Source organism: Bradyrhizobium tropiciagri (genome assembly GCF_001189845.1).
Lineage (GTDB): Bacteria > Pseudomonadota > Alphaproteobacteria > Rhizobiales > Xanthobacteraceae > Bradyrhizobium > Bradyrhizobium tropiciagri.
Map to the genome: position 1 here is coordinate 1 of NZ_LFLZ01000008.1, position 56,452 is coordinate 56,452.

A 56,452-nucleotide genomic window follows, 5' to 3' on the forward strand; every position below is an offset into this window, starting at 1 on the left:
GGTGGGCTCTCTCCACGAGTCACTCTGTGGAGAAAGCCCCCACCCGGATTGCATCTTCGATGCAATCCGACCTCCCCCGCAAGCGGGGGAGGTGATCTTCCCAATCTCACAGATCCTGCCGCGTCAGCCGGCCGTGCACCAGGACCGGCCGCGCGGCCGGCTTGTTCGGCACGTCGCCCATCGTCAGCGCCATCACCGAGACCGTGACCACGCGATCGATGATGGCGCGGACGTCGTCGAGGTCGCATTTGCCTTCGGACAGCCGCAGCAGCCGTTCCTTCTCGCGGATGGTGTGGTGCGCCATCGCGAGCGCGAAGTGCAGGCCCCAATACAGCTCGGTGTCGTCGCGGCCCGGCATCGCGCGGCGCATCGCCGCGGCGAATTTGCGCAGATGGTCGACCTCGCGATTCTTGATGCGGCGGATCGGCGGCACGGATTCGATCGAGGCGCGGATCATGAAGCGCGCCGCGGTCGAGCCTTCGCGATCGGGCCCGAGGCAGCCGCGCAAAGTGGGGCCGACGAGGGCGCGCATGATGTCCTCGATCGCGGCGCGGCCGCCGCCGGCTTCCTCCGCGGCCTTCAATTCGTTGAGACGCTCGCGGTTGGTCTGGATGCTGCGCGTGACGAACAGCTCCGCGATCAATTCGTCCTTGGAGCCGAAATGATAGTTCACCGCCGCGAGGTTGACGTTCGCCTCCGCGACGATGTCGCGCAGCGTGACGTCGCCGAAGCCGCGGTCGGCATAGAGCCGCTCGGCGGCGGCGAGAATGGCGGATCGGGTGTGGTCGCTGGCCATGGCTGAGAGCCTTTCCGTTATTCCGCGGTACGCCGGGGAATGACGAAGACGACAGGGAGTTGCATTTCAAACATTTGTATGAAACTATCGTTTGAAGAGCCGGAAATGTCAATCCGCTGATCGCGGGGCGGCGCTCTGGCACACCACCGCCGCCGTTCCGCGAACGCCCTTGCGAGCCGCGGAGGCGGGGTCAACAATGTTGCCCAAAAGGCCAAGGCTCAAAAGCTTAAGGCTCAAAAGCTCAAGGCTCAAACGGCAAGGCCCAAGCCCAAGTCTAGGAAACGAGGAGCGTCCCATGGATTTCACGATGTCGCCCAAGCAGAAGGAGTGGCTGGAGCGCGTTCAGGCTTTCATGAAAACGCATGTCCGCCCGGCGGTGCCGATCTACGAGAAGCAGGACGCCGAAGGTCCGCGCTGGAAGGTGATCCCGATCCTCGAGGACCTGAAGAAGAAGGCGAAGGCCGAAGGCCTCTGGAACATGTTCATGCCGCCGTCCTCGCATGAGGATGACGAGTTCCACGGCGCGGGATTGACCAATCTCGAATACGCGCTGCTGTCGGAAGAGATGGGCCACATCTCCTGGGCCTCGGAAGTGTTCAACTGCTCCGCCCCCGATACCGGCAACATGGAAGTGTTCATCCGCTACGGCACCAAGGAGCAGAAGCGCAAATGGCTGCGCCCGCTGATGGACGGCGAGATCCGTTCCGCCTTCCTGATGACCGAGCCGGCGGTGGCTTCGTCTGACGCCACCAACATCGAGACCCGGATCGAGAAGGACGGCGATCACTACGTCATCAACGGCCGCAAATGGTGGTCGTCCGGTGTCGGCGACCCGCGCTGCAAGGTTGCGATCCTGATGGGCAAGACCGACTTCAGCGCCGCCAAGCATCAGCAGCAGTCGCAGATCCTGGTGCCGCTCGACACCCCCGGCATCAAGGTCGAGAAGATGCTGCCGGTGTTCGGCTTCGACGATGCGCCGCACGGCCACGCCCAGGTGCTGCTCGAGAACGTCCGCGTGCCGAAGGAAAACATCCTGCTCGGCGAGGGCCGCGGCTTCGAGATCGCGCAGGGCCGTCTCGGTCCGGGCCGTATCCATCACTGCATGCGCACCATCGGCCAGGCCGAGGAAGCGCTGGAGAAGATGGTGAAGCGGCTCGCCTCGCGCACCGCGTTCGGCAAGAAGATCATCGAGCACTCGGTCTGGGAGCAGCGCATCGGCGAGGCCCGCACGGACATCGAGATGAATCGCCTGCTGTGCCTCAAGGCCGCCGACATGATGGACAAGGTCGGTAACAAGACCGCACAGGCCGAGATCGCGATGATCAAGGTTGCAGCTCCCAACATGGCGCTGAAGATCATCGACCAGGCGATCCAGGCGTTTGGCGGCGGCGGTGTCTCCGACGACGCTGGGCTCGCCAAGGCCTATGCCCACATCCGCACGCTCCGTCTCGCCGACGGTCCGGACGAGGTGCACAATCGCGCCATTGCCAGGCTCGAAGTTCGGAAGTATGCAAACACGTCGCACTGAGCATGATGCGGAACGCATGGCGTTCGCGCTGACATCGTGCTCAGAATGAAAAAGAGAAATCAGGCTGGCGTGCCAGCCTGATCGCGGGAGCGCCCCAACGCGCTCCTGGAAAAATCGAGTTGAGGGAGCGTCATCGTGGCGGACGGCGTCAGGAAAGACGAAGAATTTTCCGGAACACGGGAAGTCGAGGAGCGCCATCGTGTCAACGAGGCGAACCTCGATGCCTGGATGAAGGAACACGTCGAGGGCTATCAGGGTCCGCTCAAGGTCCTGCAGTTCAAGGGTGGCCAGTCCAACCCGACCTACAAGCTCGAAACCCCCGGCCGCAACTACGTGATGCGCCGCCGGCCGTTCGGTAAACTGTTGCCGTCGGCCCATGCGGTGGATCGCGAGTTCCGCGTCATCGCGGCGCTCGGCAAGCAGAATTTTCCGGTCGCGAAAGCCTACGCGCTGTGCACCGACGATACGGTGATCGGCTCGGCCTTCTACATCATGTCGATGGAGGAGGGGCGGGTGTTCTGGGATCCGACCTTGCCTAGTCAGGACGCCGACGCACGCCGCAAGATCTTCACCAGCAAGATCGAGACGCTGGCGAAGCTGCACGTCCTCGATCCCGAAAAGATCGGCCTCGGTGATTTCGGCAAGCCCGGCAATTATTTTGCGCGCCAGGTCGACCGCTGGACCAAGCAGTATCGCGCGTCCGAGACGCAGCACATTCCCGAGTTCGAGAAGCTCGCCGAGTGGCTGCCGAGGACGGTGCCGGAGCAGAAGCGTGTCTCGGTCGTGCATGGCGACTATCGCCTCGACAACATGATCTTCCACGCCACCGAGCCGCGGGTGCAGGCCGTGCTCGATTGGGAATTGTCGACACTCGGCGATCCCATGGCCGACTTCACCTATCTGCTGATGCAGTGGACCATGCCGGGCCTCGCCAATGCCGACCTCAAGGCGTTGAACATTCCGAGCCAGGACGAAGCCGCGCAGATCTACTGCAACGTGACCGGCATGGCCGTGCCGGATCTCAACTGGTATTTCTCCTACAATCTGTTCCGCCTCGCCGGCATCACGCAGGGCATTGCGGGCCGGGTCCGCGACGGCACCGCCGCCAATGCCAAGGCTCTCGAGTCGGCCGCGCGCACCGTGCCTCTGTCGAAGGCGTCATGGGAATACGCGCAGAAGGCCGGCGCGATCTGATCTGAGAAAGCGGCGCGATCCCCCAGGGTTCGCGCCGCTTTCTTTCTTAACCTCGCCCCGCTTGCGGGGAGAGGTCGTATCGCACCGAAGATGCGATACGGGTGAGGGGGGTTGCGCAGATCGTCTGTCACCGTTTGCGTGGATGCAGCCCTCACCCCAACCCGCTCCCCGCAAGAGCGGGGCGAGGGAGCAGAGGGCCGGCGCTTCTGCGTCATGCAGCATGTTTCCACACTGTAGCCATCTGTGACTTGAGTTCGCAGCGCCGCTTTGGCAAGTCAGTCCGGTCAACGCTCGCCCTGGTCCTGATCGGACAATTTCACTTTGCCCCTTTCCTCAAATCTTCGCGGCAGCCTGTTCATGGCGGCCGCCATGGCCAGCTTCACGGTCAACGACACCATCACCAAGGCGGTGTCGGCGGAGCTCAACATCGGGGAGATCCTGCTCGTCCGCGGTCTGGTCGCGATGGTGCTGGTCGCGGCACTCGCCTGGTACCGCGATGCGCTGCGCAGTTTTGGCGCGCTGTTGATCTGGCCGGTCGGATTGCGCGTGATCGGCGAGATCGGCGGCACGCTGACTTATCTGTCGGCGATTTCGCAGATTCCGCTCGCCAACGCCTCGGCGATCTTCCAGGCGCTGCCGCTGGTCATTACGCTGGGTGCGGCGCTGGTGTTCGGCGAGCCGGTCGGCTGGCGGCGCTGGCTTGCGATCGCGGCCGGCTTCATCGGCGTGCTGGTCATCGTTCGGCCCGGCGCGGAGGGGTTTAGCCAGGCCGCGCTGCTGGCACTGGCGTCGGTCGGCTTCTGCGCGGTGCGCGATCTCGCGACCCGCCGCATCCCGAAGAACCTGCCGACCGTGTTCATCACGCTGCTCACCACGGTGACGGTGACGACGGCGGGCGCCGCCGTGCTGGTGCCGCTCGGTGGCTGGAAGCCGCCGTCCGGCCAGGCGCTCGGCCTGCTCACCTTCGCTGCGGTGCTGATCCTGATCGGCTATCAATGCATCATCGTGTCGCTACGGACCGGCGACATCTCGGCGGTGGCGCCGTTCCGCTACACCGCGCTGCTGTGGGCGATGCTGACCGGCTATCTCGCCTTCGGTCACAAGCCCGACGGCGCGATGCTCGCGGGTGCCACGATCATCGTGGCCTCCGGCCTCTACGCCTTCTACCGCGAGCGCAAGCGCGACAAGCTTCGCCCGGCCGCGACGGGACCGGGCCTGCCGCCGGATGGGTTGTGATCTATCCAAGATCCGTAGGATGGGTGGAGCCAACGGGTCCGCGCAAGCGCGGCCCGATGATAAACTCAGCGATACCCATCAGCTTCGTGCCGCGGATATGGATTGATGGGTTTCGCTGCGCTCTACCCATCCTACGAGTCTAAACCTTCGCGCAATGCGCGATCAGCCGTGCGACGAAATCTCCGCACCCCTCGAGCTGCGACATCTCGACGAATTCATCCGGCGTGTGCGCCTGCGCGATCGCGCCGGGGCCGACCACGACCGACGGCACGTCCGCCATGCTGACGAACAGGCCGGCCTCGGTGCCGAAGGCGACCTTGGCGTGGTCGTTGCGGCCGGCGAGTTGCTTGGCGAGCGTGACGATCGGTGCGTCCGCCGCGGTGTCGAGCGCGGGGTAATCGAGGATCTCCTCGAAGTCGATGCCGCATTCGGGATGCTGCTGGCGCATCCTGGGCTCGATCTCCGCCTTCGCCCAGGCGACGACCGCATCCGTCACCTGCCTCGACTCGGTGATGCCGATGCCGCGGCATTCGAACTCCACGGCGCAATGGTCGGGCACGATGTTGAGCGCCGCGCCGCCGCGGACGATGCTGGTGAGCAGGGTCGAGTGCGGGACGTCGTAGAGGCTGTTCTGTTCGGCCGCCGCGGCCAGCAACGCAGCGCGGCGGCGGATCTCCATGATCAGCTCGGCCGCATATTCGATCGCGTTGACGCCGTCGGGCGCAATCGAGGAGTGGCGGGCAAGCCCGCGGAACGTGGCGCGCACGCCGTGCTTGCCCTTGTGGCCGGTGATCACCTGCATCCGGGTCGCTCGCCGACGAAGCAGCCGAGCGGCTTGACCGGCTTGCGCGCGACCTCGCGCAGCATCGGCCGCACGCCGACGCAACCGATCTCCTCGTCATAGGAGATCGCAAGATTGATCGGCGTCTTCAGGTCGGCTGCGAGCATCTCCGGAACCATCGCGAGGCAGACCGCGACAAAGCCCTTCATGTCGGTGGTGCCGCGGCCGTACAGCTTCCCGTCGCGCTCGACGAGCTCGAACGGATTGTGGCTCCAGTCCTGTCCCGCGACCGGCACGACATCGGTATGCCCCGACAGCACCAGCCCGGCCTTGTCCTCGGGGCCGACCGTGACCCAGAGCGAGGACTTCTGCCCGGTCTCATCGACGATGCGCTGGCTGCTGACGCCAAGCGAAGCAAGATAGCGCTCGATGTAATCGATCAGCGGCAGGTTGCTGCGGTCGCTAATCGTGTCGAACGCGACGAGGTCGGCCAACAGTTTGCGGATGCGGTCGGGACGTGGGCTTTGCATGGATCGGGCCGTGAGCGGGAATGGATCACCCGACCATAGCAACGAAACTGTGAAAGGGAAAAGAATGCGAAGCCCGGGTGAGTGGGTTGTCCGGCCTGTAGGACTCACAAGCCGCGCCAAACATTCCGTGTCGTCCTGGCGAAAGCCAGGACCCATTACCCCAAATCTCAATTGTTGCGCGACGCTGGGAACACCACCTCGTTCATCACCGAGTGCGGTGGTTATGGGTCCTGGCTTTCGCCAGGACGACGTCGGTGGAGGTGGCGCCGTCCGGGCAGCTGCCCGGACAGCGAATGGAGACCGCCGCAGCTAGATCGGCTTGCCCGTATACGGCATCGACGCCGTCAGGCCGCCATCGACCGGGATGGCCTGGCCGTTGACGTAGGACGCTTCATCGCTCGCCAGGAACAACCCCATCGCGGCGAGCTCGTGCGGCTGGCCGGGGCGCTTCAGCGGATTGAGCTGGCCGATCTTGTCCTGGGTGCCGCGCTCCTTGGCGCGATCGAACACCGGCTTGGTCATGCCGGTCTCGATCAGGCCCGGGCAGATCGCATTGATGCGCACGCCGGTGCCGGAGAGCGAGTAGGCAGTGGTCTGCACCAGGCTGATGACGCCGGCCTTGCTCGCGCCGTAGGGATGTCCGCTGGCGCCGGACTTCAAGCCCGCGACCGAGGCGGTGCAGACGATCGAGCCGTGGCCCTGCTTGGTCATGTACGGGATCGAATGCTTGATCGCGAGGAACGGGCCGATCAGATTGACGCGCAGCACCTCCTGCCAATGTTCCGGCGTCTGGTCGGCCAGCGGAACGAGGCCGCCGCTGACGCCGGCATTGGCCCAGATCGCGTCGAGCTTGCCGTATTTTGCGACGGCCTTGTCGATGAAGGCCTTCACGTCGCTTTCCGAGCCGGCGTCCGCGGTGACGGCTTCGACCGTGCCGCCGGCGTCGCGCACCAGCTTGGCGGTCTCGTTCACGCCATCGGTGCGATCGACCGCGATCAGCTTGGCGCCTTCCTTGGTGAACAGCAGCGACGCCGCACGGCCGATGCCGCTGCCTGCGCCGGTGATGATGACGGATTTGCCTTCGAGGCGGCCCATGAGATTCTCCCTGTTCACGTGATCCGTGGTGCGTCTGCCGCGCGACGGAATTCAAACAAAATTTCAAACGTCAGAAGCACTTGAGACGATGTGCGGCGTGACGTACAGCGTGACGGGACACTATTGAAGGGCTCATCCGATGTCCAATCCAGAGAAGCCTGACGTGACGGTGACGCGGTGGTGGTGGGTTCGCCACGCGCCGGTGCGCAGCGACGGCGGCAACATCTACGGGCAGGAGGACATCGACTGCGACACCGGCGATGTCGAAGTGTTCGAGGCGGTCGCAAAAATGCTGCCGCGCAACGCCGTGTGGTATTCGAGCAATCTCAAGCGCACGCACAAGACCGCGGAAGCGATCTGGGCCGCCGGTTTTCCGAAGCCCGACAGCATGACGCAGGAACGCGACTTCGCCGAGTTGCATCTCGGCCGGTGGCAGGGCATGAACCGCGCCACATTTCTCGCCAGCCGTCCGCCGGGCAACCTCTGGTTCGCCGATGTCAACGAGCCGGCACCCGGCGGCGAGAGTTTCATGGATCTCTACACCCGCGTCTGCCGCACCATCGTGCGGATCACCGCAGCTGAAGCGGGCCGGGACATCATCGCGGTCGGCCATGGCGGCGTGATCAGGGCCGCGGTCGGACTTGCACTTGGCGGCCAGCCGGATCGGGGCCTGTCGTTTGATATCGACAATGTCTCGGTGACGCGGCTCGATCACATCGCGGCGCCCAACGTGTCGACCTGGCGGCTGCCGATGGTGAATCAGCAGCCCTGGATCGCCGATCCCCGCCACGCCGCAATGCATCAGCCGTCCGGACCCGAAGTCAGGCCGGCGAGCAAGCTTGCGTGATCGCGCTATCGCAACACCGGACCACTGCTTAAGCTCAACGCAGAATTCAAACACCTTACGACTCAAAACTCAGACTCGGGAGAGAACCATGACCTTGTTCGACATGAAGGGAAAAGTCGCCGTCATCACCGGCTCGACGCGCGGCATCGGACGCGCGATCGCCGAGCGGATGGCCGAGCACGGCGCCAAGGTCGTGATCTCCTCGCGCAAGGCCGACGTCTGCGAGCAGGTGGCCGCGGAGATCAACGACAGCTACGGCAAGGGCACCGCGGTTGCGATCGCCGCCAACATCTCCTCGAAGGAAAATCTGCAGAACCTCGTCGACGAGAGCAACCGCGCATTCGGCAAGATCGACGTGCTGGTCTGCAACGCGGCGTCGAACCCGTATTACGGTCCGCTCGCCGGCATCTCCGACGATCAGTTCCGGAAAATCCTCGACAACAACATCGTCGCCAACAACTGGCTGATCTCGATGGTGGTGCCGCAGATGATCGAGCGCAAGGACGGCTCTGTTATCATCGTCTCCTCGATCGGTGGCCTGAAGGGCTCGACCATCCTCGGCGCCTACGCGATCTCGAAGGCCGCCGACATGCAGCTCGCGCGCAACCTCGCTTGCGAATACGGCAAGCACAATATCCGCGTGAACTGCATCGCGCCGGGCCTGATCAAGACCGATTTCGCCAAGGCGCTGTGGGACAATCCGGACAATCTGAAGGCCTCGACCGCGCGCTCGCCGCTGCTGCGGATCGGCGTGCCCGACGAGATCGCGGGCGCAGCCGTGATGATGGGCTCGCGCGCCGGCGACTTCATGACCGGCCAGACCATCGTGATCGACGGCGGCGCGACGATCAGCTGACGCGAAGCGTCATCCCGGGGCGCGCGTTAGCGCGAACCCCGATGTGCAATTGCACATCGGGGTTCTCGATCTCGTCGCGCGAGATTCCGGGTTCAGCCCTGCGGGCTGCCCCGGAATGACGGATTACTCCACCGCCGCGTAAACCCCGTTGCGCACCAGCGAACGGGTGTACTCGCGCTGACCCGGGCCCTGCATCATGAAGACCGCGATCAGGTCTTCGCTCGGATCGATCCAGAAGAACGTGCCGGCCATGCCGCTCCAGAAGTACTGGCCGACCGAGCCGGAGAACGGCGCGATGCCCTGCTGCACGCGCACGGCGAAGCCGAGGCCGAAGCTGTGGCCGGGCGACACCAGCGTGCCCTGAACCTTGACGCCGGCGCCGAGGTGATCGGAGGCCATGAATTCGAGCGTCTTGCGGCCGATGATCCTGGTGCCGTCGAGCGAACCGCCGTTGAGCAGCATCTGCGCGAAGCGCGCATAGTCCATCGTGGTCGACACCAGGCCGCCGCCGCCGGATTCCATCGCCGGCTTCTCCAGCATGTTGAACAGCTGCACCTTCTCATTGGTCCAGGGATCATTCGCAAACGCCTCGGCGAGCCGGCCGGCATTGGCTTCCCCGGTGTGGAAAGCGGTCTCGTTCATTTGCAGCGGCGCGAGGATACGTTCGGTGAGGAATTCGCCGAGCGTCTTGCCGCTGACGACCTCGATGATGCGGCCGAGGATGTCGGTGGAGCGGCTGTAATTCCACTCGGCGCCGGGCTGGCAGACCAGCGGCATGGCGGCGAGCATGGTGGCGTGCTCGGCATTGGTGATCTTGCGGCTGCGCAGCCGCGACTGCTTGTAGAGCTCCTGCACCGGACCGTTGCCGGTGTGATCATAAGTCAGGCCGGAGGTGTGGCGCAGCAGGTCCTGGATCGTCATCTGCCGCTGGGCAGGAACGAGCTCGAGCTTGCCGTTGTGCTCGACGCCGACCTTGGTCTCGGCGAATTCGGGAATGAATTTCGCGACCGGATCGCTCAGCAGGAAGTGGCCGTCCTCCAGCAGCTGCATGATGCCGACCGAGACGATCGGCTTGGTCATCGAGAAGATGCGGAAGATCGTGTCATGCGCCATCGGCGCCGCGGCCGCCGGGCTTTGCCGGCCGATCGCGTCGAACCAGCCGATCTGGCCGCGCCGTGCCACCAGCACCGTGAAGCCGGGCGCGGTTCCCTTGTCGACCTCGCGCTTGAAGGTGTCGGACAGCGCCTGCAGCCGCGTGCTCGACAGCCCGATCGATTCGGGCTTGGCGAGGGGCAGGGACGGGGTGGTCTGGCTGGGGGCGTGCTTGGTGGCGGTCTGGGCGTTCATGGTCTCTCCCTGGTTCTTGATTCTTGCGGCGAGATGCCGACGTGGGGTGGTGATCGCCGAAGTCTGGCGCAGAAGTTTTGCAATGAACAGAAGCTTCGCTGCTTCGCCCTTGCAAACCGGCCATGCCCTGTGCTTGAAACGGCGCGAACCGGCGGCGACGCCGGTTCCCTGCAGGAGTGTAGCTCAATTGGTAGAGCACCGGTCTCCAAAACCGGGGGTCGCAGGTTCGAGCCCTGCCACTCCTGCCAGCTTTTAGCCAACAATTTGAATGCCTTGGCCGAGGTCTTCGACCCCGGCCATGACCATTTTCGACTACTTGATGAGCGGGCAGCCGCCGTCCTTCAGCGGCCGGAACGCCTGGTCGCCGGGCACTTCGGCGAGCACCTTGTAGTAATCCCACGGCGCCTTTGATTCCTCGGGCTTCTTGACCTCGAACAGGAACATCGAGTGCACCATGCGGCCGTCCTCGCGCACCACGCCGTTGTCGGTGAAGGCATCGCGCACCGGGGTCGCGCGCATCTTCGCCAAAACCTGTTTGGTCTCCTTGGTTTCGGCGGCCTTCACCGCGTTGAGGTAATGCAGGGTGGCGCTGTAGGTCGCGGCCTGGTTCATGGTCGGCATCCGCTTCATGCGCTCGAAGAAGCGCTTGCCGAAGGCGCGGCTGCGGTCGTTGAGGTCCCAATAGTAGGCCTCGGTGATGATCAGGCCTTGCGCGAGCTTCAGCCCGAGGCTGTGGATGTCGGAGATGAACATCACGATCCCGGCGAGGTTCTGCCCGCCCGCGACGATGCCGAATTCGGCGGCCTGCTTGATCGCGTTGATGGTATCGCCGCCGCCGTTGGCGAGGCCGACGATCTTCGCCTTCGACGACTGCGCCTGCAGCAGGAAGGAGGAGAAGTCCGGCGTGTTGAGCGGGTGCCGGGCGCTGCCGAGCACCTTGCCGCCGGCGGCGCGGACCACGTCGCCGGTGTCGCGCTCGATCGAGTGGCCGAACACGTAGTCGGCGGTGATGAAGAACCAGGTGTCGCCGCCGTTCTTCACGATCGCGCTGCCGACGGTGTGGGCGTTGGCGTAGGTGTCGTAGGTCCAGTGCAGCGTGTAGGGCGAGCAGGATTTTCCGGTGATGTCGGAGCTCGCCGCGTCCGTCACGATCATGATCTTCTCGAACTGCTTCGACATCTCCATGCCGGCGAGCGCGGTCGCCGAGGTCGGCATGTCGATGATCATGTCGACGTTCTCGGCCTCGTACCATTTGCGGGTGATGGTGGCGGCGACGTCGGCCTTGTTGAGGGCATCGGCGGTGACGAGCTCGATCGGCTTGCCGAACATCGAGCCGCCGAACTCCTCGATTGCCATCTTGGTGGCCTCGACATTCCCGGCGCCGCCGATGTCCGAATAGACCGACTGGAAATCGGTCAGTACGCCGATCTTGAGCGGCGTCTGCTGCGCGAGCGCGGGCCCGGCCCACACCGCGGCGAAGAGGCCAGCGGCGGACAGACTCGTGACGATGGATTTCATGGTGATGCGTCCTCCCAGGGTGTTCTTATCGGTTTGTCCGACAAAGCTAGATTTGCCGAGTTCCAGTGTCAATTCCGGCTGGCTGGGTGCGACAATCCGGCAAGTAATGGCCCATTTGACGCTCCAAAGGCCTTGGCCTATGCTTTGTCCGACAAACGACAATCGGGAGTCTAGGGTGGCCGCTACGCCGTTATTCCGGCGCATCGACATTGCGCCGGCCTATCAGAAGGTCGCGGACGCGATCGAACGCGAGATCATCAACGGCCGCATCAAGCCGGGCGAGCCGATCGGCACCGAGCAGCAGCTGGTCGCGCAGTTCGGCGTCAACCGCTCGACGGTGCGCGAGGGCATTCGCGTGCTCGAGGAGGGCGGGCTGATCCGCCGCGATTCCAGCCGCCGCCTGCAGGCCTGCCTGCCGCGCTACAACAAGCTCGCGACGCGATTGTCGCGCGCGCTGATCCTGCACGAGGTGACGTTCCGCGAATTGTTCGAGACCTCGATGACGCTGGAGGTCGCGAGCGTCGAAGGCGCGGTGGAGCGCGCGACCGATGACAACATTGCCGAGCTCGCCGGCAATCTCGAGCGCAGTGCGGCTGTGGTCGGCGATCCCGCCGGACTCGCGGAGCTCGATGCGGAGTTCCACGTGCTGATGGCCAAGGCATCGCAGAACCGCGTACTGCAGCTCGCGCGCGAGCCCGCCGCGCAGCTGTTCTTTCCGACCACCGAGATGATCGTCGGCGGCGTGCCCGAAGGCGGCGCGCGCCTCGTCGAGGCGCATCGCCATATCCTCGATGCGATCATGCGGCGCGACAAGGAGGCCGGCGTGCTGTGGACCCGGCGGCATCTGCAGGACTGGCGGCGCGGCTTCGAGAAGATCGCCTCGCTCGATCGCTCGGTCGAGCACACCTACATGGAACACGCCTACGCCGCACGGCAATAGCGGCGGTTAGGCCAACACCACACAACGACAAAAAGCACATTCGGGAGGGACATATGAGCGACAACATCGCAGCGACCATTCAGCGCGCCCGCGAGCACAGCATTGGCGACCTGTTGCGCCGGTCGGCCAAGCGCTACCCGGGCAAGACCGCGCTGATCTGCGGCGAGGTGAGCTGGACCTTCGCGGAGATGGACGCGATCTGCAATCGGGTCGGGCGCGGCTTGCTCGGCCTTGGCGTTGCGAAGGGTGATCGCGTCGCGGTGCTGTCGCGCAATTCACACGGCTTCGCCGCGCTGCGCTTTGCGGTGGCGCGGATCGGCGCGATCCTGGTGCCGATCAACTTCATGCTCAATCCCGACGAGATCAATTTCATCCTCGCCAATTCCGGCGCGAAGCTACTCGCGGTCGGGCCTGATTTCGTGGAGACCGCGCACGCGGCGGCTGCCAAGGGCTCGGCGGTCGAAACCCTGATCTGGCTGCCCGGCGAGGATCCGGCCACCGCGCCCGACGGCATCACGACATTCGACAGCCTGCTGCACAGCGACGCCTCGGCGCCGGATGTCTCGATCGACAGCCACGATCCCGCGCAGATCATCTACACCAGCGGCACCGAGTCGCTGCCGAAGGGCGCGATCCTCACCCATGAAGCCGTGATGTGGCAGTATGTCAGCTGCATCATCGATGGCGGCATGGCGAGCGACGACACCGTGCTGCATGCGCTGCCGCTCTATCATTGCGCGCAGCTCGACGTGTTCCTGGGACCTGCGATCTATCTCGCGCCACCAGCCTCATCACCGGCAAGCCGGTGCCCGACAATGTCCTGGCGCTGATCGCGGCCCACAAGATCAACTCGTTCTTCGCGCCGCCGACGATCTGGATCGCGATGCTGCGCTCGGGCGCGTTCGATCGCACTGATCTGTCGACCCTGCGCAAGGGCTATTACGGCGCCTCGATCATGCCGGTCGAGGTGCTGCTCGAATTGCAGCGCCGGCTGCCCGACGTGAAGTTCTGGAATTTCTACGGCCAGACCGAGATCGCGCCACTCGCGACCGTGCTGGAGCCGAAGGACCAGCTGCCGAAGGCCGGCTCCGCCGGCAAGCCTGCGATCAATGTCGAGACGCGGGTGGTCAAGGCCGACATGACCGACGTCGGGGTCGGGGAGGTCGGCGAGATCGTGCATCGCTCGCCGCATCTGTTGTCCGGCTACTACAACGATCCGGTCAAGACCGCGGCCGCGTTCGCCGGCGGCTGGTTTCATTCCGGCGATCTCGCCACCGTCGACGCCGATGGCTACATCACCGTCGTCGATCGCGTGAAGGACATGATCAAGAGCGGCGGCGAGAATGTCGCGAGCCGCGAGGTCGAGGAGATGATCTACCGGCTGCCGGCGGTGTCGGAGGTTGCGGTGGTCGGGCTGCCCGATCCGCGCTGGATCGAGGCGGTGACCGCGATCGTCGTGGTCAAGGCGGGCGCGACCCTCGATGCTGAAGCGGTCATCAAGCATTGCGCGGCGTCGATGGCCCATTTCAAGGTGCCGAAGCGCGTCATCTTCGTCGACGCCCTGCCGAAGAACCCGAGCGGCAAGCTGCTGAAGCGCGAGCTGCGGCAGCGCTATGTCGGCGGCGCCACGCTGGATCAGGCGGTCCAGAAGAGCTTTGCCGGGTAATCGGCCCGGCGGCCGCGGCGGATGGCCGGGGGCAATGGATCTCGGGCCGTGCGTCTAAGTGCTTGATTTGAGGGGCTCTGTCTCGGTCCGCCGCAGGCGCGGCCGGGGTCGGGCGCGATGGCGCCGATCTTGACGTTTGGCTCCTCTCGCAGTAGATACCCGGCACTCGCAGCCGGCCCGCTTTGATGGCGGATATCCGGCGCGGCCTAATTCCCCGAACATTCGAGCTCGTTTATCGGCTCAACCTTCCAAACGAGGGCTGGGTCCGCAAGGTCGGCTGTTCGGATTCCTTGAAACGTTGCAATCGTCCGGAGACGGACGCGGATCTCACGATGGCTTTCAGCCCGTTCAAATTCCTTCAGGAAGTGCGCTCGGAGACCGCCAAGGTCACCTGGCCGACGCGCCGCGAGACCACGATCACCACCATCATGGTGTTCGTGATGGTGGCGCTGGCCTCGATCTTCTTCTTCGCCGCAGATCAGATCATCCGTTATCTGATCACCCTGATACTGGGCATCCACTGATGAGCATGGGAACTCAATTGATGGACAAGCGCTGGTACATCGTTCACGCCTATTCGAACTTCGAGAAGAAGGTCGCGGAATCGATCCGCGAGCAGGCCAAGCAGCGCGGGCTGGAAGAGCTGTTCGAGCAGGTGCTGGTGCCGACCGAGAAGGTCACCGAGGTGCGCCGCGGCCGCAAGATCGACGCCGAGCGCAAGTTCTTCCCGGGCTATGTGCTGGTGAAGATGAAGCTGACCGACGAGGCGTTCCATCTGATCAAGAACACCCCGAAGGTGACCGGCTTCCTCGGCGCGGAAAACAAGCCGATGCCGATCTCGGAAGCCGAGGCGATGCGGATCCTGCACCAGGTGCAGGAGGGCGTGGAGCGTCCGAAGGCGTCGGTGTCGTTCGAAATCGGCGAGAACGTGCGCGTGGCCGACGGCCCGTTCGCCTCGTTCTCTGGCGTGGTGGAAGAAATCGACGAGGCGCGCTCGCGCGTGAAGGTCGCGGTGTCGATCTTCGGCCGCGCGACCCCGGTGGAACTGGAATTCGGTCAGGTCGAAAAGGTGGTCTGACCGGACGGCGTGGGGTATATGCCCCGCGTCAAGTAAGAGGCCGTGGGAGGGAGGAGGCGGTCGCCAGCCCCTTCAACCGAACCACGGAACCTGAAACCGCCGGCACCGTCCGGCACAACAGGAGTGATAAATGGCAAAGAAAGTGACCGGATACCTGAAGCTTCAGGTCCCGGCCGGTGCGGCGAATCCTTCGCCCCCGATCGGCCCCGCGCTTGGTCAGCGCGGTCTGAACATCATGGAGTTCTGCAAGGCGTTCAACGCCCAGACCCAGAAGGAAGAGAAGAACACCCCGATCCCGGTGATCATCACGATCTATGCGGACCGGTCCTTCACCTTCGAGATGAAGACCCCTCCGATGTCCTACTTCCTCAAGCAGGCCGCCAAGATCCAGTCCGGATCGAAGGCGCCGGGCCGTGACAAGGCCGGTGCGGTGACCAAGGCGCAGGTGCGCGAGATCGCCGAGAAGAAGATGAAGGACTTGAATTGCGACACCATCGAATCGGCCATGAAGATGGTCGAGGGCTCTGCCCGTTCGATGGGTCTGGAAGTTGCGGGGTAACGGGCCATGACAATCGGAAAGCGTCTGAAGAAGGCCCGCGAGGGTGTCGATCGTGAGAAGCTCTACCCGCTCGCGGACGCCATCAAGATGGTCAAGGAGCGCGCCAAGTCGAAGTTCGACGAGACGATCGAGATCGCGATCAATCTCGGCGTCGACCCGCGCCACGCCGACCAGATGGTCCGCGGCGTCGTCAACCTGCCGAACGGCACCGGCCGCACGCTGCGCGTCGGCGTGTTCGCGCGCGGCGCCAAGGCTGAGGAAGCCAAGGCGCCGGTGCCGACGTCGTCGGTGCTGAAGACCTGGTCGAGAAGGTGCAGGGCGGAGCGATCGATTTCGATCGTTGTATCGCCACTCCCGACATGATGCCGCTGGTCGGCCGCCTCGGTAAGGTGCTCGGCCCGCGCGGCATGATGCCGAACCCGAAGATCGGCACCGTGACCATGGACGTCACCAACGCCGTGAAGGGCGCCAAGGGCGGCTCGGTCGAGTTCCGCGTCGAGAAGGCCGGCATCGTGCAGGCCGGCATCGGCAAGGCCTCGTTCTCCGAGGACAAGCTGGTCGAGAACGTCAAGGCGCTCGCCGACGCGGTCTCCAAGGCGAAGCCGGCGGGTTCCAAGGGCACCTACATCCAGCGCGTGGCGGTTTCCTCCACCATGGGCCCGGGCGTGAAGGTCGAGCCGGGCACGATCCTCGGCTGATATCCTTGGCCGTGACGAGATAAAGAGGGGCGGGATCGGGCAACCGGTTCCGCCCTTTTGTTTTTGCGAAAGCGTTTTCGAGCGAAATGGGTACCGATTCGCGTGAAGAAAACGCGTCAAACAAGGCCCTGAAGTGTCTCGCAGGAAACAACAACAATGGCCGATAAGGTCCTGGTCTATTCGCGCTTTCCCAAGGCCCAGCTGATCCGCTTCGGCGAGCGCTATGAGCTGCTCAACGCAGCCGGCAAGCGGCTGGACGAAGCGTTCCCGGCGGCCGAGCTTGCCGAGATCCGCGCCATGATCACCGCGGGCGGCACGGCGCTCGGCGCCGACGCCATGGATCGGCTGCCGAAGCTCGGCGCGATCGTCTGCTACGGCACCGGCTATGACGGCGTCGATCTCGCCGCCGCCGCCAAACGCGGCATCGCGGTCGGCCATAGTCCCGGTGCCAATGCGGCATCGGTTGCCGACACGGCGGTGACCCTGATGCTGGCATCGGTGCGGCGTCTGCTGGTGGCCGACAACTATGTCCGCAGCGGTGACTGGGCCGGTGCAAAGCCATCGCCGATGATGCGGCCGCAGGCCGGCATGCGCGGCCGCAAGGTCGGCGTCTACGGCATGGGCGAGATCGGCCGCAAGATCGCGGGCCGCGCCGCCGCGTTCGAGACCGAGGTCGGCTATTTCAGCCGCTCGAAGCACGACGTGCCCTACCAGTATTTTCCGACGCTGGAGGCGCTCGCCGACTGGTGCAGCGTGCTCATGATCGCCGTACGTGCCGGAGCGGAGACCGAGCACGCAGTCAACGCCGATATCGTGCGTCGGCTCGGCAGCGACGGCTTTGTCGTCAACATCTCGCGCGGCTCGGTGATTGACGAAAAGGCGCTGGTCGCGGCGCTGACCGACGGGGTGATCGCCGGCGCTGGCCTCGACGTGTTCGCCCGGGAGCCGCATGCACCTGACGCGCTGACCGCGCTGCCGAACGTGGTGCTGTCTCCGCATCTCGGCGGCCACACGCTGGAATCGCATGTGGCGATGCAGGACTGCGTGCTCGCCAATCTCGATGCGTTCTTTGTCGGCACGCCGCTGCCGTATAAGGTGAGCGGCGCCTGAGCGCCCGCCGGTTCCCGTCGTGGAACCGGTATCGGGCCGTCATATTAAACTGGTCCAATATTTGCTCTTGGCAAGTACGGCAGGACCGGCTACATAGCGCCTTCCGGGCGTGCTGGCACTTGCTGGCATGTCCGTGCTCGCATTCCGAAAACCTGAGATGATAGGAGATCATTCCTTTCCGCATGCCCGCAAGGATGCTCGAAAGGAAGGAGACCCGTCGCCTCGGAGCGGAGTGAGAGCAGGGGCCTTCAGCGTGCTGAAGTGCCTCGATCCTGTCCAAGACTGCAGGCGCCCGCGAGAACTTCGTGTTTTCAACGGCTTAATCGCATAGCCTGCATAGACGGGTGAAGACCGGATTTTGCACTCCACGCCGCGGACTGTTCGCGGCTTGAGGGGCTGGTTTGGTTCGAACCTCGACAGCCCATGGCCGCAAGGCTCTGGGAGGGCAGGCTTCTAGATGTCGTCTTGCCCGGCATGTCCGAAGGGTCTTAGCAACCCTGACGGATCAGGTTTAGGGCGGGACGATGGGTGCAACCCGGCGGTCCTGCCTTCGCGGAAAGGCCGCCAACCGGAAAGAGCTTGCTGTGGAACGAGCGGCAAAAAAAGAGTCGGTCGAACAACTTAACGAGGTCTTCAAGACCACGTCGGTTGCGATCGTTGCTCACTATTCCGGCCTCACCGTGGCCCAGATGCATAAGCTGCGCATGCAGATGAAGCAGGCGGGCGCATCGGTGAAGGTCTCGAAGAACCGTCTCGCCAAAATTGCTCTTGAAGGCACTGACGTCGCTGCCATCGGCTCCCTGCTGAAGGGACCGACCGTGATCGCTACTTCGAACGATCCGGTTGCGGCGCCAAAGGTTGCCATCGAATTCGCCAAGGCGAACGAGAAGTTCGTCATCCTCGGCGGCTCGATGGGTAAAACCGTCCTGAATGTCGACAGCGTGAAGGCGCTTGCCTCACTGCCGTCGCTCGACGAACTGCGCGGCAAGATCGTTGGCCTCATCGTGGCGCCGGCGACCAAGCTTGCTCAGCTCTCGAATGCGCCCGCGGCCAAGCTCGCGCGCGTCATTCAGGCTCATGCCTCAAAGGGCGAAGCGGCCTGACCCTTCGCTAATCTCAAACCTGGTTCGAACCAAACGTTTAAGGAACTGAACAATGGCTGATCTGCAGAAAATCGTCGACGACCTCTCGAGCCTCACCGTGCTCGAAGCGGCCGAACTCGCCAAGCTCCTCGAAGAAAAGTGGGGCGTGTCCGCCGCTGCCGCCGTTGCGGTTGCTGGCCCGGCTGCGGGCGGTGCTGCCGCTGCTCCGGCTGAAGAGAAGACCGACTTCACCGTCGTGCTGGCTGCTGCCGGCGACAAGAAGATCGAAGTCATCAAGGAAGTCCGCGCCATCACGGGCCTCGGCCTGAAGGAAGCCAAGGACCTCGTCGAAGGCGCTCCGAAGCCCGTCAAGGAAGGCGTCAACAAGGACGAAGCCGACAAGATCAAGGCCCAGCTCGAGAAGGCTGGCGCCAAGGTCGAGCTCAAGTAATGCGCGATCCGGGAGCGCCGCAGGGCGCTCCCGGGCCATGCAAACGGCGTGCGACAGGTTGTCGCGTGGCGCGCCGGACACAAAAAAGTGTGGGGATCCGTGGACTTAACCCTCGAATCTCCTTTATTGCCATCCCATATAGGGTTGGCAGCGGAAAAACACGGTAGGCGGCGGGGGCGGCAGGGTCCCTGGCGGAAGCCGTTGGGAGACAGTCAGATTTCGGGCTTTTTCAGTCCGTAAAGCGGAGCGTTTGGACGAGCGGGTGCAGTGATGCGCCCCGCGCGTGTTTTGCGTTTTGGAGGTGGTTAGGGCCGGGACGGGGATTTAATTCCTGACTTTGCGCTTCGTTCCTTCGAGACGATTCGAAATTCAACCCGGGGGCCGACGGCAGTCGTGTCCCGGAAGGTTCGCCCCACAAAGGCGACGAAAATGAGAGGCCACGATGGCGCAGCAGACATTCACCGGTCGCAAACGCGTACGCAAGTTTTTCGGTCACATCAAGGAAGTCGCCGAGATGCCGAACCTCATCGAGGTTCAGAAGGCGTCCTATGACCAGTTCCTGATGGTTGACGAGCCGGCCGGAGGCCGCCTCGACGAGGGCCTGCAGGCCGTGTTCCGTTCGGTGTTCCCGATCTCGGATTTCTCGGGCACCTCGATGCTGGAATTCGTCCGCTACGAGTTCGAACAGCCGAAGTACGACGTCGACGAGTGCCGCCAGCGCGGCATGACCTTCGCTGCGCCGCTCAAGGTGACGCTGCGCCTCATCGTGTTCGATATCGACGAGGAAACCGGCGCCAAGTCGGTGAAGGACATCAAGGAGCAGGACGTCTACATGGGCGACATCCCGCTCATGACGATGAACGGCACCTTCGTCGTCAACGGCACCGAGCGCGTCATCGTCTCGCAGATGCACCGTTCGCCCGGCGTGTTCTTCGACCACGACAAGGGCAAGACCCATTCGTCCGGCAAGCTGCTGTTTGCCGCGCGCGTGATTCCGTATCGCGGTTCCTGGCTCGACATCGAGTTCGACGCCAAGGACATCGTGTTCGCGCGCATCGACCGCCGCCGCAAGCTGCCCGTGACCTCGCTGATGTACGCGCTCGGTCTCGACGGCGAGCAGATCCTGTCGACCTTCTACAAGAAGATCACCTTCAAGCGGACCAAGGACGGATGGCGCGTGCCGTTCGATGCCAACCGCTTCCGCGGCTATTCGACCGTCAACGACCTGATCGACGCCGACACCGGCAAGGTGGTGCTCGAGGCCGGCAAGAAGCTGACCGTGCGTCAGGCGCGCCAGCTGCAGGAGAAGGGCCTCAAGGCGCTGCGCATGTCGGACGAGGAGCTCGTCGGCAACTACCTCGCCGAGGACCTCGTCAACCCGAAGACCGGTGAAATCTACGCCGAAGCCGGCGAGGAGATCACCGAGAAGTCGCTCAAGGTGCTCAACGAGCAGGGCTACAAGGACCTGCCGCTGCTCGACATCGACCACGTCAATGTCGGCGCCTACATCCGCAACACGCTGTCGGCCGACAAGAACATGACGCGTGAGGACGCGCTGTTCGACATCTACCGCGTGATGCGTCCGGGCGAGCCGCCGACGCTGGATTCGGCGCAGGCGATGTTCCAGTCGCTGTTCTTCGATGCCGAGCGCTACGACCTCTCCGCGGTCGGCCGCGTCAAGATGAACATGCGCCTCGAGCTCGATGCGCCCGATACCCATCGCACGCTGCGCAAGGAAGACATCCTGGCGGTCATCAAGACGCTGGTCGACCTGCGCGACGGCAAGGGCGAGATCGACGACATCGACCACCTCGGCAACCGCCGGGTGCGCTCGGTCGGCGAGCTGATGGAGAACCAGTACCGGATCGGCCTGCTCCGCATGGAGCGCGCCATCAAGGAGCGCATGTCGAGCGTCGATATCGACACCGTGATGCCGCAGGACCTGATCAACGCCAAGCCCGCGGCCGCCGCGGTGCGTGAGTTCTTCGGTTCCTCGCAGCTGTCGCAGTTCATGGACCAGACCAACCCGCTGTCGGAGATCACCCACAAGCGGCGCCTGTCGGCGCTTGGCCCGGGCGGTCTGACCCGCGAGCGTGCTGGCTTCGAAGTCCGCGACGTGCATCCGACGCATTACGGCCGTATCTGCCCGATTGAGACGCCGGAAGGTCCGAACATCGGCCTGATCAACTCGCTGGCGACGTTCGCGCGCGTCAACAAGTACGGCTTCGTCGAGACGCCCTATCGCAAGATCAAGGACGGCCGCGTCACCGACGAGGTGGTCTATCTGTCGGCGATGGAAGAGGGCCGCTACCGCGTCGCGCAGGCCAACGTGCCGCTCGATGCCAAGGGCCGCTTCACCGACGATCTGGTGGTCTGCCGTCACGCCGGCGAAGTGCTGCCGGTGACGCCGGACAAGGTCGACTATATGGACGTGTCGCCGAAGCAGCTGGTTTCGGTCGCCGCGGCGCTGATCCCGTTCCTCGAGAACGACGACGCCAACCGCGCGCTGATGGGCTCGAACATGCAGCGCCAGGCGGTGCCGCTGGTTCGCGCCGAGGCGCCGTTCGTCGGCACCGGCATGGAAGGCGTGGTCGCCCGTGACTCGGGCGCGGCGATTGCTGCGCGCCGCTCGGGCGTGATCGACCAGATCGACGCCACCCGCGTCGTGATCCGCGCCACCGAGGATCTCGATCCGACCAAGTCGGGCGTCGATATCTACCGGTTGATGAAGTACCAGCGCTCCAACCAGTCGACCTGCATCAACCAGCGTCCGCTGGTGAAGGTCGGCGACATCGTCAAGAAGGGCGACATCATCGCTGATGGTCCGTCGACCGATCTCGGCGAGCTCGCGCTCGGCCGCAACGTGCTGGTCGCGTTCATGCCGTGGAACGGCTACAACTTCGAAGACTCGATCCTGCTCTCCGAGCGGATCGTGAAGGACGACGTGTTTACGTCGATCCATATCGAAGAATTCGAGGTGATGGCCCGCGACACCAAGCTGGGCCCTGAGGAAATCACCCGCGACATTCCGAACGTTTCGGAAGAAGCGCTGAAGAACCTCGACGAAGCCGGTATCGTCTACATCGGTGCGGAAGTCCGCGCCGGCGACATCCTGGTCGGCAAGATCACGCCGAAGGGCGAGAGCCCGATGACGCCGGAAGAGAAGCTGCTCCGCGCCATCTTCGGCGAGAAAGCCTCCGACGTCCGCGACACCTCGCTGCGCGTGCCTCCGGGTGTGCAGGGCACCATCGTGGAAGTCCGCGTGTTCAACCGCCACGGCGTCGACAAGGACGAGCGTGCGCTGGCGATCGAGCGGGAAGAGATCGAGCGTCTCGCCAAGGACCGCGACGACGAGCAGGCGATTCTGGACCGCAACGTCTACAACCGCCTTGCCGAGCTCCTGGAGAACCGCCAGGCATCGCCGGCCCGAAGGGCTTCAAGAAGGACACCAAGATCACCCGCGCGGTGCTCGACGAGTATCCGAAGTCGCAGTGGTGGCTGTTCGCCTCGCCGAACGACAAGCTGATGGCCGAGATCGAGGCCATGCGGAAGCAGTACGACGAGTCGAAGAAGGGCCTCGAGCAGCGCTTCCTCGACAAGGTCGAGAAGCTGCAGCGTGGCGACGAGCTGCCGCCCGGCGTGATGAAGATGGTCAAGGTCTTCGTCGCGGTGAAGCGCAAGATCCAGCCCGGCGACAAGATGGCCGGCCGTCACGGCAACAAGGGCGTGGTGTCGAAGATCGTGCCGATCGAGGACATGCCGTTCCTCGAGGACGGTACGCATGCGGACATCGTGCTCAATCCGCTCGGCGTGCCGTCGCGTATGAACGTCGGTCAGATCCTCGAGACGCATCTCGGTTGGGCCTGCGCCGGCCTCGGCAAGCGCATCGGCCAGACCATCGACGCCTATTATCAGAGGCAGGATCTCAAGCCGCTGCGCGAGACCCTGAAGAAGATCTACGGCGAGGATGAAACCATCAAGTCGCTGAACGACAACGAACTGCTCGAGCTCGGCCGCAACCTGAGCCACGGCGTGCCGATCGCCACCCCGGTGTTCGACGGCGCCAAGGAAGCGGACATCGAGGAGATGCTGAAGCTCGCGGGCTTCGACGCCTCCGGCCAGTCGACCGTCTATGACGGCCGCACCGGCGATGCGTTCGATCGCAAGGTGACGATGGGCTACATCTACATGCTCAAGCTGCACCATCTCGTGGACGACAAGATCCACGCGCGTTCGATCGGTCCGTACTCGCTCGTCACCCAGCAGCCGCTGGGCGGCAAGGCGCAGTTCGGCGGCCAGCGCTTCGGCGAAATGGAGGTCTGGGCGCTGGAAGCCTACGGCGCCGCCTACACGCTGCAGGAGATGCTGACCGTGAAGTCGGACGACGTCGCCGGCCGTACCAAGGTGTACGAGGCGATCGTGCGCGGCGACGACACCTTCGAGGCCGGTATTCCGGAATCGTTCAACGTGCTGGTCAAGGAAATGCGCTCGCTCGGCCTCAACGTCGACCTGCACAATTCCAAGGTGGGACCGGCGCGACGTCGGAAGCGGCCGAGTAACGCTGTGATTGATGCCCGGCGCGAGACGCGCCGGGCCTTCGCGCTCCGCTCGGACGTTGAGTGGGGCGCGCGCTGACTAAAACTCTCGAATTTGCTGCCGGTGACGATCGGCACGCGAGGAGAAGACCATGAATCAAGAGATTATGAATCTTTTCAATCCGACGACGCCGGCTCAGGTCTTCGACCAGATCCGGATTTCGATCGCGTCTCCGGAGAAGATTCTGTCCTGGTCGTACGGCGAGATCAAGAAGCCGGAGACCATCAACTACCGCACCTTCAAGCCGGAACGCGACGGCCTGTTCTGCGCGCGCATCTTCGGGCCGATCAAGGACTACGAGTGCTTGTGCGGCAAGTACAAGCGGATGAAGTACAAGGGCATCATCTGCGAGAAGTGCTCGGTCGAGGTGACGCTGTCGCGCGTCCGGCGCGAGCGCATGGGCCATATCGAGCTGGCGGCGCCGGTCGCCCACATCTGGTTCCTGAAGTCGCTGCCGTCGCGCATCGGCCTGCTGCTCGACATGACGCTGAAGGATCTCGAGCGGATCCTGTACTTCGAATATTACGTCGTGCTCGAGCCGGGTCTGACCGCGCTGAAGGACCGTCAGCTGCTGTCGGAAGACGAGTATCTGAAGGCGCAGGACGAGTACGGCCAGGACAGCTTCACCGCCATGATCGGCGCCGAGGCGATCCGCGAGCTGCTCAAGGGTCTCGAGCTCGAGAAGCTCGAGGCGACGCTGCGTGCCGACATGGCGGAGACCGACTCCGACATCAAGCACAAGAAGCTCGCCAAGCGTCTGAAGATCGTCGAGGCCTTCCGCGTCTCCGGCAACAAGCCGGAATGGATGATCATGACGGTCGTGCCGGTGATCCCGCCGGACCTGCGTCCGCTGGTGCCGCTCGACGGCGGCCGGTTCGCGACCTCGGACCTCAACGACCTGTATCGCCGCGTCATCAACCGCAACAACCGCCTGAAGCGGCTGATGGAGCTGCGGGCGCCCGACATCATCATCCGCAACGAAAAGCGCATGCTGCAGGAGGCCGTCGACGCGCTGTTCGACAACGGCCGCCGCGGCCGCGTCATCACGGGCGCCAACAAGCGCCCGCTGAAGTCGCTCGCCGACATGCTGAAGGGCAAGCAGGGCCGGTTCCGCCAGAACCTGCTCGGCAAGCGCGTCGACTATTCGGGCCGTTCGGTGATCGTGGTCGGTCCCGAGCTGCGCCTGCATCAGTGCGGCCTGCCGAAGAAGATGGCGCTCGAACTGTTCAAGCCGTTCATCTACTCGCGGCTCGACGCCAAGGGCCTGTCCACCACGGTGAAGCAGGCCAAGAAGCTGGTCGAGAAGGAGCGTCCGGAGGTCTGGGATATCCTCGACGAGGTGATCCGCGAGCATCCGGTGCTGCTCAACCGCGCGCCGACGCTGCATCGCCTCGGCATCCAGGCGTTCGAGCCGGTGCTGATCGAGGGCAAGGCGATCCAGCTGCATCCGCTGGTCTGCGCCGCCTTCAACGCCGACTTCGACGGCGACCAGATGGCCGTGCACGTTCCGCTGTCGCTCGAAGCGCAGCTGGAAGCGCGCGTCCTGATGATGTCGACCAACAACATCCTGCATCCGGCGAACGGCCAGCCGATCATCGTGCCGTCGCAGGACATCGTGCTCGGCCTCTACTACGTCTCGATCATGCGCGAAGGCCTGCCCGGCGAGGGCAAGATCTTCGGCGACATGGCCGAGCTCGAGCACGCCCTGCATTCGAAGGTCATCCACCTGCACACCAAGATCAAGTACCGGTGGGAAGGCCTCGACGAGGAAGGCAAGCTGTCGAAGCGGTGGATCGAAACCACCGCGGGCCGCGTCATGCTCGGCAATTTGCTGCCGAAGAGCACCAAGATCTCGTACGACATCATCAACAAGCTGATGACCAAGCGCGAGATCTCCGGCGTGATCGACCAGGTCTACCGGCACTGCGGTCAGAAGGAGACGGTGATCTTCTGCGACCGCATCATGGCGCTCGGCTTCTACAACGCCTTCAAGGCGGGCATCTCGTTCGGCAAGGACGACATGGTCGTGCCGGCGTCGAAGTGGAAGATCGTTGACCAGACCCGTACGCTGGCGAAGGATTTCGAGCAGCAGTACAATGACGGCCTGATCACCCATGGCGAGAAGTACAACAAGGTCGTCGACGCCTGGTCGAAGGCCGGTGAAGAAGTCGCCAAGGCGATGATGAAGGAGATCTCGTCGACCAAGAAGACGGCGGCGGGAGCCGATGCCGACATCAACTCGATCTACATGATGGCGCACTCCGGTGCGCGTGGTTCGCCGGCGCAGATGCGCCAGCTCGCCGGCATGCGCGGCCTGATGGCCAAGCCGTCGGGCGAGATCATCGAGACGCCGATCATTTCCAACTTCAAGGAAGGTCTGTCGGTGCTCGAGTACTTCAACTCGACCCACGGCGCCCGCAAGGGCCTCGCGGACACCGCGTTGAAGACCGCGAACTCCGGCTACCTGACCCGTCGTCTGGTCGACGTCGCGCAGGACTGCATCATCACGCAGACCGATTGCGGCACCAAGCTCGGCATCAAGATGCGCGCCATCGTCGATGCCGGCACCGTGGTCGCCTCGCTCGGCTCGCGCATCCTGGGCCGCACGGCCTGCGATGACGTGCGCGATCCCGCCACCAACGAGGTCGTGGTCAAGCGCGACACCTTGATGGAGGAGAGCCATGTCGACGCGATCCAGCAGGCCGGCATCCAGGAAGTGAAGATCCGCTCGGCGCTGACCTGCGAACTGATCAACGGCATCTGCGCCAAGTGCTACGGCCGCGACCTGGCCCGCGGCACCCCGGTCAACCACGGTGAGGCCGTCGGCGTCATCGCGGCGCAGTCGATCGGTGAGCCCGGCACGCAGCTGACGATGCGCACGTTCCACATCGGCGGCGCCGCCCAGCTCAACGAGCAGTCGTTCGTCGAATCGAACTTCGACGGCAAGATCGTGATCAAGAACAAGGCCATCGCCCGCAACAGCGAAGGCAGCCTGGTCGCGATGGTGCGCAACATGGTCGTTGCGATCGTCGATGCCGACGGCGCCGAGCGTGCAACCCACCGTATTCAGTACGGTTCGAAGATGCACGTCGACGACGGCGACATGGTCAAGCGCGGCCAGCGCATCGCCGAGTGGGATCCCTATACCCGCCCGGTGCTCACCGAAGTCGAGGGCACGATCGGATTCGAGGATCTGGTCGAAGGCCAGTCGATCTCGGAAACGCTCGACGAATCGACCGGTATTGCCAAGCGCGTGGTCATCGACTGGCGCACGACGCGCGGCGGTTCGGACCTGCGTCCGGCCATCGTGGTCAAGGGCAAGGACGGCAAGGTGCTGAAGCTCGCGCGTGGCGGCGATGCCCGCTACATGCTGTCGGTCGACGGCATTCTGTCGGTCGACATCGGCGCGAAGGTGATGCCCGGCGACATCCTGGCGCGTATCTCGACCGAGAGCGCCAAGACGCGTGACATCACCGGCGGTCTGCCGCGGGTGGCGGAACTGTTCGAGGCTCGCAAGCCGAAGGATGCGGCGATCATCGCGGAGACCGCGGGAACGATCCGCTTCGGCCGCGACTACAAGAACAAGCGCCGCATCTCGATCGAGCCGATGGACAAGACCGAGGAGCCGCGCGAGTACCTGATCCCGAAGGGCAAGCACATCCACCTTCAGGACGGCGACATCGTCGAAAAGGGCGATTTCATCGTCGAAGGCAATCCGGCGCCGCACGACATCCTGGCGATCAAGGGCATCGAGGAACTCGCTGCCTATCTGGTCAACGAAATCCAGGAGGTCTACCGGTTGCAGGGCGTGCTCATCAACGACAAGCACATCGAGGTGATTGTCCGTCAGATGCTGCAGAAGGTCGAGGTCACCGACCAGGGCGACACCGACATGATCTCGGGCGAGCAGGTCGACAAGATCGAGTTCGACGCGCTCAACACCAAGGCCAAGGAGGAGGGCAAGAAGCCCGCCACGGGTACGCCGGTTCTGCTCGGCATCACCAAGGCGAGCTTGCAGACCCGCTCGTTCTTCTCGGCGGCGTCGTTCCAGGAGACCACGCGCGTGCTCACCGAGGCTGCCGTCAACGGCAAGATCGACCCGCTCGAAGGCCTCAAGGAGAACGTCATTGTCGGCCGCCTGATTCCGGCCGGCACCGGCGCCTCGATGGCGCGGATCCGCGAAGTCGCGGTCAAGCGCGACAAGCTGATCCTCGACGAGCGCGAGAAGCAGCAGCAGGCGGCGATCGTGCCGACGGCTCCGGAAGCGGAGCCGCTGGCACTGCCGCCCGCGGAATAGGCCTCCGCAAGACTACGGTAATGGCGAGAAGGCCGGCGTTTTGCCGGCCTTTTTGCTGCTTTCTTTCCCTGCTGCGGTGCAGGGACGCAGTTTGTTCATCTTCCCTTCAGGCAAAAAAGTGCTTTTGCTAGGGTGACTTAGACCGGCCGTTTGGCTGCCGGCAGCGACGGAATCCATATGCTCGACTTGGCTATCGTAGGCGGCGGCCCCGGGGGGCTGATGAGCGCCTGGTATTTGAAGCGCAAACTCGGCGACCTCTGCCGGGTCACCATCTTCGAGGCGTCGAACCGCCTCGGCGGCAAGATCGTCACGCGCAAATTCGACAGCGCACCGGCAATGTACGAGGCCGGCGTTGCCGAGATCTACGACTACTCGATGACGGGACCCGACCCGCTGCGCGAGCTGATCCAGCATTTCGGCCTGCAGACGATCCCGATGGATGCCGAGCAGGTGCACCTCGACGCGAGTTGCTCGCCGACGTTCCGGGCATGCGCCGCAAATACGGCGCGAAGACCGCGGCCGCGATCGAGGCATTCCGCAAGCGTTGCGCCGAACTGGTGTCGCCGCACGAATATTACGAGGGCATCGGCGCCCACGACAACGAACATCCGTGGGCCTACAAGACCGCCGAGCAGATCCTCGACGAAGAGGTCGAGGACGCGACGGCCAAGCGGTTCTTCAAGGTGATGGCGCGCTCGGACCTTGCGACCGAGAGCCACAACACCAACGGCCTCAACGCGCTGAAGAACTACGTGATGGATGTCGACGGCTATATCGGCCTGTATTCGATCCAGAACGGCAACGAGCAGCTGATCGATTGCCTGCGCTCGGAGGTCAGCGCCGACATCCAGCTCAACCATCGCGTCCTCAAGGTCGGCAAGACCGCAACCGGCCGCTACCAGCTCAACATGATGAACGGCAAGGGGCCGGAGACGCGCGACTTCGACCTCGTGCTGGTCTGCCTGCCGCACTCCTGGCTCGCGACCATGCGCTGGGACGGCGAGCAGCTGCGCAAGTCGATGGTCAAGCACGTCGCCTATTTCGACCGGCCCGCGCACTATCTGCGCGTCTCGATCCTGTTCGACGAGCCGTTCTGGGGCGAGAAGATTCCCGGCGCCTGGTTCATGTCGGAGGCGTTCGGCGGCTGCTGCGTCTACAATGAGGGCGCGCGCCACGATGTCGGCAAGCACGGCGTGCTGAACTGGCTGATCGCCGGTTCCGACGCGCTCGCCTACGCCAATCTCAGCGACGAGGAACTGATCGACGCCGCGCTGAAGTCGTTGCCGGCCTCGCTCGGCGATGCGCGCGAACACTTCCTCGAGGGTAAGACCCACCGCTGGCTGTCGTCGGTCAACGCGCTGCCGGGCGGCCTGCCGGTGCGCGACGTCATGACCAACCATCGTCCCGAGCCGAAGGAGCATCCCGGCCTCGTGGTGGTGGGCGACTATCTGTTCGATTCGACGCTGAACGGGCTGCTCGACTCCTCCGATGCCGCCACCGACATCGTCGTCACCGAGATGATGCGGCTGCGCCGCGCCCGCGCGCAGGACGAAGGCACGCTGTCCGACAAGATCGACCGCGCCTATTTCGACAATTATCGCGGTGCCGGTCCCTACGGCGAAGTCTGGCGCAACTTCACCGACCCGGCCTATCTGACCGACCTGATCAAGACGGTCTGGGGCAGGGCGAAGGGCTACAAGCTCTTGATCGCCGGCTCCGCCAGCGGCGAACTTGTCGGCGCGCTGCGCGAGCGCGGCATCGATGCCTGGGGCATCGAGAACAACCGCTACATCCACGGCAAGACGCCAAGGGCGCTCAAGAAGTACAACAAGCTCGGCTCGATCGCCGACATGCCGTTCAAGGACAATGAGTTCGACTTCGTGTTCGAGACCTCGCTGTGCCATCTCGGCGAGAAGCAGGTCGTGCGCGGGGTGCGCGAGCTCAACCGCGTGGTCAAGACCGGCGTCGTGTTCGCGTCGGTGACCTCGGACATGGCGCCGGCGGTGATCGATCGCTACGACCTGCTGCGCGGCGTGAAGAAGCTCGGCACCTGGTGGGAATGGTCGGAACTGTTCTTCGGCAACGGCTTCGACCTGTCGATGCATCGCCGCGACTGCACCGATGCGCTGTGGACGTTGACGCTCGCCGCCAACAAGGGGCCGGGGCAGTGGTACGCCGACTCCGACAGCCTGCGCTATTCGTTCTTCGACAAGGTCGAGGCCGACCTCGACGACTAGCGACAACGGCCAGCGGCAAGACGCGCAGGATCCGGCGCAAGGCGATCGGCCTTGCGCCAACCAATTGTCGAACGACGGCCGTGCTGTGATCCCGAATCCACGGAACGGTGCCGCTGCGCGTCGCGCTGTTCCAAACGCTTTGCCGAATTCTCCGTGATCGCATAGAATTGCAGCCGCAGCGTTGTCAGCTGCGGTTTCGATTTGCGGTCATGCCGGCCGTGGAGCATCGGTTGGTTTCATGGCGCCAAGACCTCCTGCATCAAGACCTCCTGCATCAGACGATCCGACGAGATCGGCGGCCGACGATCCCGAGCTGAAGAAGAAGCCGGCGCCGGTGGCCGGTCCGCCTGCGGCGGCAGCCCCCGCGAAGCCCGCCGCGGCACCGGCCGACGACGAAGATGAGGACGACGAGGAGGAGGACGAGTTCGAGCTTGACGATGATGATGACGAGGATCTCGTCGTCTTCACCGCCAAGGAAGCCGCCGGCGCGCTGTCGACGATCTATGGCTTCATCAGGCCGATCCTGACCAACTACAAGAAGCCGCTCGCGTTCGTCACCATCGGCGTGCTGGTCGAGACGTTGTTCAACGTCATCATGCCGCTCAGCCTGAAATTCCTGATCGACGACGCGCTCGGCGAGGAGGATTTCCAGGCGCTCTACAAGATCCTCGGCGTGCTTGCGGTCGCCGGCATCGTCACCTCGATCATCGCGGTCTGGTACGAGCGCTGGGATGCGCGGCTCGGCGCCGGCATCATCGCCGACGTCCGGACGCGGATCTTCGAGCACGTCCAGAACCTGCCCTCGGCCTATTTCGCGCGCACCAAGCGCGGCGAGATCCTGTCGCGCTTCTCGATCGACCTGTCGGCCTTCGAGGGCTCGGTCAAGACCTTCGCCAACAGCGCGGCGCTGCCGGGCTTCGAGTTGATCGCCGGCATCATCCTGATGCTGTTCCTCAACTGGCAGCTGGCCGCGGTCGCCCTGCTGGTGTTTCCGATCACGCTGATCGGGCCGCGCATCCTGACGCCGAAGGCGGTGCAGGCCAATTACGAGCAGAAGCAGAACGAAGCCGCGCTGCTCGGAACCGTGCAAGAGAATGTCGCCGCGCAGGCGGTGGTGAAGGCGTTCAACCTGCAGCGCCGGGCGCTCGGCTGGTTCACGCTGCGCAACCGCGACGTCCGGGCCAAGGCCGCCTCGGCCATGTTCCTGTCGACCATGGTGGAGCGCACGGTCACCATCGCGGTGCTGCTGCTCCACCTCGTGGTGCTGGCGATCGGCGCCTATCTCGCCACCAAGGGGCAGATCACGGTCGGCACCTTCGTGACCTTCGAGAGCGCGTTCTGGGAGGTGTCGTACAACATCGCCCATCTCATGCATTTCATCCCGGTGTCGATCTCGTCGGCGGCGGCGGTGCGGCACATCCAGGAACTGCTCGACGAGCCGACCCGCGGTGCCGACCGTCCGGGTGCGCCGGATCTGCCGCGGATCACCAACGATATCTCGTTCGAGCGCGTCACCTTCCAGTATGAGGGGGCGGAGACGCCGGTGCTGGACAATCTCAGCCTCAAGCTCAATGCCGGCAAGAGCATTGCGATCGTGGGTCCCAGCGGCTCCGGCAAGAGCACGCTGATCAACCTGATCCTGCGGCTCTACGTGCCGGATGAGGGCCGCGTCGCCATCGACGGCGTCGATATCCGTCGGGTGACGCGCGAGTCGCTGCGGGCGAACATGGCGGTCGTGTTCCAGGAGAACATGCTGTTCAACATGTCGATCCGCGAGAACATCCGGCTCGGCAAGGAAGGGGCCACGGACGCGGAGGTCGAGGACGCCGCGAAGAAAGCCGAGATCCATCGCTACATCATGAGCCTGCCGCAGCGCTACGATACGTCGGTCGGCGAACGCGGCGATACCTTGTCCGGCGGCCAGCGCCAGCGCATCGCGATCGCGCGCGCGCTGATCCGCAATCCATCCGTGCTGCTGCTCGACGAGGCGACCTCAGCGCTGGACCAGACGACGGAGGCCGCGATCAACCGCACGCTGCTCAAGGTCGCGGAGGGCCGCACCATGATCTGGTCGACGCACCGCCTGACCTCGGTGGTCGAGATGGACGAGATCATCGTGATCTCAGGCGGCAGGGCGATCGAACGCGGCTCGCACGAGGAGCTGCTGTCCCGGAACGGCGTCTACCGCAAGCTGTGGGACGACCAGGGACATGTGCATCACGATGCGGACGACGAAGACGACGACGCGGACGATGACGACGAGGATGAAGACGACGAGGATGAGGACGAAGACGAGGAGGCGTGACGCCCGCGCCTCGCGGCTCGTGACCTCCGGCCGCTACGCCCTGTCCGCCGCCTGCGGACGTTGCCGGAACTGATTGGCCGTCCGTGTCGCCGAGGCCGCCTGCGGGCGGTGCAGACGGCGCAGCGAGCCGCGGCCGAGATAGCCGAGGAAGCGCGCCCAGCGCTGGGCCTGCCAATAGGGTCCGCTGCCGATCGATACCTCACGGAAGCTGAAGGCCTTGGCGTTCGACCAGGCGTCGCATTCCGTCTTCACCGGATCGTCGTAGAACGCGGTGATCTTCTCCTCGCCCATGCCGTCGGTGGCAAGCCAGGCCGGGATGTGGACGTTGCAGAGCTGGGACACGTCGGTGAACACCTTGTCGGTCCCGGTGCCGGTGACCGGGCAGGTGCTGGCGAAAGCATCGCCGACCAGGACGACGCCGGCCTGCCGATAGCCGGTGCTGACATAGACGTCGGCGGGCCGGACCTTGATGTCGCCGGCGACACCGAATTCGCCGGTGAGCCGGCGCAGCCGCGGCAGCGCGGCGTTCAGCGTCTCGACCGGATTGCGCCGCATCGTCCGCAGCCAGGGATCGTCGGCCTGGCGGTAGGTGAAGAGGTTGGCGCGCATCCGGTTTCCGATCGGAAACAGCGTGATGTAGGGGATGAGGTCGCTCGGCCGCTCCGAGAAATAAGTCATGGCCGCGAACGGGAAGGCGGGGCGGCCGATGGGGACGAAATCGAAGCCGAGCGAGATCGAGTGGCAGTGGCTGGTGACCCGCCGCTCGATGCCGAGCATCCGGCGCAGCCCGACGTTCAGGCCGTTGGCGAGCACCACGAGGCGCGCCGAGATCTCCTCGCCGCTGGAAAGCACGAGCTTCTGCCGTTCGGAGCTGGTCGCGACGTCGACGACCTTGTCGCAGATGAATTCCGCCGGCCTCGCGATTTCGTCCCGAATCGCGGTGATCAGCGCGTCGTACATGATGCCGTACTGCCGGCTCGGCTGCCGGTCGAGCAGATGGCCGAATCGCGCGATCCAGTTCTCGCCGTCCAGCGTCGCCGAGCGGAGCACCGATTCGGCAAGGCCGGTCCGGGCGAATCGCTCGAGCTGGAGGTCGCCGCCGATCTTTTCGACGCGGAAATCGAACGGATAGACCCGGTGCGGGTCGATCAGCACGGTCGGTATTCCGGCACGGCCGAGCATGGCGGCGGCGATCGAGCCCGCCAGACCTCCGCCGATGATCGCGATGTCGGTGTACCGCATGAGAGCTTCCGTGGCCGTAGATCGCGATTTTTGCGCTGCGAATGGCAAATAAAGGCTTAGTTTCGAAATTTGCCTTCAGGCCGAAACTGGAGAGAATTGTTTCTATTCATATTTTATCCGGATGAAATATGGGTCCGCTGCCGTGCCGACGATTCGGATTGGGGCGAGGGGAGGCATTGACGCTGTCACATTTCGCCGCCCGGCGGGCGTCGGCGAAATGCGAAATCCGCAAGCGGCAGAGGCGTTTCTTTGCTTGTCGTTTTGCTTGACTTCACTATCTCTCGATTATACAAGGCGCCCACTTAACGACAGGCGGTGAGCTACGCCAGCGTCGGAACGGAACACCCGAAGGCCCTTTTTCAGGAGCCGGACGGGCACCAACCTCGACGAATGCCGCTCAAACGCTGTCGATGATAGCTAGGCAATGCCAGGACGATTTTGGTTCTCTTGAGCACGTCCTCTTGAGAGTGAATTCGGATGCATGACCTCGGTCGCGGACCGGACAGCGAACGCTGAACGGTTCGGGATCGCGGTCCTCTGTGGCGTCGATGCGCTTTCCGCTCAGCAATGAGTGGTTGGCGCGATTTCGCTTTGCGCGGATGCTTGTTCCGCGTCGAGCGGGCCGTGCGGGGCGGCTAGTCCCGAGAAGAAATTTGCGGAGCCATTCAAGGTTTTCGCGCGAACTAAAGGGTGAAGGCTGCATGCCGACGATCAACCAGCTGATCGCAAAACCGCGAGAAGTGCAGAAGTCGCGTAAGAAGGTGCCGGCGCTGCAGCAGTCGCCGCAGAAGCGCGGCGTGTGCACGCGCGTCTACACCACGACCCCGAAGAAGCCGAACTCGGCGCTTCGTAAGGTCGCCAAGGTGCGCCTGACCAACGGCTTTGAGGTGATCGGCTACATCCCGGGTGAAGGCCATAACCTTCAGGAGCACTCGGTGGTCATGATCCGCGGCGGCCGCGTCAAGGACTTGCCCGGCGTGCGCTACCACATCCTCCGCGGCGTGCTGGATACCCAGGGCGTCAAGAACCGTAAGCAGCGTCGTTCGAAGTACGGCGCGAAGCGTCCGAAGTAAGCGGGAAACGATCAGATGTCGCGTCGCCATTCTGCTGAGAAGCGTGAAGTTCTTCCGGATCCGAAGTTCGGGAACATCATCATTACGAAGTTCATGAACTCGGTGATGTACGCCGGGAAGAAGTCGGTTGCCGAAAACATCGTCTACGGTGCGCTCGGCATGATCGAGGCCAAGACCAAGCAGCCCCCGCTCGGCGTGTTCGAGCAGGCGCTCGAGAACGTGATGCCGACCATCGAGGTCCGTTCCCGCCGCGTCGGCGGCGCGACCTACCAGGTGCCGGTGGAAGTCCGTTCGGTGCGCCGTCAGGCGCTCGGCATCCGCTGGCTGATCTCGGCCGCCCGTGAGCGCAACGAGAAGACCATGACGGAGCGTCTGTCGGCCGAGTTGCTCGATGCTTCGAACAATCGCGGCAACGCCGTCAAGAAGCGTGAAGACGTGCATCGGATGGCGGAAGCCAACCGCGCCTTCTCGCACTATCGCTGGTAAGGCGATCAACGGAATCTAAGGAACAGTCTCATGCCCCGCCAACATGCCATCGAGGACTACCGCAACTTCGGTATCATGGCGCATATCGACGCCGGCAAGACCACGACCACCGAGCGCATCCTGTATTACACCGGCAAGAGCCACAAGATCGGCGAAGTGCACGAAGGTGCTGCGACGATGGACTGGATGGAGCAGGAGCAGGAGCGTGGCATCACGATCACCTCGGCTGCGACCACCGCGTTCTGGAACGGCAAGCGCCTGAACATCATCGACACCCCCGGCCACGTCGACTTCACCATTGAAGTCGAGCGTTCGCTGCGCGTGCTCGACGGCGCCGTTTGCGTTCTCGACTCCAACCAGGGCGTCGAGCCGCAGACCGAGACCGTCTGGCGCCAGGGCGACAAGTACAAGGTTCCGCGCATCGTCTTCGCCAACAAGATGGACAAGACCGGTGCCGACTTCTTCAAGTGCCTGTCCGATATCGTCGACCGCCTCGGCGCCAAGCCGATCGCGATCCAGCTTCCGATCGGTGCCGAGAACAACTTCAAGGGTCTCGTCGACCTCGTGAAGATGAAGGGCGTCATCTGGAACGATGAATCGCTCGGCGCCAAGTTCGACTATGTCGACATCCCGGAAGACCTGGTCGAGCAGGCCAAGGAATATCGCGAGAAGATGGTGGAAGCCGCCGTCGAGCTCGACGACGACGCTTTGGCTGCGTTCCTCGACGGCAAGGAGCCGGACGAGGCGACCCTGAAGCGCCTGATCCGCAAGGCCGTGCTGACCGGCGCGTTCTATCCGGTGCTGTGCGGTTCGGCGTTCAAGAATAAGGGCGTGCAGCCGCTGCTCGACGCCGTCGTCGACTATCTGCCGTCGCCGATCGACGTGCCCGCGATCAAGGGCACCGATGAGGACGGCAACGAGGTCGTGCGCAAGGCGGACGACAAGGAGCCGCTGGCGCTGCTCGCGTTCAAGATCATGGACGACCCCTTCGTCGGCACCATCACCTTCTGCCGCATCTATTCCGGCGTGCTGCAGTCGGGCACCGGCGTCATCAACTCGACCCGCGAGAAGAAAGAGCGTATCGGCCGCATGCTGCTGATGCATGCGAACAACCGCGAAGACATCAAGGAAGCCTATGCCGGCGATATCGTCGCGCTGGCCGGCCTGAAGGAAGCGCGCACCGGCGACACGCTGTGCGATCCCAACAATCCGGTGATCCTCGAGAAGATGGAATTCCCGGAGCCGGTGATCGAGATCGCGATCGAGCCGAAGTCGAAGGCCGACCAGGAGAAGCTGGGCGTGGCGCTGGCCAAGCTCGCCGCGGAGGATCCGTCCTTCCGCGTGACGACCGACCACGAGTCCGGCCAGACCATCCTCAAGGGCATGGGCGAACTGCATCTCGACATCAAGGTCGACATCCTCAAGCGCACCTACAAGGTCGACGCCAACATCGGCGCGCCGCAGGTGGCGTTCCGTGAGCGTGTCACCAAGCGGGTCGAGCACAGCTACACCCACAAGAAGCAGACCGGCGGTACCGGTCAGTTCGCGGCCGTGACGATCATCGTCGAGCCGAACGAAGCCGGGAAGGGCTACGAGTTCGAATCGAAGATCGTCGGCGGCGCGGTGCCGAAGGAATACATCCCCGGCGTCGAAAAGGGTCTCGAGAGCGTGCTGTCCTCCGGCGTGGTCGCGGGCTTCCCGATCGTCGACGTCAAGGTGCAGCTGATCGACGGCAAGTTCCACGACGTCGACTCGTCGGCGTTGGCCTTCGAAATCGCCACGCGCGCCTGCTTCCGCGAGGCGCTGCAGATGGGCAAGTCCGTTCTGCTCGAGCCGATCATGAAGGTCGAGGTGGTGACCCCGGAAGACTACACCGGTTCGGTCATCGGCGACCTGAATTCCCGGCGCGGCCAGATCCAGGGCCAAGACATGCGCGGCAACGCCAACGTCATCAACGCGATGGTGCCGCTCATGAACATGTTCGGTTACGTGAATAACCTGCGCTCGATGAGCCAGGGTCGCGCAACCTTCACGATGCAGTTCGATCACTACGCCGAAGCTCCGGCGAACGTGTCGGCTGAAGTCCAGAAAAAGTTTGCTTGATTGTCGTTGGTTAGCAGCTAACGACTGAACGGAGAGTCAAATGGCCAAAGCAAAATTCGAGCGTAACAAGCCCCACTGCAACATCGGCACCATCGGTCACGTCGACCATGGCAAGACCTCGCTGACCGCAGCGATCACCAAGGTGCTTGCAGAAACCGGCGGCGCGACGTTCACCGCCTACGACCAGATCGACAAGGCGCCGGAAGAGAAGGCGCGCGGCATCACGATCTCGACCGCGCACGTCGAGTACGAGACGCAGAACCGCCACTACGCTCACGTCGACTGCCCCGGCCACGCCGACTACGTCAAGAACATGATCACCGGTGCCGCCCAGATGGACGGCGCGATCCTGGTCGTGTCGGCCGCTGACGGCCCGATGCCGCAGACCCGCGAGCACATTCTGCTCGCCCGCCAGGTCGGCGTGCCCGCGCTCGTCGTGTTCCTCAACAAGTGCGACATGGTCGACGATCCGGAGCTGCTCGAGCTCGTCGAGATGGAAGTTCGCGAACTGCTCTCGAAGTACGAGTTCCCGGGCGATGACATTCCGATCATCAAGGGCTCGGCGCTCGCCGCCCTCGAAGACAAGGACAAGAAGCTCGGCCACGACGCCATCCTCGAGCTGATGCGCAACGTCGACGAGTACATCCCGCAGCCGGAGCGTCCGATCGACCAGCCGTTCCTGATGCCGGTTGAAGACGTGTTCTCGATCTCGGGCCGCGGCACCGTCGTCACCGGCCGTGTCGAGCGCGGCGTGATCAAGGTCGGCGAGGAAATCGAAATCGTCGGTATCCGCGACACCCAGAAGACCATCGTCACCGGCGTCGAAATGTTCCGCAAGCTGCTCGATCAGGGCCAGGCCGGCGACAACATCGGTGCGCTGCTCCGCGGCACCAAGCGCGAGGAAGTCGAGCGTGGCCAGGTGCTGTGCAAGCCCGGTTCGGTCAAGCCGCACACCAAGTTCAAGGCTGAGGCTTACATCCTCACCAAGGAAGAGGGCGGTCGTCACACCCCGTTCTTCACCAACTACCGTCCGCAGTTCTACTTCCGCACCACCGACGTGACCGGTGTCGTGCATCTGCCGGAAGGCACCGAGATGGTGATGCCGGGCGACAACATCGCGATGGAAGTGCACCTGATCGTGCCGATCGCGATGGAAGAGAAGCTGCGCTTCGCGATCCGCGAAGGCGGCCGCACCGTCGGCGCCGGCGTCGTCGCCGCCATCATCGAGTAAGTACGCGAATAGGGAATGGCGAGTAGCGGGTGGGTCACCATTCGCTATTCGCTACTCGCCACTCACTAAAGAAAGAATACGGCAATGAACGGCCAAAATATTCGCATCCGTCTCAAGGCGTTCGACCATCGAATCCTCGATACGTCGACCCGCGAGATCGTGAACACGGCGAAGCGCACCGGTGCGCAGGTTCGCGGACCGATTCCGCTGCCGACCCGCATCGAGAAGTTCACCGTCAACCGTTCGCCGCACGTTGACAAGAAGAGCCGCGAGCAATTCGAGATGCGCACTCACAAGCGCCTCCTCGACATTGTCGATCCGACCCCGCAGACCGTCGATGCGCTGATGAAGCTCGACCTGGCCGCCGGTGTCGACGTCGAGATCAAGCTCTAAGGTTTTGGATTTTTACGTCCGCCGCTTGCGGACAGAAAGACAGGAAGCACGCCGATGCGCTCCGGAGTGATCGCACAAAAGGTCGGGATGACGCGGGTCTTTACGGAGACCGGCGAGCATATCCCTGTGACCGTGCTGAAGTTGGGCAACTGCCAGGTGCTGGGCCACCGCACGACCGAGAAGAACGGCTATGTCGCTCTGCAGCTCGGCTCGGGCGCCCGCAAGACCGTGTACATGCCCAAGGCCGAACGCGGCCAGTTCGCAGTTGCCAAGGTCGAGCCGAAGCGCAAGGTCGCCGAGTTCCGCGTGTCCGAGGATGCGCTGATCCCGGTCGGCGCGGAAATCCAGGCGGACCATTTCGTGGTCGGCCAGTTCGTCGACGTGACCGGCACCTCGATCGGTAAGGGCTTCGCCGGCGGCATGAAGCGCTGGAATTTCGGCGGTCTGCGTGCCACCCACGGTGTGTCGGTTTCGCATCGCTCGATCGGTTCGACCGGTGGCCGTCAGGATCCCGGTAAGACCTTCAAGAACAAGAAGATGCCCGGCCACATGGGCGTCGACCGCATCACCACGCTCAATCTGCGCGTGGTGCAGACCGACGTCGAGCGCGGCCTGATCCTCGTCGAAGGCGCCGTTCCCGGCTCCAAGGGCGGCTGGATCTCGGTGCGCGACGCGGTCAAGAAGCCGCTGCCGAAGGAAGCCCCGAAGCCCGGCAAGTTCAAGGTTGCCGGCGGCGAAGCTGCCGAGGTTGCGGTCGAGAAGGAGGGCGCGTGAGATGGAACTGAAAGTCACGACCCTTGAAGGCAAGGACGCCGGATCCGTCGAGCTCTCGGATGCGATCTTCGGTCTCGAGCCCCGCGCCGACATCATTCAGCGCTGCGTGCAGTGGCAGCTGAACAAGCGTCAGGCCGGCACCCACAAGGCCCAGGGCCGCGCCGACGTCTGGCGCACCGGCAAGAAGATGTACAAGCAGAAGGGCACCGGCGGCGCCCGTCACGGCTCGGCCCGCGTGCCGCAGTTCCGCGGCGGTGGCCGTGCGTTCGGTCCGGTGGTTCGCTCCCATGCGACCGACCTGCCGAAGAAGGTGCGTGCGCTCGCGCTGAAGCATGCGCTGTCGGCCAAGGCCAAGGACGGCGGGCTGATCGTGATCGACAATGCGCAGCTCGAGGCCGCCAAGACCAAGGCGCTGCTCGGTCACTTCTCCGGCCTCGGGCTCACCAACGCGCTGATCATCGACGGCGCCGAGCTGAACGCTGGTTTCGCGACCGCGGCCCGCAACATCCCGAACATCGACGTGCTGCCGATCCAGGGCATCAACGTCTACGACATTCTCCGCCGCCAGAAGCTGGTTCTGACCAAGGCTGCGGTTGATGCGCTGGAGGCGCGCTTCAAATGAAGAACATCGATCCGCGCCACTACGACGTCATCATCTCGCCGGTCGTGACGGAAAAGGCGACGCTCGCCTCCGAGCACAACAAGGTGCTGTTCAAGGTCGCCGGCAAGGCGACCAAGCCGCAGATCAAGGAAGCGGTCGAGAAGCTGTTCGACGTCAAGGTGAAGAGCGTCAACACGCTCGTTCGCAAGGGCAAGACCAAGGTGTTCCGCGGCAATCTCGGCTCGCAGTCGGACACCAAGCGCGCGATCGTGACCCTGGAAGAGGGCCACCGCATCGACGTGACTACCGGACTATAAGGCGCAACGACGATGGCATTGAAAACCTACAATCCCACGACGCCGGGCCAGCGCCAGCTGGTCATGGTCGATCGTTCGGCGCTCTACAAGGGCAAGCCGGTGAAGACCCTGACCGAGGGCAAGCTCGGCAATGGCGGTCGTAACAACACCGGCCGCATCACCGTGCGTTTCCGCGGCGGCGGCCACAAGAAGGCCTACCGCACCGTCGACTTCCGCCGCGACAAGGTGGACATGCCGGCGGTCGTCGAGCGGCTGGAGTACGATCCGAACCGCACCGCGTTCATCGCGCTGATCAAGTACCAGGACGCGAGCTCGCCTACATCCTGGCGCCGCAGCGTCTGGCCGCGGGCGACACCGTCGTCGCCGGCAACTATGTCGACGTGAAGCCGGGCAACGTCATGCCGCTCGGCAACATGCCGGTCGGCACGATCGTGCACAACATCGAGCTGAAGATCGGCAAGGGTGGCCAGCTGGCGCGCTCCGCCGGCACCTACGCCCAGATCGTCGGCCGCGACCAGGACTACGTGATCGTCCGCCTGAACTCGGGCGAGCAGCGTCTCGTGCACGGCCGTTGCCGCGGCACGATCGGCGCGGTCTCGAACCCGGACCATATGAACATCTCGATCGGCAAGGCCGGTCGTACCCGCTGGCTCGGCTGGCGTCCGCACAACCGCGGCGTCGTCATGAACCCGATCGACCATCCGCACGGCGGTGGTGAAGGTCGTACCTCGGGCGGTCGTCACCCGGTTACTCCGTGGGGCAAGCCGACCAAGGGCAAGAAGACCCGCACCAACAAGTCGACCAACAAATTCATTCTCCTCAGCCGCCACAAGCGGAAGAAGTAAGGAACGCCGGACATGGTTCGTTCAGTCTGGAAAGGCCCGTTCGTCGAGGGTTCTCTGCTCAAGAAGGCAGATGCCGCCCGCGCGTCTGGCCGTCACGACGTCATCAAGATCTGGAGCCGCCGCTCCACCATCCTGCCGCAGTTCGTCGGCCTGACCTTCGGTGTCTACAACGGCCAGAAGCACGTGCCGGTGGCGATCAACGAGGAAATGGTGGGTCACAAGTTCGGCGAGTTCTCGCCGACCCGGACCTTCCACGGCCACTCGGGCGACAAGAAAGCCAAGAAGGCTTGAGGAATAGACGATGAGCAAACCAAAGCGCGAACGTAGCCTCGCGGACAATGAGGCCAAGGCCGTCGCCCGCATGCTGCGCGTCAGCCCGCAGAAGCTGAACCTGGTGGCGCAGCTGATCCGCGGCCGCAAGGCGTCCGCTGCGCTCGCCGACCTGCAGTTCTCGCGCAAGCGGATCGCGGTCGACGTCAAGAAGTGCCTGGAATCGGCGATCGCCAACGCCGAGAACAACCATGACCTCGAGGTCGACGATCTGATCGTCGCCGAGGCGCATGTCGGCAACGGCATCGTGATGAAGCGTTTTGCTCCGCGCGGCCGTGGCCGTTCGGGCCGTGTGTTCAAACCGTTCTCGCACCTGACCATCGTGGTTCGTCAGGTCGAGGCCGAGGCAAGCGCCTAAGAAGGGCGCAGGAGAAGACGATGGGTCAAAAGATCAATCCAATCGGGCTGCGTCTCGGCATCAACCGGACCTGGGACTCCCGTTGGTTCGCCGGCAAGCAGGAATACGGCAAGCTCCTGCACGAAGACGTCAAGATCCGCGAGATCCTGCACAAGGAGCTCAAGCAGGCGGCCGTCGCCCGCATCGTGATCGAGCGTCCGCACAAGAAGTGCCGCGTGACGATCCATTCGGCCCGTCCGGGCGTCGTGATCGGCAAGAAGGGCGCCGACATCGACAAGCTGCGCAAGAAGGTCGCCGACATCACCTCGTCGGACGTCGTGATCAACATCGTCGAAATCCGCAAGCCGGAGCTCGACGCGACCCTGGTCGCCGAATCGATCGCCCAGCAGCTCGAGCGCCGCGTCGCGTTCCGCCGCGCCATGAAGCGCGCCGTGCAGTCGGCGATGCGTCTCGGCGCCGAGGGCATCCGCATCAACTGCTCGGGCCGTCTCGGCGGCGCCGAAATCGCGCGCATGGAGTGGTATCGCGAAGGTCGCGTGCCGCTGCACACGCTGCGCGCCGACGTCGATTACGGCGTCGCCACCGCGTTCACGACCTTCGGCACCTGCGGCGTCAAGGTCTGGATCTTCAAGGGCGAGATCCTCGAGCACGATCCGATGGCCCAGGACAAGAAGATGGCCGAGGGCGACAACACGCCGCGTTCGCGCCGCGACGCCGCTTGAGGCAAAGCAGGAATTTGAGGGCTTAAAGCCATGATGCAACCTAAGAAAACGAAGTTCCGGAAGGCGCATAAGGGCCGTATCCACGGCGTTGCGACCTCTGGCGCGACGTTGGCGTTCGGCCAGTTCGGCCTGAAGGCGATGGAGCCTGAGCGCGTCACCGCCCGTCAGATCGAAGCCGCCCGCCGCGCGCTGACCCGTCACATGAAGCGCGCCGGCCGCGTCTGGATCCGCGTGTTCCCGGACGTGCCGGTGTCGAAGAAGCCCGCCGAAGTCCGCATGGGCTCCGGCAAGGGTGCGCCTGAATTGTGGGTGGTCCGGATCAAGCCGGGCCGCGTGATGTTCGAGATCGACGGCGTGCCGGTGCAGACCGCGAAGGAAGCGCTGTCGCTCGCCGCCGCCAAGCTGCCGATCAAGACGCGCTTCGTTGCGCGCATTGCGGAGTAATCGCCATGGCCGAGATGAAAGTTGAAGACATTCGCGCGATGAGCGACGACCAGCGGGAAGACGCGGTCCTGAACCTGAAGAAGGAACGCTTCAACCTGCGTTTCCAGCGCGCCACCGGGCAACTGGAGAACACCTCGCGGATGCGGGAAGCCCGCCGCGACATCGCTCGTATCAAGACCATCGCCGCGCAGCTGCGCGCGAAGAAGAAGTAAGGGGCCAGCTATGCCGAAACGTACTCTGCAGGGCGTGGTCGTCAGCGACAAGCAAGCCAAGACCATCGTGGTGCGCGTCGATCGCCGCTTCACCCACCCGATCTACAAGAAGACGATCCGCCGTTCCAAGAACTACCACGCGCACGACGAGAACAACCAGTTCAAGCCGGGCGACATGGTCTGGATCGAGGAATCGAAGCCGATCTCGAAGCTGAAGCGCTGGACCGTGGTCCGGGGCGAACACAAGAAAACGGCCTGATTGCCTCGGCCTGGCCGAAGTCATTCAGGGAAATTTTGAGCGCGCTAAAGCGCAGAAAGAGGACGAGGTGCATCAATGATTCAGATGCAGACCAACCTCGACGTGGCCGATAATTCTGGCGCACGCCGTGTCATGTGCATCAAGGTTCTTGGAGGTTCCAAGCGCCGCTATGCCACCGTGGGCGACGTTATCGTTGTGTCGATCAAGGAAGCCATTCCGCGTGGCAAGGTGAAGAAGGGCGACGTGATGAAGGCCGTCGTGGTCCGGGTCCGCAAGGACATCCGCCGCGCTGACGGTTCGGTCATCCGTTTCGACCGCAACGCCGCCGTGCTGATCAACAATCAGTCCGAGCCGGTCGGCACTCGTATCTTCGGGCCGGTGCCGCGCGAGCTGCGCGCCAAGAACCACATGAAGATCATTTCGCTCGCGCCGGAGGTGCTGTGATGGCTGCCAAGATCCGCAAGGGCGACAAGGTGATGGTGCTCACCGGCCGCGACAAGGGTCGCACCGGCGAGGTGTTCGAGGTGCGTCCGGACGAGAACAAGGCTCTCGTTCGCGGCATCAACATGGTGAAGCGTCACCAGAAGCAGACCCAGACCCAGGAAGGCGGCATCATCTCCAAGGAGATGCCGATCGACCTTTCCAACATTGCGTATGTCGGCAAGGACGGAAAGCCGACCCGCATCGGGTTCAAGATTCAAGCCGATGGCAAGAAGGTTCGTGTTGCCAAGAGCTCGGGAGCAGAGATCGATGGCTGATACAGCTTACACGCCGCGTCTGCGCGCGGAGTACGACAAGAAGATCCGCGGCATGATGACCGAGAAGTTCGGTTATGCCAACGTGATGCAGGTGCCGCGCCTCGACAAGGTCGTGCTCAACATGGGCGTGGGCGACTCCGTCAACGACCGCAAGAAGGCCGAGACCGCCGCTGCCGAGCTGACCCAGATCGCCGGCCAGAAGGCGATCGTGACCTATTCTCGGATCGCGATCGCGACCTTCAAGCTGCGTGAGAACCAGCCGATCGGCTGCAAGGTTACGCTGCGCAAGGCCCATATGTACGAGTTCATCGACCGCCTGGTGAACGTGGCGCTGCCCCGCGTCCGCGACTTCCGCGGCCTGAACCCGAAGAGCTTCGACGGCCGCGGCAACTATTCGCTCGGCATCAAGGAGCACATCATTTTCCCCGAGATCGACTTCGACAAGGTCTCGGAAGCGCGTGGCATGGACATCACGGTCTGCACCACCGCCAAGACCGACGACGAGGCGCGTGCCTTGTTGACCGCTTTCAATTTCCCGTTCCGGCAGTGAGTAGCTGAGCCAAAGCCACTCAAACGCGGATACCCAGGAGCCAAGCATGGCAAAGAAGAGTTCAGTCGAGAAGAACAACCGGCGCAAGCGGATGGCGAAGAACGCCGGCCCGCGCCGCGAGAAGCTGAAGGCGATCATCGCCGACAAGACCAAGCCGATGGAAGAGCGCTTCGCGGCGACGCTGAAGCTCGCCGAGATGCCGCGCAACTCGTCGCCGACGCGCATCCGCAACCGTTGCGAGCTGACCGGGCGTCCGCGCTCGAACTATCGCAAGAACAAGCTCTCGCGCATCGCGCTGCGTGAACTCGGCTCCAAGGGCCTGGTTCCCGGCCTGGTGAAGTCGAGCTGGTAAGGGAGGGTCGGAACAATGTCTACGCACGATCCGATCAGCGATCTCATCACCCGCATCCGCAACGCGCAGATGCGCTCGAAGTCCAAGGTCTCGAGCCCCGGCTCGAGGATGCGCGCCAACGTGCTCGAAGTGCTGAAGACCGAGGGCTACATCCGCGGCTACGCCAGCGTCGAGCATGCCTCGGGCCGCAGCGAGCTCGAGATCGAGCTGAAGTATTTCGACGGCGAGCCCGTCATCCGCGAGATCGAGCGGGTGTCGAAGCCGGGCCGCCGCGTTTACGCCTCGGTGAAGAACCTGCCGCGCGTGAACAACGGTCTCGGCATTTCGGTGTTGTCGACGCCGAAGGGAATCATGGCTGACCACGAGGCGCGCGACGCCAACGTGGGCGGCGAAGTTCTCTTCACGGTGTTCTGAGGAAGGATTTTACGATGTCACGTATCGGCAAGCGGCCGGTGACGATCCCGTCGGGTGTGACGGCGAGCGTCGAGGGCCAGACGGTGAAGATGAAGGGGCCCAAGGGCGCGCTTCAGTTCGTCGTGCATGACGACGTCGAGGTGAAGTTCGAGAACGGCCAGGTCAAGGTCGCTCCGCGCGTCAAGACCAACCGCGCGCAGGCGATGTACGGCACCGCGCGCGCGCAGGTCGCCAACCTCGTCGAGGGCGTCACCAAGGGCTTCGAGAAGAAGCTCGAGATCACCGGCGTCGGCTACCGCGCCGCGATGCAGGGCAAGAACCTGCAGCTCGCGCTCGGCTACAGCCACGACGTGGTCTACGCGATCCCGGAAGGCATCACCATTGCGGTGCCGAAGCCGACCGAGATCACGATCACCGGCAACGATCCGCAGCGCGTCGGCCAGGTCGCCGCCGAGATCCGCGCCTACCGTCCGCCGGAGCCCTACAAGGGCAAGGGCGTGAAGTACGCCAACGAATTCATCTTCCGCAAGGAAGGCAAGAAGAAGTAACGGAGCCGGTCATGTCACTCAAGGTTACGAATGCCCGGCGCAAGCAGCGCGTGCGCCTTGCGCTTCGCCGCTCGGCAGGCGGCCGTCCGCGGCTGTCGGTGTTCCGCTCGTCCAAGCACATCTACGCCCAGGTCATCGACGACCAGAAGGGCGAGACGCTCGCCTCCGCCTCGTCGCTGGAGAAGAACCTACGCGACGCCGGCAAGACCGGCGCTGACATCGATGCGGCGAAGGCCGTCGGCAAGCTGCTCGCGGAACGCGCGGCGCAGAAGGGTGTCAAGGAAGTCGTGTTCGATCGCGGCGCCTACATCTATCACGGGCGCGTCAAGGCGCTCGCGGATGCGGCGCGCGAAGGCGGATTGAGCTTCTAAACGAATCGAACGATTACAAGGAAAGAGGCTTCGGGCCTCCTAGAGATTGGAAAACACCATGGCAGGTGAACGCGAACGCGGCGGCCGCGAACGGAGCAGGGACCGCGAGGAACGGGATAGCGAGTTCGTCGACAAGCTGGTCCACATCAATCGCGTGGCGAAGGTCGTCAAGGGCGGCAAGCGCTTCGGCTTTGCGGCGCTGGTCGTGATCGGCGACCAGAAGGGCCGGGCCGGTTTCGGCCACGGCAAGGCGCGCGAAGTGCCCGAGGCGATCCGCAAGGCGACCGAGTCGGCGAAGCGCAACCTGACGCGCGTCGCGCTGCGCGAAGGCCGCACGCTGCATCACGACATCGCCGGCCGTCACGGTGCGGGCCGCGTCTACCTGCGTGCCGCTCCGGCGGGTACCGGCATCATCGCCGGCGGTCCGATGCGTGCGGTGTTCGAGACGCTCGGCGTCCAGGACGTCGTGGCGAAGTCGATCGGCTCATCGAATCCCTACAACATGGTTCGCGCCACCTTCGACGCGCTGAAGCATCAGGATTCGCCGCGCTCGGTGGCTGCGCGCCGCAACATCAAGGTCTCCACCCTGCAGTCGCGCCGCGTCGGCGGCGACGCCGAAGTGGTGGCGGAATAACCCGCGCGACCAGCGCTTTCTGGAGTTCAAGACGATGGCCAAGGCCAGCAAGACGATCAAGGTCGAGCAGACCGGCAGCGCAATCCGCCGCCATCACTCGCAGCGTTCGACGCTGATCGGCCTCAAGCTCAACAAGATCGGCCGGGTTGCCGAGCTGCAGGACACTCCTGAAGTTCGCGGCATGATCAGCAAGGTTCAGCATCTCGTCCGCGTCGTCGGCGAGTAAGCAGAGATAAGGAGAAGGGCGATGAAGCTCAGCGATATCGCCGACAACGCCGGCTCGCGCAAGAAGCGCATGCGTGTCGGCCGTGGCATCGGTTCCGGCAAGGGCAAGACCTCGGGCCGCGGCGGCAAGGGCCAGACCGCGCGTTCGGGCGTCCGCATCAAGGGTTTCGAAGGCGGCCAGATGCCGATGCATCGCCGTCTGCCGAAGCGCGGCTTCAACAACATCTTCCGGCTCAACTTCGCCGAGATCAATCTCGACCGTCTGCAGGAAGCGATCGACAACAAGCTGGTCAACGCCAGCGAGACCGTGACCGTCGAGACGCTGGTCAAGGCCGGCGTGCTGCGCCGCGCCAAGGACGGCCTGCGGCTGCTCGGCCGCGGCGAGATCAAGACCAAGCTGACCATCGAAGCGCATGGCGCCTCCAAGTCGGCCATTGCCGCGGTCGAAAAGGCCGGCGGCTCGGTAAAGATCCTGGCCCCCGCCAAGGAAGAAGGCGAGGCGGCGTAACATCTGCGTCATTGCCCGCGCGCGGCGCGGGCAATCCGCAGATCGAATGATGGACTTATCGAGGCCGAGCACCAGATAATGTCCGGTGTCTGCCGATTGCCCCGATAGAACGAGTTCTTGGGGCGTCGGCGAAGCGGGCTCCGGGAGAAAGCCGAACATGGTCTCAGCAGCCGAACAACTTGCCGCCAACCTCAATTTCGGACAGCTGGCGAAAGCCGACGAGCTGAAGAAGCGCATCTGGTTCACCCTGGGTGCGCTGCTTGTTTATCGGCTGGGCACCTACATCCCGCTGCCCGGCATCGATCCCAACATCTGGGAGCAGGTGTTCCGCAGCCAGTCCGGCGGCATCCTCGGCATGTTCAACATGTTCGCCGGCGGCGGCATCCACCGCATGGCGATCTTCGCGCTGAACATCATGCCGTACATCTCGGCATCGATCATCGTCCAACTGCTGACCACCGTGTCGCCGCAGCTCGAGGCGCTCAAGAAGGAAGGCGAGGCGGGCCGCAAGACGCTGAACCAGTACACCCGTTACCTGACGGTGATCCTGGCGCTGTTCCAGTCCTACGGCATCGCGATCGGCCTCGAAGGCGCCGGCAACGTCGTCAGCGACCCCGGCATGTTCTTCCGGATCTCGACCGCGATCACGCTGACCGGCGGCACCATGTTCCTGATGTGGCTCGGCGAGCAGATCACCTCGCGCGGCATCGGCAACGGTATCTCGCTGATCATCCTGTCCGGCATCGTCGCCGAACTGCCATCGGCGCTCGCCAACATGCTGGAACTCGGCCGCCAGGGCGCGATGTCGACCGGCCTGATCCTGATCGTCATCGTGATGGCGGTCGCCGTGATCGCCTTCATCGTGTTCATGGAGCGCGCCCAGCGCCGGCTGCTGATCCAGTATCCGAAGCGCCAGGTCGGCAACAAGATGTTCGAGGGCCAGTCCTCGCATCTGCCGCTCAAGCTCAACACCTCGGGCGTGATCCCGCCGATCTTCGCCTCGTCGCTGCTGCTGCTGCCGACCACGGTTGCGAACTTCAACGCCGGCAAGGGACCGGAGTGGTTCCAGTGGCTCACCACCCAGCTCAGCCACGGCCGTCCGCTGTTCCTGCTGCTCTATCTGGCGCTGATCGTGTTCTTCGCCTTCTTCTACACCGCGATCGTGTTCAACCCGACCGAGACCGCGGACAATCTGAAGAAGCATGGCGGCTTCATCCCGGGCATCCGGCCCGGTGAGCGCACCGCGGAATATATCGACTACGTGCTGTCGCGCATCACGGTGCTGGGCGCGATCTATCTGGCAATCGTCTGCCTGATTCCGGAAATTCTGATTTCCTATGCCTCGGTCCCGTTCTACTTTGGTGGCACCTCGCTTCTGATCGTCGTCAGCGTGACGATGGACACGGTGTCGCAGGTGCAGGGCTATCTGCTCGCTCATCAGTATGAAGGGCTGATCAGGAAGTCCAAGCTCAGGGGAGGCCGCCGCCGCTGATCGCGGCGCGGCTCCAAACTCAAAACACAGGTGTGCGGACGTCGCCCACCTAGCCGGGGGGCGAAACAGATATGAGATTGATCCTTTTGGGGCCGCCGGGCTCGGGCAAGGGAACCCAGGCGCAGCGGCTGGTGCACCGGCATGGCATCGTTCAGCTCTCGACCGGCGAGATGCTGCGCGCCGCGGTTGCCGCGGGCACCCCGGTCGGTCTGCAGGCCAAGGAGATCATGGCCAATGGCGGCCTGGTTCCCGACGAGGTCGTGGTGGGAATCATCGCCGACCGAATCGAGGAGCCCGATGCCAAGAAGGGCTTCATTCTCGACGGTTTCCCGCGCACCGTGCCGCAGGCCGAAGCGCTCGACGAACTGCTCAAGAAGAAGCACCTGAAGCTTGATGCCGTCGTTGAGCTGCGCGTCAACGAGAGCGCGCTGCTCGCCCGAGTCGAGAAGCGCGCCGAGGAAACCCGCGCGCGCGGCGAGGAAGTGCGCCTCGATGACACGCCGGAAGTGCTGACCAAGCGCCTGGCGCAGTACCGTTCCATGACGGAACCGCTGATTCACTATTATTCGGAGCGGCGGAAGCTCCTGACGGTCGATGGCATGATGACGATCGAGCACGTCACCCGCGAGATCAACCGGATCCTGACCGCGCTCGGCGCGCTGGAACCGAAGGAGCACGAGGAGCCCAAGCGGGCCGCCAGGAGCGCGTCGAAGGCCTCCAAGACGGCCAAGAAGACCGCACAGAAAGCGACCAGGAAGGCTGCCAAATCGGCCAAGAAAGCCGCCAAACCGGCCCGGAAGGCCACCAAGGGGGCCTCAAAGGCGGTCTCCAACGCCAGGGGGACGAAGAAAGCCGCCAAGAAGGCTGGAAAGAAGGCCGCCAGCGCTGCGAATGCCCGGAAGGGGGTAAAAGCGCCCAAAAAGGCCGCAAAAAAGCTCACGAAAAAGCGAGCTAAACGCTAGGAGCGGTTGACGAAACCGACATGAATCCTTTAATAAGCCCCGCATCCAAGTTGGATAGTTTTATGACGATGCCGGGCCCCAAAGGACACGAGGGGTGGGCGTCGTGTTCGCGTTTGTGGACACAAGCCCGCAAGTAGCAAGAACTTGAGAAGCCCGTATCCGTGATGGAGCGGCGACAGGAGAGAAGTCCGTGGCCCGTATTGCCGGCGTCAACATTCCGACCAACAAGCGCGTCCTGATCGCGCTTCAGTACATCCATGGTATCGGCCAGAAGAACGCTGCCGACATCATCGAGAAGGTGAAGATCCCGGTGGATCGTCGCGTCAACCAGTTGACCGACCAGGAGGTCCTCCAGATCCGCGAAGTCATCGACCGCGACTATCTGGTCGAGGGCGACCTCCGTCGCGAGGTCGGGATCAACATCAAGCGGCTGATGGACCTCGGCTGCTATCGCGGCCTGCGTCATCGCCGCGGTCTGCCGGTGCGCGGCCAGCGCACCCACACCAATGCGCGCACGCGCAAGGGGCCGGCCAAGGCGATCGCCGGCAAGAAGAAGTAAGTTTGGCGAATTGCAGGTGGGGGGTAGCGAATCGAAATTCGCTACTCGCCATTTGCGTTTTGAGGTGTAGCCGCTGGCACTACGGCGGCGTTGAGATCACAGGAAAGGTTTGAAATGGGCAAGGAAGCCACCCGCGTACGCCGCCGCGAACGCAAGAACATCGCCTCCGGCATCGCGCACGTGAATTCGTCGTTCAACAACACGACCATCACCATCACCGACGCGCAGGGCAACACCATCGCCTGGTCGTCGGCCGGCACGATGGGTTTCAAGGGCTCGCGCAAGTCGACCCCCTATGCCGCGCAGGTCGCGGCTGAAGACGTCTCCAAGAAGGCGCAGGAACACGGCATGCGCACGCTGGAGGTTGAAGTGGCCGGCCCGGGTTCGGGCCGTGAGTCGGCGCTTCGTGCGCTGCAGGCTGCGGGCTTCACCGTCACCTCGATCCGCGACGTGACCACGATCCCGCACAATGGCTGCCGTCCGCGCAAGCGTCGGCGCGTTTGATCTGTAAGTCGCGGGCGGCATCTCGCCGCCCTGCGATGGTTTTTGGAATTGACCGCGCGGACTGATCCGCGATCTCCAACGCCAGGTTTGGCCATTCGATTGGCCCGATGACCGGCAAAGGGTGAAACAGTGACGATCCAGAAAAATTGGCAAGAACTCATTCGACCGAACAAGCTGCAGGTGACGCCGGGCTCGGACGCGAGCCGGTTCGCCACCGTGGTCGCCGAGCCGCTTGAGCGCGGCTTCGGCCAGACGCTCGGCAACGCGCTGCGCCGCATCCTGCTGTCCTCGCTGCAGGGCGCGGCGGTGCAGTCGGTGCACATCGACGGCGTGCTGCACGAGTTCTCCTCGATCGCCGGTGTCCGTGAAGACGTCACCGACATCGTCCTCAACATCAAGGACATCTCGATCAAGATGCAGGGCGAAGGCCCGAAGCGCATGGTCGTGAAGAAGCAGGGCCCGGGCGCCGTCACCGCCGGCGACATCCAGACCGTCGGCGACGTCACCGTGCTCAACCCCGACCTGCAGCTCTGCACGCTGGACGACGGCGCCGAGATCCGCATGGAGTTCACGGTCACGACCGGCAAGGGCTATGTCGCCGCCGAGCGCAACCGTCCCGAGGACGCCCCGATCGGCCTGATCCCGGTCGACAGCCTGTTCTCGCCGGTCCGCAAGGTCTCCTACAAGGTCGAGAACACCCGTGAGGGCCAGATCCTCGACTACGACAAGCTGACCATGACGATCGAGACCAACGGCGCGATCACGCCGGAGGACGCGGTGGCCTACGCCGCGCGCATCCTGCAGGATCAGCTCAACGTGTTCGTCAACTTCGAAGAGCCGCGCAAGGAAGTCACGCAGGAGATCATCCCCGATCTCGCGTTCAACCCGGCGTTCCTCAAGAAGGTCGACGAGCTCGAGCTGTCGGTGCGTTCGGCAAACTGCCTGAAGAACGACAACATCGTCTACATCGGCGACCTCGTGCAGAAGTCGGAAGCGGAAATGCTCCGCACCCCGAACTTCGGCCGCAAGTCGCTGAACGAGATCAAGGAAGTGCTGGCCCAGATGGGTCTGCATCTCGGCATGGAAGTGCCGGGCTGGCCGCCGGAGAACATCGACGAGCTCGCCAAGCGCTTCGAGGATCACTACTGATCCACAGCATGATCCCGGAAAAGTGCGAAGCGGTTTTCCGATCAGGATCATGCTCAAACAAGACAGCGAAAGCGCGACGTCGCGCTTTTGCGGGCGAACGCAGGATGCCCACCTGCACTTGTCGCTGAACCACCGCGACAGAATTGAAGAAGGAAGAAGTCAATGCGTCACGGCAAGGTTCATCGGAAGCTCAACCGCACCGCCGAGCACCGGCGTGCGATGTTCGCCAACATGGCGGCCGCGCTGATCAAGCACGAGCAGATCGTCACCACGCTGCCGAAGGCCAAGGAGCTGCGGCCGATCGTCGAGAAGCTCGTCACCCTCGGCAAGAAGGGCGGCCTCGCCCTGCGCCGCCAGGCGATCTCCGAGCTGCGCGACCAGGATCAGGTCAAGAAGCTGTTCGACACGCTGGCGACCCGCTACAAGGACCGCCAGGGCGGCTACACCCGCATCATCAAGGCCGGCTTCCGCTACGGCGACAACGCGGCGATGGCCGTGATCGAGTTCGTCGACCGCGACGTCGACGCCAAGGGCCAGGACTCCGGTCCCGCCCAGGGCAACGAAGCCGAGGCGGCGTAAGCCGCTCTTGAGCCAGGGTTTTGAAAAACGGCGCCTTCGGGCGCCGTTTTTGTTTGCGCCAGGAACGGCATCCAGTGCGCACCGCTCCATCCACGTCATTGCGAGCGAAGCGAAGCAATCCATGCGCCGCAAGCGGAGTCATGGATTGCTTCGTCGCTTCAGCGCAAAATTGCTTTGCAATTTTGTCGCGAGCTTCTCGCAATGACGGTGGAATAGAATCATCCGGCGCGAATCGTCGCGATGAAATTGTCGAGCTCCTGCCGCAAGCGGACGTTGCCGTCCGACAACAGCCGCGAGGAGCTCAGCACCTGGGACGAAGCTGTGCCGGTCCTGGAGGCGCCGCTGGCGACCTGTCCGATGCTGACGGCCACCTGCGAGGTTCGCTCCGAGGCGATCTGAACGCTCTCCGCGATGCTCCGCGTCGCGCTGCCTTGTGCATCGATGGCGCCAGCCACATCGGAGGCGATCTGCGCGATCCGCTGGATGATGCCGGCGATATCGCTGATCGCACCGGCGGACTCCCGCGTTGCCGCCTGGATATCCGCGATCTGCGCGCGGATGTCCTCGGTGGCCTCGGCGGTCTGCCTGGCGAGCGTCTTGACCTCCTGCGCGACCACGGCGAAGCCCGAGCCTGCGTTCCCGGCCCGCGCGGCCTCGATCGTCGCGTTGAGCGCGAGCAAATTGGTCTGCCGCGCGATCGCGGCGATCAGCTGCACCACGTTGCCGATGCGGTCTGCGGCGGATGCCAGCTGGGCCATCCGTGTGTCGGTCTGCTGCGCCTGCGCGACCGCGTCGCTGGCGAAGCTGGCCGACTCGCTGACCTGGCGGCCGATCTCGGAAGCCGATGCGATCATCTGTTCGGTCGCCGCCGCAACCCGCCTGACATTGTCGGAGGCCTCCTCGGAGGCGGCCGCGACATTGGCGGACAGGTCCTGGGTGTGATGGGCGGTGTCGCTCAGATCGCGCGCCGACGCCGCAAGCTCCTCGGAGGCCGCCGACACCGTCGCGATGACGTTGCCGGCGCTGGCCTCGAACGCCGCCGCGAGCCGCGCCAGTTCAGCCCTGTGCCGACCCGCGGCGCGGCGGTCTTCCTCGAGCCGGGCATCGAGCTCAGCGCGCGCCTTGTCCTGTGCCCTGGTCTTGAAGCTCTCGACCGCCCGCGCCATTCCGCCGATCTCGTCGCTGCGATCGAGGCCGGGCAGCACGACGTCGAACTGTCCTTCGGCGAGTTGCCGCATCGCCGCGCTCATCCGGCTGATCAGGCCCGCGACCCGCCGGCCGAACAGGATCGCAAACAGCGTCAGAACGAACGCAACGATCCCGATCAGCCAGCTGAACGACTGCCTGAACGCGTCGGCCTTGCGCTGCGCGAGCTCAGCGCGGACATTGACGGCGTTCGCGACCTTGACCAGCACCGGGCGGGTGCGGTCGAAGATCTGGCTGAGGTCGTCGAGCTGATCGTCGAGCGTCTGGCGCGAGACCAGGAAGCCGGCGAAGGCAAGCTTGTAGGCGCGGGCGAGACCGAGCGTTTCGGTCTTCACTTCATTGGGGAGGGCGGACGCCGCCAGCGCGGTCTCGAACTCGTCCTCGCGCGCGTTGAGCTGGTCGCCGAAGCGCTCTTCGCCGCTCAGCGCAAAATCCTTCTCAAGGCGGCGCATCGTCAGCAGCAGGACGGTGAGGCGCGGCTGATCGATCTGTCCGACCTTGGCTTCGAATTGCTGGACCGCGCTGCGCAGCTTGCCCTGCAAGCCGTCATTCGGGTTCATGCCGAGGACGCGCTGGGCGCCGACGATGTTCTGGAACCGCGTCGCGTAGAGATTGATACCGCTGCGCAGCGAGGCAACCTGCCGGATCGGATCTCCTTCCGGCGCGGCCATCGCGAAGGCTTCGAGCCTGTCGAGCAGGGCGATCTCGTCGGCAACGCGCGCGGCGAGCTGCTTCGCCAGGCCCTCATCGCGCGACTTCAGGAAGCGCGCCGCGATCTGCTGCGCCTCCAGGAAACCATCCGAGAGCTCGGACAGCTGTGCCCTGAACCGCATGTTGTCGTCCGACTCGCGCTGAACATTGGCGGCGTAGTCGAGGCCGCCGAGGCAGGTGACGCTGATGATGGCGACGCCGCCAATCCCGAGCATCGCGATCTGGCTCTTGAGGCTGGGACGAAATCGCTTCAGGACATCAGCGGCGAACGGCTTGATCCTGGACACAACGAACATCTGATGCATTCCTGTCAGTCGCGGAGCTCCGGACGTCGTTGTTGAAGAGAAGGTCGCGTCCGGTTGCCAACACAACAGCTCGCGCTGTTTGCGGCGACGCTTAGCGGCGGCGAATTGACAATGTGTGAAAGCGTTCGGCGCGCACGCGATGTTTCATATGAAGATTGGATGAAGGTCGCAGTGACGATGCATCAACCAAGATTCGCGCGTGGTCACTCGCGACGAAAATGAGTATCGTGCCTCACGCACGTCATCCGCGCGACATGCTTGCGGTCGGCAGTCGGCGGTGCTGAGATGCCGCTCCGCATTTACGCGAATTTGCGCATGCCTGCCTGACCCCCGGTTGCATCCGCGTGCGCGCATCCAATATGCCTGACAGGCAGACAGGAGACCTCTCATGAAAATCGACCTTTCCGGAAAGACTGCGCTGGTGACCGGCTCGACCGCGGGTATCGGCAACGCCATCGCCAGGGGGTTGGCGGCAACCGGCGCCGAGG

Annotated in this window: 51 protein-coding genes, 1 tRNA gene and 6 pseudogenes (1 of these 58 cut by a window edge); 51 read left to right on the forward strand and 7 right to left on the reverse strand. The window is 64.0% G+C overall.

Annotation, left to right across the window (positions count from 1 at the left end; all coding sequences use genetic code 11):
• Positions 1-106: 106 nt before the first annotated feature.
• Positions 107-796 (reverse strand): TetR/AcrR family transcriptional regulator, encoded by a 690-nt coding sequence (locus tag AKN84_RS08890; RefSeq protein WP_050420375.1) that lies wholly within the window; start codon positions 794-796, stop codon positions 107-109.
• Between the two features lie 295 nt (positions 797-1,091).
• On the opposite strand from AKN84_RS08890, the gene AKN84_RS08895 reads away from it, so the two are divergent.
• From AKN84_RS08895 to AKN84_RS08905, 3 genes are all read left to right on the forward strand, one after another.
• A complete protein-coding gene (locus AKN84_RS08895; protein ID WP_050420376.1) occupies positions 1,092-2,324 on the forward strand; it encodes an acyl-CoA dehydrogenase family protein in 1,233 nt (410 codons plus the stop codon).
• Between the two features lie 135 nt (positions 2,325-2,459).
• Complete coding sequence (locus tag AKN84_RS08900) at positions 2,460-3,518, forward strand: phosphotransferase family protein (protein ID WP_050420377.1); 1,059 nt, start codon at positions 2,460-2,462, stop codon at positions 3,516-3,518.
• A 321-nt stretch (positions 3,519-3,839) separates the two neighbouring features.
• Positions 3,840-4,754, forward strand: coding sequence for a DMT family transporter (locus AKN84_RS08905; protein ID WP_050420378.1), 915 nt, complete (start codon positions 3,840-3,842; stop codon positions 4,752-4,754).
• 139 nt (positions 4,755-4,893) lie between these two features.
• On the opposite strand, the pseudogene argE reads toward AKN84_RS08905, so the two are convergent.
• Positions 4,894-6,065 (reverse strand): annotated as a pseudogene (argE, locus tag AKN84_RS08910) (acetylornithine deacetylase).
• Between the two features lie 309 nt (positions 6,066-6,374).
• Positions 6,375-7,160, reverse strand: a complete 786-nt coding sequence (locus AKN84_RS08915) for an SDR family NAD(P)-dependent oxidoreductase (protein ID WP_050420379.1) — start codon at positions 7,158-7,160, stop codon at positions 6,375-6,377.
• A 139-nt stretch (positions 7,161-7,299) separates the two neighbouring features.
• On the opposite strand from AKN84_RS08915, the gene AKN84_RS08920 reads away from it, so the two are divergent.
• Entirely contained in the window at positions 7,300-8,007 is a 708-nt protein-coding gene (locus AKN84_RS08920; protein ID WP_050420380.1) for a histidine phosphatase family protein, read from the forward strand.
• Between the two features lie 88 nt (positions 8,008-8,095).
• On the forward strand, positions 8,096-8,863 hold the full coding sequence (locus AKN84_RS08925) for an SDR family NAD(P)-dependent oxidoreductase (RefSeq protein ID WP_050420381.1): 768 nt from the start codon (positions 8,096-8,098) through the stop codon (positions 8,861-8,863).
• A 123-nt stretch (positions 8,864-8,986) separates the two neighbouring features.
• On the opposite strand, the gene AKN84_RS08930 is transcribed toward AKN84_RS08925, so the two are convergent.
• The gene (locus tag AKN84_RS08930; protein ID WP_050420508.1) at positions 8,987-10,210 is read right to left on the reverse strand and encodes a serine hydrolase domain-containing protein; all 1,224 of its coding nucleotides are present in this window, start codon (positions 10,208-10,210) and stop codon (positions 8,987-8,989) included.
• Positions 10,211-10,382: 172 nt separating this feature from the next.
• Here AKN84_RS08930 and AKN84_RS08935 point away from each other — a divergent pair.
• Positions 10,383-10,458, forward strand: a tRNA-Trp gene (locus tag AKN84_RS08935).
• 64 nt (positions 10,459-10,522) lie between these two features.
• On the opposite strand, the gene AKN84_RS08940 is transcribed toward AKN84_RS08935, so the two are convergent.
• A complete protein-coding gene (locus tag AKN84_RS08940; protein ID WP_050420383.1) occupies positions 10,523-11,728 on the reverse strand; it encodes an ABC transporter substrate-binding protein in 1,206 nt (401 codons plus the stop codon).
• Between the two features lie 175 nt (positions 11,729-11,903).
• On the opposite strand from AKN84_RS08940, the gene AKN84_RS08945 reads away from it, so the two are divergent.
• From AKN84_RS08945 to AKN84_RS09010, 13 genes and pseudogenes are all read left to right on the forward strand, one after another.
• On the forward strand, positions 11,904-12,668 hold the full coding sequence (locus AKN84_RS08945; protein ID WP_128970568.1) for a FadR/GntR family transcriptional regulator: 765 nt from the start codon (positions 11,904-11,906) through the stop codon (positions 12,666-12,668).
• A gap of 53 nt (positions 12,669-12,721) precedes the next feature.
• Positions 12,722-14,334, forward strand: a pseudogene (locus AKN84_RS50610) (acyl-CoA synthetase).
• A 332-nt stretch (positions 14,335-14,666) separates the two neighbouring features.
• Complete coding sequence (gene secE, locus AKN84_RS08955; protein ID WP_016840554.1) at positions 14,667-14,858, forward strand: preprotein translocase subunit SecE; 192 nt, start codon at positions 14,667-14,669, stop codon at positions 14,856-14,858.
• Between the two features lie 20 nt (positions 14,859-14,878).
• The gene (nusG, locus tag AKN84_RS08960; RefSeq protein WP_016840553.1) at positions 14,879-15,412 is read left to right on the forward strand and encodes a transcription termination/antitermination protein NusG; all 534 of its coding nucleotides are present in this window, start codon (positions 14,879-14,881) and stop codon (positions 15,410-15,412) included.
• Positions 15,413-15,542: 130 nt separating this feature from the next.
• Positions 15,543-15,971, forward strand: a complete 429-nt coding sequence (gene rplK / locus AKN84_RS08965) for a 50S ribosomal protein L11 (protein ID WP_050420385.1) — start codon at positions 15,543-15,545, stop codon at positions 15,969-15,971.
• Positions 15,972-15,977: 6 nt separating this feature from the next.
• A pseudogene (gene rplA / locus AKN84_RS08970) lies at positions 15,978-16,669 on the forward strand (50S ribosomal protein L1).
• Positions 16,670-16,825: 156 nt separating this feature from the next.
• Positions 16,826-17,779 (forward strand): 2-hydroxyacid dehydrogenase, encoded by a 954-nt coding sequence (locus AKN84_RS08975; RefSeq protein ID WP_050420387.1) that lies wholly within the window; start codon positions 16,826-16,828, stop codon positions 17,777-17,779.
• A gap of 584 nt (positions 17,780-18,363) precedes the next feature.
• The gene (gene rplJ, locus AKN84_RS08980) at positions 18,364-18,882 is read left to right on the forward strand and encodes a 50S ribosomal protein L10 (RefSeq protein ID WP_050420388.1); all 519 of its coding nucleotides are present in this window, start codon (positions 18,364-18,366) and stop codon (positions 18,880-18,882) included.
• Between the two features lie 52 nt (positions 18,883-18,934).
• Entirely contained in the window at positions 18,935-19,312 is a 378-nt protein-coding gene (gene rplL / locus AKN84_RS08985; protein WP_050420389.1) for a 50S ribosomal protein L7/L12, read from the forward strand.
• 442 nt (positions 19,313-19,754) lie between these two features.
• Positions 19,755-23,871, forward strand: a pseudogene (gene rpoB, locus AKN84_RS08990) (DNA-directed RNA polymerase subunit beta).
• A gap of 128 nt (positions 23,872-23,999) precedes the next feature.
• On the forward strand, positions 24,000-28,205 hold the full coding sequence (gene rpoC, locus AKN84_RS08995) for a DNA-directed RNA polymerase subunit beta' (protein ID WP_050420390.1): 4,206 nt from the start codon (positions 24,000-24,002) through the stop codon (positions 28,203-28,205).
• Positions 28,206-28,382: 177 nt separating this feature from the next.
• Positions 28,383-30,442: pseudogene (locus AKN84_RS09000) on the forward strand (FAD-dependent oxidoreductase).
• A 238-nt stretch (positions 30,443-30,680) separates the two neighbouring features.
• A complete protein-coding gene (locus AKN84_RS09010; protein WP_050420392.1) occupies positions 30,681-32,747 on the forward strand; it encodes an ABC transporter ATP-binding protein in 2,067 nt (688 codons plus the stop codon).
• Positions 32,748-32,780: 33 nt separating this feature from the next.
• On the opposite strand, the gene AKN84_RS09015 is transcribed toward AKN84_RS09010, so the two are convergent.
• Positions 32,781-33,989 carry an FAD-dependent oxidoreductase gene (locus AKN84_RS09015; RefSeq protein WP_050420393.1) on the reverse strand — a complete coding sequence of 403 codons (1,209 nt, stop codon included), beginning with the start codon at positions 33,987-33,989 and terminating at the stop codon, positions 32,781-32,783.
• A 701-nt stretch (positions 33,990-34,690) separates the two neighbouring features.
• Between AKN84_RS09015 and rpsL the strand changes: the two genes are divergently transcribed.
• From rpsL to rplQ, 31 genes and pseudogenes are all read left to right on the forward strand, one after another.
• Entirely contained in the window at positions 34,691-35,062 is a 372-nt protein-coding gene (rpsL, locus tag AKN84_RS09020; RefSeq protein ID WP_028168167.1) for a 30S ribosomal protein S12, read from the forward strand.
• Positions 35,063-35,077: 15 nt separating this feature from the next.
• Positions 35,078-35,548 carry a 30S ribosomal protein S7 gene (gene rpsG / locus AKN84_RS09025; RefSeq protein ID WP_021081660.1) on the forward strand — a complete coding sequence of 157 codons (471 nt, stop codon included), beginning with the start codon at positions 35,078-35,080 and terminating at the stop codon, positions 35,546-35,548.
• 30 nt (positions 35,549-35,578) lie between these two features.
• Positions 35,579-37,651, forward strand: a complete 2,073-nt coding sequence (fusA, locus tag AKN84_RS09030; RefSeq protein ID WP_050420394.1) for an elongation factor G — start codon at positions 35,579-35,581, stop codon at positions 37,649-37,651.
• Positions 37,652-37,691: 40 nt separating this feature from the next.
• Positions 37,692-38,882, forward strand: a complete 1,191-nt coding sequence (tuf, locus tag AKN84_RS09035) for an elongation factor Tu (protein WP_021081658.1) — start codon at positions 37,692-37,694, stop codon at positions 38,880-38,882.
• Positions 38,883-38,966: 84 nt separating this feature from the next.
• Entirely contained in the window at positions 38,967-39,275 is a 309-nt protein-coding gene (gene rpsJ, locus AKN84_RS09040; RefSeq protein WP_002712302.1) for a 30S ribosomal protein S10, read from the forward strand.
• Positions 39,276-39,329: 54 nt separating this feature from the next.
• On the forward strand, positions 39,330-40,049 hold the full coding sequence (gene rplC, locus AKN84_RS09045; protein ID WP_050420395.1) for a 50S ribosomal protein L3: 720 nt from the start codon (positions 39,330-39,332) through the stop codon (positions 40,047-40,049).
• 1 nt (position 40,050) lies between these two features.
• Positions 40,051-40,671: a 50S ribosomal protein L4 gene (rplD, locus tag AKN84_RS09050; protein WP_050420396.1), complete on the forward strand. Its 621-nt coding sequence runs from the start codon at positions 40,051-40,053 to the stop codon at positions 40,669-40,671.
• On the forward strand, positions 40,668-40,967 hold the full coding sequence (locus AKN84_RS09055) for a 50S ribosomal protein L23 (protein ID WP_016843746.1): 300 nt from the start codon (positions 40,668-40,670) through the stop codon (positions 40,965-40,967). Before rplD ends, AKN84_RS09055 begins: the two co-directional genes overlap by 4 nt.
• A gap of 12 nt (positions 40,968-40,979) precedes the next feature.
• Positions 40,980-41,812, forward strand: a pseudogene (gene rplB / locus AKN84_RS09060) (50S ribosomal protein L2).
• A 12-nt stretch (positions 41,813-41,824) separates the two neighbouring features.
• Positions 41,825-42,103: a 30S ribosomal protein S19 gene (rpsS, locus tag AKN84_RS09065; protein WP_018272137.1), complete on the forward strand. Its 279-nt coding sequence runs from the start codon at positions 41,825-41,827 to the stop codon at positions 42,101-42,103.
• A 10-nt stretch (positions 42,104-42,113) separates the two neighbouring features.
• Positions 42,114-42,500, forward strand: coding sequence for a 50S ribosomal protein L22 (gene rplV / locus AKN84_RS09070; RefSeq protein WP_050420397.1), 387 nt, complete (start codon positions 42,114-42,116; stop codon positions 42,498-42,500).
• A gap of 20 nt (positions 42,501-42,520) precedes the next feature.
• Positions 42,521-43,222 (forward strand): 30S ribosomal protein S3, encoded by a 702-nt coding sequence (gene rpsC / locus AKN84_RS09075; RefSeq protein WP_018272135.1) that lies wholly within the window; start codon positions 42,521-42,523, stop codon positions 43,220-43,222.
• Positions 43,223-43,252: 30 nt separating this feature from the next.
• Complete coding sequence (gene rplP / locus AKN84_RS09080; RefSeq protein ID WP_016843752.1) at positions 43,253-43,666, forward strand: 50S ribosomal protein L16; 414 nt, start codon at positions 43,253-43,255, stop codon at positions 43,664-43,666.
• A 5-nt stretch (positions 43,667-43,671) separates the two neighbouring features.
• The gene (gene rpmC, locus AKN84_RS09085; protein ID WP_021081654.1) at positions 43,672-43,878 is read left to right on the forward strand and encodes a 50S ribosomal protein L29; all 207 of its coding nucleotides are present in this window, start codon (positions 43,672-43,674) and stop codon (positions 43,876-43,878) included.
• Positions 43,879-43,888: 10 nt separating this feature from the next.
• On the forward strand, positions 43,889-44,137 hold the full coding sequence (gene rpsQ, locus AKN84_RS09090; protein WP_016843754.1) for a 30S ribosomal protein S17: 249 nt from the start codon (positions 43,889-43,891) through the stop codon (positions 44,135-44,137).
• Positions 44,138-44,212: 75 nt separating this feature from the next.
• Positions 44,213-44,581 carry a 50S ribosomal protein L14 gene (rplN, locus tag AKN84_RS09095; RefSeq protein ID WP_011473865.1) on the forward strand — a complete coding sequence of 123 codons (369 nt, stop codon included), beginning with the start codon at positions 44,213-44,215 and terminating at the stop codon, positions 44,579-44,581.
• Complete coding sequence (rplX, locus tag AKN84_RS09100; RefSeq protein WP_016843755.1) at positions 44,581-44,895, forward strand: 50S ribosomal protein L24; 315 nt, start codon at positions 44,581-44,583, stop codon at positions 44,893-44,895. Before rplN ends, rplX begins: the two co-directional genes overlap by 1 nt.
• On the forward strand, positions 44,888-45,445 hold the full coding sequence (gene rplE, locus AKN84_RS09105) for a 50S ribosomal protein L5 (RefSeq protein ID WP_050420398.1): 558 nt from the start codon (positions 44,888-44,890) through the stop codon (positions 45,443-45,445). The genes rplX and rplE overlap by 8 nt, the downstream gene beginning before the upstream one ends.
• 46 nt (positions 45,446-45,491) lie before the next feature.
• Positions 45,492-45,797, forward strand: a complete 306-nt coding sequence (rpsN, locus tag AKN84_RS09110; protein ID WP_016843757.1) for a 30S ribosomal protein S14 — start codon at positions 45,492-45,494, stop codon at positions 45,795-45,797.
• Between the two features lie 15 nt (positions 45,798-45,812).
• On the forward strand, positions 45,813-46,211 hold the full coding sequence (gene rpsH / locus AKN84_RS09115) for a 30S ribosomal protein S8 (RefSeq protein ID WP_050420399.1): 399 nt from the start codon (positions 45,813-45,815) through the stop codon (positions 46,209-46,211).
• Between the two features lie 14 nt (positions 46,212-46,225).
• A complete protein-coding gene (gene rplF, locus AKN84_RS09120; RefSeq protein ID WP_050420400.1) occupies positions 46,226-46,759 on the forward strand; it encodes a 50S ribosomal protein L6 in 534 nt (177 codons plus the stop codon).
• 11 nt (positions 46,760-46,770) lie between these two features.
• Positions 46,771-47,130: a 50S ribosomal protein L18 gene (gene rplR, locus AKN84_RS09125; protein WP_029081760.1), complete on the forward strand. Its 360-nt coding sequence runs from the start codon at positions 46,771-46,773 to the stop codon at positions 47,128-47,130.
• Between the two features lie 58 nt (positions 47,131-47,188).
• On the forward strand, positions 47,189-47,764 hold the full coding sequence (gene rpsE / locus AKN84_RS09130) for a 30S ribosomal protein S5 (RefSeq protein WP_050420401.1): 576 nt from the start codon (positions 47,189-47,191) through the stop codon (positions 47,762-47,764).
• A gap of 34 nt (positions 47,765-47,798) precedes the next feature.
• The gene (rpmD, locus tag AKN84_RS09135) at positions 47,799-47,990 is read left to right on the forward strand and encodes a 50S ribosomal protein L30 (protein ID WP_024578582.1); all 192 of its coding nucleotides are present in this window, start codon (positions 47,799-47,801) and stop codon (positions 47,988-47,990) included.
• A gap of 21 nt (positions 47,991-48,011) precedes the next feature.
• Positions 48,012-48,497: a 50S ribosomal protein L15 gene (gene rplO / locus AKN84_RS09140; protein WP_050420402.1), complete on the forward strand. Its 486-nt coding sequence runs from the start codon at positions 48,012-48,014 to the stop codon at positions 48,495-48,497.
• A gap of 157 nt (positions 48,498-48,654) precedes the next feature.
• Positions 48,655-49,989, forward strand: a complete 1,335-nt coding sequence (gene secY, locus AKN84_RS09145; RefSeq protein WP_024578584.1) for a preprotein translocase subunit SecY — start codon at positions 48,655-48,657, stop codon at positions 49,987-49,989.
• A 71-nt stretch (positions 49,990-50,060) separates the two neighbouring features.
• Positions 50,061-50,951 (forward strand): adenylate kinase, encoded by an 891-nt coding sequence (locus AKN84_RS09150; protein WP_050420403.1) that lies wholly within the window; start codon positions 50,061-50,063, stop codon positions 50,949-50,951.
• Between the two features lie 190 nt (positions 50,952-51,141).
• The gene (rpsM, locus tag AKN84_RS09155; RefSeq protein WP_050420404.1) at positions 51,142-51,510 is read left to right on the forward strand and encodes a 30S ribosomal protein S13; all 369 of its coding nucleotides are present in this window, start codon (positions 51,142-51,144) and stop codon (positions 51,508-51,510) included.
• 114 nt (positions 51,511-51,624) lie between these two features.
• Entirely contained in the window at positions 51,625-52,014 is a 390-nt protein-coding gene (rpsK, locus tag AKN84_RS09160) for a 30S ribosomal protein S11 (RefSeq protein WP_006021048.1), read from the forward strand.
• A 129-nt stretch (positions 52,015-52,143) separates the two neighbouring features.
• Positions 52,144-53,163, forward strand: coding sequence for a DNA-directed RNA polymerase subunit alpha (locus tag AKN84_RS09165; RefSeq protein ID WP_018272129.1), 1,020 nt, complete (start codon positions 52,144-52,146; stop codon positions 53,161-53,163).
• Between the two features lie 162 nt (positions 53,164-53,325).
• Positions 53,326-53,742: a 50S ribosomal protein L17 gene (rplQ, locus tag AKN84_RS09170; protein WP_050420405.1), complete on the forward strand. Its 417-nt coding sequence runs from the start codon at positions 53,326-53,328 to the stop codon at positions 53,740-53,742.
• A 218-nt stretch (positions 53,743-53,960) separates the two neighbouring features.
• Here rplQ and AKN84_RS09175 read toward each other — a convergent pair whose 3' ends face one another.
• Entirely contained in the window at positions 53,961-55,955 is a 1,995-nt protein-coding gene (locus AKN84_RS09175; RefSeq protein WP_162240855.1) for a methyl-accepting chemotaxis protein, read from the reverse strand.
• Positions 55,956-56,352: 397 nt separating this feature from the next.
• On the opposite strand from AKN84_RS09175, the gene AKN84_RS09180 reads away from it, so the two are divergent.
• On the forward strand, positions 56,353-56,452 hold the 5' portion of the coding sequence (locus tag AKN84_RS09180) for an SDR family NAD(P)-dependent oxidoreductase (RefSeq protein WP_050420407.1). 695 nt of this gene lie beyond the right edge of the window; the window shows 100 of its 795 coding nt (coding positions 1-100); its start codon is at positions 56,353-56,355; the stop codon falls past the right edge of the window.

What these genes read in the sequence shown, in the direction of transcription:
- AKN84_RS08890 (WP_050420375.1), bottom strand. Translation starts at nt 796, where the DNA reads ATGGCCAGCGACCACACCCGATCCGCCATTCTCGCCGCCGCCGAGCGG.
- AKN84_RS08895 (WP_050420376.1), top strand. Translation starts at nt 1,092, where the DNA reads ATGGATTTCACGATGTCGCCCAAGCAGAAGGAGTGGCTGGAGCGCGTT.
- AKN84_RS08915 (WP_050420379.1), bottom strand. Translation starts at nt 7,160, where the DNA reads ATGGGCCGCCTCGAAGGCAAATCCGTCATCATCACCGGCGCAGGCAGC.
- AKN84_RS08920 (WP_050420380.1), top strand. Translation starts at nt 7,300, where the DNA reads ATGTCCAATCCAGAGAAGCCTGACGTGACGGTGACGCGGTGGTGGTGG.
- AKN84_RS08925 (WP_050420381.1), top strand. Translation starts at nt 8,096, where the DNA reads ATGACCTTGTTCGACATGAAGGGAAAAGTCGCCGTCATCACCGGCTCG.
- AKN84_RS08930 (WP_050420508.1), bottom strand. Translation starts at nt 10,210, where the DNA reads ATGAACGCCCAGACCGCCACCAAGCACGCCCCCAGCCAGACCACCCCG.
- AKN84_RS08940 (WP_050420383.1), bottom strand. Translation starts at nt 11,728, where the DNA reads ATGAAATCCATCGTCACGAGTCTGTCCGCCGCTGGCCTCTTCGCCGCG.
- secE (WP_016840554.1), top strand. Translation starts at nt 14,667, where the DNA reads ATGGCTTTCAGCCCGTTCAAATTCCTTCAGGAAGTGCGCTCGGAGACC.
- nusG (WP_016840553.1), top strand. Translation starts at nt 14,879, where the DNA reads ATGGACAAGCGCTGGTACATCGTTCACGCCTATTCGAACTTCGAGAAG.
- rplK (WP_050420385.1), top strand. Translation starts at nt 15,543, where the DNA reads ATGGCAAAGAAAGTGACCGGATACCTGAAGCTTCAGGTCCCGGCCGGT.
- AKN84_RS08975 (WP_050420387.1), top strand. Translation starts at nt 16,826, where the DNA reads ATGGCCGATAAGGTCCTGGTCTATTCGCGCTTTCCCAAGGCCCAGCTG.
- rplL (WP_050420389.1), top strand. Translation starts at nt 18,935, where the DNA reads ATGGCTGATCTGCAGAAAATCGTCGACGACCTCTCGAGCCTCACCGTG.
- rpoC (WP_050420390.1), top strand. Translation starts at nt 24,000, where the DNA reads ATGAATCAAGAGATTATGAATCTTTTCAATCCGACGACGCCGGCTCAG.
- AKN84_RS09010 (WP_050420392.1), top strand. Translation starts at nt 30,681, where the DNA reads ATGGCGCCAAGACCTCCTGCATCAAGACCTCCTGCATCAGACGATCCG.
- AKN84_RS09015 (WP_050420393.1), bottom strand. Translation starts at nt 33,989, where the DNA reads ATGCGGTACACCGACATCGCGATCATCGGCGGAGGTCTGGCGGGCTCG.
- rpsL (WP_028168167.1), top strand. Translation starts at nt 34,691, where the DNA reads ATGCCGACGATCAACCAGCTGATCGCAAAACCGCGAGAAGTGCAGAAG.
- rpsG (WP_021081660.1), top strand. Translation starts at nt 35,078, where the DNA reads ATGTCGCGTCGCCATTCTGCTGAGAAGCGTGAAGTTCTTCCGGATCCG.
- fusA (WP_050420394.1), top strand. Translation starts at nt 35,579, where the DNA reads ATGCCCCGCCAACATGCCATCGAGGACTACCGCAACTTCGGTATCATG.
- tuf (WP_021081658.1), top strand. Translation starts at nt 37,692, where the DNA reads ATGGCCAAAGCAAAATTCGAGCGTAACAAGCCCCACTGCAACATCGGC.
- rpsJ (WP_002712302.1), top strand. Translation starts at nt 38,967, where the DNA reads ATGAACGGCCAAAATATTCGCATCCGTCTCAAGGCGTTCGACCATCGA.
- rplC (WP_050420395.1), top strand. Translation starts at nt 39,330, where the DNA reads ATGCGCTCCGGAGTGATCGCACAAAAGGTCGGGATGACGCGGGTCTTT.
- rplD (WP_050420396.1), top strand. Translation starts at nt 40,051, where the DNA reads ATGGAACTGAAAGTCACGACCCTTGAAGGCAAGGACGCCGGATCCGTC.
- AKN84_RS09055 (WP_016843746.1), top strand. Translation starts at nt 40,668, where the DNA reads ATGAAGAACATCGATCCGCGCCACTACGACGTCATCATCTCGCCGGTC.
- rpsS (WP_018272137.1), top strand. Translation starts at nt 41,825, where the DNA reads ATGGTTCGTTCAGTCTGGAAAGGCCCGTTCGTCGAGGGTTCTCTGCTC.
- rplV (WP_050420397.1), top strand. Translation starts at nt 42,114, where the DNA reads ATGAGCAAACCAAAGCGCGAACGTAGCCTCGCGGACAATGAGGCCAAG.
- rpsC (WP_018272135.1), top strand. Translation starts at nt 42,521, where the DNA reads ATGGGTCAAAAGATCAATCCAATCGGGCTGCGTCTCGGCATCAACCGG.
- rplP (WP_016843752.1), top strand. Translation starts at nt 43,253, where the DNA reads ATGATGCAACCTAAGAAAACGAAGTTCCGGAAGGCGCATAAGGGCCGT.
- rpmC (WP_021081654.1), top strand. Translation starts at nt 43,672, where the DNA reads ATGGCCGAGATGAAAGTTGAAGACATTCGCGCGATGAGCGACGACCAG.
- rpsQ (WP_016843754.1), top strand. Translation starts at nt 43,889, where the DNA reads ATGCCGAAACGTACTCTGCAGGGCGTGGTCGTCAGCGACAAGCAAGCC.
- rplN (WP_011473865.1), top strand. Translation starts at nt 44,213, where the DNA reads ATGATTCAGATGCAGACCAACCTCGACGTGGCCGATAATTCTGGCGCA.
- rplX (WP_016843755.1), top strand. Translation starts at nt 44,581, where the DNA reads ATGGCTGCCAAGATCCGCAAGGGCGACAAGGTGATGGTGCTCACCGGC.
- rplE (WP_050420398.1), top strand. Translation starts at nt 44,888, where the DNA reads ATGGCTGATACAGCTTACACGCCGCGTCTGCGCGCGGAGTACGACAAG.
- rpsN (WP_016843757.1), top strand. Translation starts at nt 45,492, where the DNA reads ATGGCAAAGAAGAGTTCAGTCGAGAAGAACAACCGGCGCAAGCGGATG.
- rpsH (WP_050420399.1), top strand. Translation starts at nt 45,813, where the DNA reads ATGTCTACGCACGATCCGATCAGCGATCTCATCACCCGCATCCGCAAC.
- rplF (WP_050420400.1), top strand. Translation starts at nt 46,226, where the DNA reads ATGTCACGTATCGGCAAGCGGCCGGTGACGATCCCGTCGGGTGTGACG.
- rplR (WP_029081760.1), top strand. Translation starts at nt 46,771, where the DNA reads ATGTCACTCAAGGTTACGAATGCCCGGCGCAAGCAGCGCGTGCGCCTT.
- rpsE (WP_050420401.1), top strand. Translation starts at nt 47,189, where the DNA reads ATGGCAGGTGAACGCGAACGCGGCGGCCGCGAACGGAGCAGGGACCGC.
- rpmD (WP_024578582.1), top strand. Translation starts at nt 47,799, where the DNA reads ATGGCCAAGGCCAGCAAGACGATCAAGGTCGAGCAGACCGGCAGCGCA.
- rplO (WP_050420402.1), top strand. Translation starts at nt 48,012, where the DNA reads ATGAAGCTCAGCGATATCGCCGACAACGCCGGCTCGCGCAAGAAGCGC.
- secY (WP_024578584.1), top strand. Translation starts at nt 48,655, where the DNA reads ATGGTCTCAGCAGCCGAACAACTTGCCGCCAACCTCAATTTCGGACAG.
- AKN84_RS09150 (WP_050420403.1), top strand. Translation starts at nt 50,061, where the DNA reads ATGAGATTGATCCTTTTGGGGCCGCCGGGCTCGGGCAAGGGAACCCAG.
- rpsK (WP_006021048.1), top strand. Translation starts at nt 51,625, where the DNA reads ATGGGCAAGGAAGCCACCCGCGTACGCCGCCGCGAACGCAAGAACATC.
- rplQ (WP_050420405.1), top strand. Translation starts at nt 53,326, where the DNA reads ATGCGTCACGGCAAGGTTCATCGGAAGCTCAACCGCACCGCCGAGCAC.
- AKN84_RS09175 (WP_162240855.1), bottom strand. Translation starts at nt 55,955, where the DNA reads ATGTTCGTTGTGTCCAGGATCAAGCCGTTCGCCGCTGATGTCCTGAAG.